The organism is Nostoc sp. KVJ20, assembly GCF_001712795.1.
Classification (GTDB): Bacteria; Cyanobacteriota; Cyanobacteriia; order Cyanobacteriales; family Nostocaceae; genus Nostoc.
Genome location: NZ_KV757714.1, coordinates 1 through 46,256 on the forward strand (window position 1 = coordinate 1; position 46,256 = coordinate 46,256).

Annotated in this window: 37 protein-coding genes; 15 read left to right on the forward strand and 22 right to left on the reverse strand. The window is 40.6% G+C overall.

What is annotated here, in order from left to right; all coding sequences use genetic code 11:
* Nucleotides 1-71: 71 nt before the first annotated feature.
* Nucleotides 72-1,664: a glycosyltransferase family 39 protein gene (locus tag A4S05_RS31185; RefSeq protein ID WP_069073648.1), complete on the reverse strand. Its 1,593-nt coding sequence runs from the start codon at nt 1,662-1,664 to the stop codon at nt 72-74.
* A gap of 931 nt (nt 1,665-2,595) precedes the next feature.
* Between A4S05_RS31185 and A4S05_RS31190 the strand changes: the two genes are divergently transcribed.
* From A4S05_RS31190 to A4S05_RS42220, 4 genes are all read left to right on the forward strand, one after another.
* A complete protein-coding gene (locus A4S05_RS31190) occupies nt 2,596-3,273 on the forward strand; it encodes a class I SAM-dependent methyltransferase (RefSeq protein WP_069073649.1) in 678 nt (225 codons plus the stop codon).
* A 96-nt stretch (nt 3,274-3,369) separates the two neighbouring features.
* Nucleotides 3,370-3,582 carry a hypothetical protein gene (locus tag A4S05_RS40820; protein WP_141699855.1) on the forward strand — a complete coding sequence of 71 codons (213 nt, stop codon included), beginning with the start codon at nt 3,370-3,372 and terminating at the stop codon, nt 3,580-3,582.
* Between the two features lie 78 nt (nt 3,583-3,660).
* Nucleotides 3,661-4,455, forward strand: a complete 795-nt coding sequence (gene modA / locus A4S05_RS31195) for a molybdate ABC transporter substrate-binding protein (protein ID WP_069073650.1) — start codon at nt 3,661-3,663, stop codon at nt 4,453-4,455.
* A gap of 141 nt (nt 4,456-4,596) precedes the next feature.
* Complete coding sequence (locus A4S05_RS42220) at nt 4,597-4,758, forward strand: hypothetical protein (protein ID WP_176727163.1); 162 nt, start codon at nt 4,597-4,599, stop codon at nt 4,756-4,758.
* 177 nt (nt 4,759-4,935) lie between these two features.
* Here the strand turns inward: A4S05_RS42220 and A4S05_RS31205 are convergent, their stop codons facing one another.
* The 3 genes from A4S05_RS31205 to A4S05_RS31220 all read right to left on the reverse strand — a co-directional run bounded on the left by A4S05_RS31205 (nt 4,936) and on the right by A4S05_RS31220 (nt 6,754).
* Nucleotides 4,936-5,493: a peroxiredoxin gene (locus tag A4S05_RS31205; RefSeq protein ID WP_069073652.1), complete on the reverse strand. Its 558-nt coding sequence runs from the start codon at nt 5,491-5,493 to the stop codon at nt 4,936-4,938.
* Nucleotides 5,494-5,550: 57 nt separating this feature from the next.
* The gene (gene sipA / locus A4S05_RS31210) at nt 5,551-5,793 is read right to left on the reverse strand and encodes a regulatory protein SipA (protein ID WP_069073653.1); all 243 of its coding nucleotides are present in this window, start codon (nt 5,791-5,793) and stop codon (nt 5,551-5,553) included.
* 463 nt (nt 5,794-6,256) lie between these two features.
* Nucleotides 6,257-6,754 carry a Spy/CpxP family protein refolding chaperone gene (locus A4S05_RS31220; protein WP_069073680.1) on the reverse strand — a complete coding sequence of 166 codons (498 nt, stop codon included), beginning with the start codon at nt 6,752-6,754 and terminating at the stop codon, nt 6,257-6,259.
* A 395-nt stretch (nt 6,755-7,149) separates the two neighbouring features.
* On the opposite strand from A4S05_RS31220, the gene A4S05_RS31225 reads away from it, so the two are divergent.
* Both A4S05_RS31225 and A4S05_RS31230 read left to right on the forward strand, forming a co-directional pair.
* A complete protein-coding gene (locus tag A4S05_RS31225; RefSeq protein WP_069073655.1) occupies nt 7,150-8,418 on the forward strand; it encodes a sensor histidine kinase in 1,269 nt (422 codons plus the stop codon).
* A complete protein-coding gene (locus tag A4S05_RS31230; protein ID WP_069073656.1) occupies nt 8,415-9,077 on the forward strand; it encodes a response regulator in 663 nt (220 codons plus the stop codon). The genes A4S05_RS31225 and A4S05_RS31230 overlap by 4 nt, the downstream gene beginning before the upstream one ends.
* Before the next feature lie 163 nt (nt 9,078-9,240).
* Here the strand turns inward: A4S05_RS31230 and A4S05_RS31235 are convergent, their stop codons facing one another.
* Entirely contained in the window at nt 9,241-11,457 is a 2,217-nt protein-coding gene (locus A4S05_RS31235; protein ID WP_069073657.1) for an FUSC family protein, read from the reverse strand.
* 117 nt (nt 11,458-11,574) lie between these two features.
* Between A4S05_RS31235 and A4S05_RS31240 the strand changes: the two genes are divergently transcribed.
* Nucleotides 11,575-12,351 carry a Uma2 family endonuclease gene (locus A4S05_RS31240; protein WP_069073658.1) on the forward strand — a complete coding sequence of 259 codons (777 nt, stop codon included), beginning with the start codon at nt 11,575-11,577 and terminating at the stop codon, nt 12,349-12,351.
* A gap of 403 nt (nt 12,352-12,754) precedes the next feature.
* On the opposite strand, the gene A4S05_RS31245 is transcribed toward A4S05_RS31240, so the two are convergent.
* The 3 genes from A4S05_RS31245 to A4S05_RS31255 all read right to left on the reverse strand — a co-directional run bounded on the left by A4S05_RS31245 (nt 12,755) and on the right by A4S05_RS31255 (nt 18,627).
* Complete coding sequence (locus A4S05_RS31245) at nt 12,755-14,902, reverse strand: hypothetical protein (protein ID WP_069073659.1); 2,148 nt, start codon at nt 14,900-14,902, stop codon at nt 12,755-12,757.
* Between the two features lie 518 nt (nt 14,903-15,420).
* Complete coding sequence (gene ligA, locus A4S05_RS31250) at nt 15,421-17,457, reverse strand: NAD-dependent DNA ligase LigA (RefSeq protein WP_069073660.1); 2,037 nt, start codon at nt 17,455-17,457, stop codon at nt 15,421-15,423.
* A 156-nt stretch (nt 17,458-17,613) separates the two neighbouring features.
* Nucleotides 17,614-18,627 (reverse strand): class I SAM-dependent methyltransferase, encoded by a 1,014-nt coding sequence (locus A4S05_RS31255; protein ID WP_069073661.1) that lies wholly within the window; start codon nt 18,625-18,627, stop codon nt 17,614-17,616.
* A gap of 115 nt (nt 18,628-18,742) precedes the next feature.
* On the opposite strand from A4S05_RS31255, the gene A4S05_RS31260 reads away from it, so the two are divergent.
* Nucleotides 18,743-19,819 (forward strand): glycerophosphodiester phosphodiesterase, encoded by a 1,077-nt coding sequence (locus A4S05_RS31260; RefSeq protein ID WP_069073662.1) that lies wholly within the window; start codon nt 18,743-18,745, stop codon nt 19,817-19,819.
* Nucleotides 19,820-19,907: 88 nt separating this feature from the next.
* Here A4S05_RS31260 and A4S05_RS31265 read toward each other — a convergent pair whose 3' ends face one another.
* From A4S05_RS31265 to A4S05_RS31280, 4 genes are all read right to left on the reverse strand, one after another.
* Nucleotides 19,908-20,603, reverse strand: a complete 696-nt coding sequence (locus A4S05_RS31265; protein ID WP_069073663.1) for a class I SAM-dependent methyltransferase — start codon at nt 20,601-20,603, stop codon at nt 19,908-19,910.
* Nucleotides 20,604-21,029: 426 nt separating this feature from the next.
* Nucleotides 21,030-22,127: an iron-containing redox enzyme family protein gene (locus A4S05_RS31270; RefSeq protein WP_069073681.1), complete on the reverse strand. Its 1,098-nt coding sequence runs from the start codon at nt 22,125-22,127 to the stop codon at nt 21,030-21,032.
* 175 nt (nt 22,128-22,302) lie between these two features.
* The gene (locus tag A4S05_RS31275) at nt 22,303-24,141 is read right to left on the reverse strand and encodes a peptidoglycan D,D-transpeptidase FtsI family protein (RefSeq protein ID WP_069073664.1); all 1,839 of its coding nucleotides are present in this window, start codon (nt 24,139-24,141) and stop codon (nt 22,303-22,305) included.
* 193 nt (nt 24,142-24,334) lie between these two features.
* Nucleotides 24,335-25,033, reverse strand: coding sequence for a hypothetical protein (locus tag A4S05_RS31280; RefSeq protein ID WP_069073665.1), 699 nt, complete (start codon nt 25,031-25,033; stop codon nt 24,335-24,337).
* A 480-nt stretch (nt 25,034-25,513) separates the two neighbouring features.
* Between A4S05_RS31280 and A4S05_RS42225 the strand changes: the two genes are divergently transcribed.
* Nucleotides 25,514-25,687 (forward strand): hypothetical protein, encoded by a 174-nt coding sequence (locus tag A4S05_RS42225; RefSeq protein WP_176727164.1) that lies wholly within the window; start codon nt 25,514-25,516, stop codon nt 25,685-25,687.
* Nucleotides 25,688-25,853: 166 nt separating this feature from the next.
* On the opposite strand, the gene A4S05_RS40825 is transcribed toward A4S05_RS42225, so the two are convergent.
* Nucleotides 25,854-26,060: a hypothetical protein gene (locus tag A4S05_RS40825; RefSeq protein WP_141699856.1), complete on the reverse strand. Its 207-nt coding sequence runs from the start codon at nt 26,058-26,060 to the stop codon at nt 25,854-25,856.
* A 130-nt stretch (nt 26,061-26,190) separates the two neighbouring features.
* Here A4S05_RS40825 and A4S05_RS31285 point away from each other — a divergent pair, with 130 nt between their 5' ends.
* The gene (locus A4S05_RS31285) at nt 26,191-26,523 is read left to right on the forward strand and encodes a hypothetical protein (RefSeq protein ID WP_069073682.1); all 333 of its coding nucleotides are present in this window, start codon (nt 26,191-26,193) and stop codon (nt 26,521-26,523) included.
* Between the two features lie 191 nt (nt 26,524-26,714).
* Complete coding sequence (gene glgB, locus A4S05_RS31290; RefSeq protein WP_084227335.1) at nt 26,715-29,006, forward strand: 1,4-alpha-glucan branching enzyme; 2,292 nt, start codon at nt 26,715-26,717, stop codon at nt 29,004-29,006.
* Nucleotides 29,007-29,194: 188 nt separating this feature from the next.
* Here the strand turns inward: glgB and A4S05_RS31295 are convergent, their stop codons facing one another.
* Nucleotides 29,195-30,877 carry a mechanosensitive ion channel family protein gene (locus tag A4S05_RS31295; protein ID WP_069073667.1) on the reverse strand — a complete coding sequence of 561 codons (1,683 nt, stop codon included), beginning with the start codon at nt 30,875-30,877 and terminating at the stop codon, nt 29,195-29,197.
* A 118-nt stretch (nt 30,878-30,995) separates the two neighbouring features.
* Between A4S05_RS31295 and A4S05_RS31300 the strand changes: the two genes are divergently transcribed.
* Together A4S05_RS31300 and A4S05_RS31305 are read left to right on the forward strand one after the other, a co-directional pair.
* Nucleotides 30,996-31,757, forward strand: a complete 762-nt coding sequence (locus A4S05_RS31300; protein ID WP_069073668.1) for a Uma2 family endonuclease — start codon at nt 30,996-30,998, stop codon at nt 31,755-31,757.
* 176 nt (nt 31,758-31,933) lie between these two features.
* On the forward strand, nt 31,934-32,788 hold the full coding sequence (locus A4S05_RS31305) for an HIT family protein (RefSeq protein WP_069073669.1): 855 nt from the start codon (nt 31,934-31,936) through the stop codon (nt 32,786-32,788).
* 108 nt (nt 32,789-32,896) lie between these two features.
* Here the strand turns inward: A4S05_RS31305 and A4S05_RS31310 are convergent, their stop codons facing one another.
* Nucleotides 32,897-33,637, reverse strand: coding sequence for a Uma2 family endonuclease (locus A4S05_RS31310; RefSeq protein ID WP_069073670.1), 741 nt, complete (start codon nt 33,635-33,637; stop codon nt 32,897-32,899).
* Between the two features lie 426 nt (nt 33,638-34,063).
* On the opposite strand from A4S05_RS31310, the gene serA reads away from it, so the two are divergent.
* Both serA and prmA read left to right on the forward strand, forming a co-directional pair.
* On the forward strand, nt 34,064-35,644 hold the full coding sequence (gene serA / locus A4S05_RS31315) for a phosphoglycerate dehydrogenase (RefSeq protein WP_069073671.1): 1,581 nt from the start codon (nt 34,064-34,066) through the stop codon (nt 35,642-35,644).
* A gap of 122 nt (nt 35,645-35,766) precedes the next feature.
* Nucleotides 35,767-36,687 carry a 50S ribosomal protein L11 methyltransferase gene (prmA, locus tag A4S05_RS31320; RefSeq protein ID WP_069073672.1) on the forward strand — a complete coding sequence of 307 codons (921 nt, stop codon included), beginning with the start codon at nt 35,767-35,769 and terminating at the stop codon, nt 36,685-36,687.
* A gap of 158 nt (nt 36,688-36,845) precedes the next feature.
* Here prmA and A4S05_RS31325 read toward each other — a convergent pair whose 3' ends face one another.
* The 7 genes from A4S05_RS31325 to A4S05_RS31355 form a co-directional block, all read right to left on the reverse strand.
* Complete coding sequence (locus tag A4S05_RS31325) at nt 36,846-38,123, reverse strand: glycosyltransferase (RefSeq protein WP_069073673.1); 1,278 nt, start codon at nt 38,121-38,123, stop codon at nt 36,846-36,848.
* 410 nt (nt 38,124-38,533) lie between these two features.
* On the reverse strand, nt 38,534-39,793 hold the full coding sequence (locus A4S05_RS31330; RefSeq protein ID WP_069073674.1) for a glycosyltransferase family 2 protein: 1,260 nt from the start codon (nt 39,791-39,793) through the stop codon (nt 38,534-38,536).
* A gap of 193 nt (nt 39,794-39,986) precedes the next feature.
* Nucleotides 39,987-40,454: a DUF2141 domain-containing protein gene (locus tag A4S05_RS31335; protein WP_069073675.1), complete on the reverse strand. Its 468-nt coding sequence runs from the start codon at nt 40,452-40,454 to the stop codon at nt 39,987-39,989.
* Between the two features lie 78 nt (nt 40,455-40,532).
* A complete protein-coding gene (locus A4S05_RS31340) occupies nt 40,533-41,516 on the reverse strand; it encodes a glycosyltransferase family 2 protein (RefSeq protein WP_069073676.1) in 984 nt (327 codons plus the stop codon).
* A gap of 207 nt (nt 41,517-41,723) precedes the next feature.
* Entirely contained in the window at nt 41,724-42,728 is a 1,005-nt protein-coding gene (locus A4S05_RS31345) for an NAD-dependent epimerase/dehydratase family protein (protein WP_069073677.1), read from the reverse strand.
* A 143-nt stretch (nt 42,729-42,871) separates the two neighbouring features.
* The gene (gene devC, locus A4S05_RS31350) at nt 42,872-44,050 is read right to left on the reverse strand and encodes an ABC transporter permease DevC (RefSeq protein WP_069073678.1); all 1,179 of its coding nucleotides are present in this window, start codon (nt 44,048-44,050) and stop codon (nt 42,872-42,874) included.
* 73 nt (nt 44,051-44,123) lie between these two features.
* Nucleotides 44,124-45,332: an ABC exporter membrane fusion protein gene (locus A4S05_RS31355; RefSeq protein WP_069073679.1), complete on the reverse strand. Its 1,209-nt coding sequence runs from the start codon at nt 45,330-45,332 to the stop codon at nt 44,124-44,126.
* Nucleotides 45,333-46,256 lie beyond the last annotated feature (924 nt).

The window sequence follows — 46,256 nt, forward strand, 5'->3', positions numbered from 1 at the left end:
ACTTCTCTTCTGCTCCATCAAACGCCTTGAGAAGAGTGAGAAATGCGGGTAGATGTGCCCGTATCCTTATTTTAGTTAGGTTTTGTTATTTTCCAGAGATAGTCGTTTACCTGCTGTAACTTTGAGTTATAAACTTTTTCAACTCCAGCCTTCAAGAAGTCAGACGGCTCGTACAAGAACAAAAATATGTCACTAAAGCCATTAGTAATCTCTGGTAACTGATTTTTTCCTACGATTTGAAATCGCACCTTTGGATCAACTAAATAACTAAGTATTTGTATTGGTGGAACTAAGTTATTATCATCACTAATTAAAAGCGGTTTATTAGCTTGATTAGCAATGTTAGCAATTTTAGGATATTCTTGATATTTTTCCGGAAATTGGTTCCACCAAATCTTAGATTGAGAGTGGATTGTACAAGATATAATTCCGCCTATAATTACCATAAATGCTACAAATGACCAGAGCTTTTTTTGCCAAGCTTTAGTATAAATAGACGTGATCTTAGTGGTAAATAGGTAAGCAACAGCTAACTGTATACCTAAAACTGAAGGAAGTGTATATCTACTAGTAGCGTATCGCTTTTGAAAGACGAAATCCGTTATAAATAGGGGAAGCGCTACTGCTCCAATCAAAGTTAAGACAAATAACCAAACTTCTTTAGAGGTTCTTCGACAGAGAAAATAAATTGAGTAGCTTATTAGAGCTAAAATAATTAAAATAAAAGGAATTAAGACGAGCTTAAGTTTTCCTGGATCGCTAGGGCTAATACCTAAATCAATAAACGTGCGACTAAAGATACCAGCCCACCTTGCAGATGAAGCAAATAATGTTTGTTTAGTATTCGTCCAAGCTACTGCTTCTACCTGAGGGTTGTTAATAATAATCCAAATCCAAGGTACAAAAGTTATGAAGCCTGCAAGCGATGATAGCAGGTAATACATCAAAGTTTTACTCAATCGGAAACGTTCGATTGTAACTACATAAATTCCCTGTGCAAAAGCAACCAAGGTAAAAAATAGATGAGTATAAAACCCTACTGGTAATATTGCTGCATAAATGCACCAACTAACCTTTGTTTTAAGGCGCATCGCTCGCAGTAGTGCTGCACTTGATAATAAGATGATTACTATCAATAAAGTATATGATCGTGTTTCTTGTGCATATACGATATGAATAGGTGAAACGGCTACTAATCCGATAGCTACCCACCCTACTAGTGAAGACTCAAATAATTCTAAACATAGCCAATAAAGACAAGGAAAAGTCAGCAGACTAGTAAATACCGAAAAACTTCTCATCACTGCTACAGAATTGCCAAACCATTCTACCCAAAATCGGGTCATCAAAATGTATAGCGGCAAAATCTGAGAGTCTTCTAACATAATACCTTTGATTGTATCAATGGCGTTTTTTTCAGAATTAGGATACTGGTATTTATGTAAATCTTCTATGGTAAGTAAACGACCATTATTTAATTGCTCCTTCATTTCTGACTGCATATAGCCAGATGTGCGTAATGAGGAGAAAACCTCATCACCCCAATAAAGTTTTTGATCAATATTAACAAATCGAAAAAATACACCTATTACTACTAGGATTATGACTATAAAACGTAACCAAGATTTAGGAATCTTCCAGTTCTGTGACGATTGCTTTTTCATGTATTTTTCAATTTCCTCAAAGCCTTAGTAAACGTGGCAAAAATGTTATTGTTATCGCTAGATTCGATTGATTATTAAATACATGCATTTTAGTTCCAATGCTACTATCAGAAGTATTACAAGGGCTAAAAGTATTTTATTCTTAGAGGATGTTTGAAAAGTCATGATTGATGTATAAAATTTTTTTACCCCACCCTAGCCCTCCCCTTATAAAGGGGAGCCACTGCGTTGGGCGGCTTCGCCGACTTGAAGCATGTGGCGTGAGGGAACTGGATTTTATTGTTTCCCCCCTTTATAAGGGGGGACTAAGGGGGGTAATAGTTCGATTAAAATCACAACATACTACTTTTCAAACAACCTCTTATGCCATTCAACCGCCAACTCAGTTTGAGATTAACTCATAAATTACAAATTAATATTACCTAATGTATAAACTGAAATCACTAAATAAAACAACTTCTATCCATAATTTATAATAGGTTATTCATCAATTTTTCATAGCTTGTTGGTAATGCTAAAAGTAAACCTCTTACTATGTCTACAGAATTCAGTTAGAAGGATTTTGCACCTTTTAGCAAAACAATCCCATAATACATGCAATTGTTTATTTTTCATCCTATAGTATAAATTAATCAAGACATAAAATACTTGTGTTGAAAATAAAAATATTTCATAAAGTTTATATGAAAGTACTGTAAGTACGCATGTAAGTAGCGAAGATTCCCCAATTTCCGCATTTGAAGGTGAGTAATGAGTTATCCGGGACTGGGTACTGGGTACTGGGGACTGGGTACTGGGGACTAGGGATGGGGACTGGGGAAGAAAATACCAGTAAGATTCGGTTGGGATCTGAATCCCCTTCAAATTTTCCCAATCCCAGTACCCTATTCAAGAATTTCTTTCTTGACGTAGCAATTGATTAGTTCAATTTATGGATCAGAACGAACAACGAATTCTTCATTCATGGGTAGTGAATGCCAAACCGTGGACACGTATAGTTCGTGACAAGCTTCTTGAGAGCCGTGTTCTTGTCACAGATAGAGCGATTGTAGAAGCTGTAGTTGATTTTGAACCGAGAACGTTCTTGGATATCGGGTGTGGTGAAGGGTGGTTATGCCGTGAACTCTGGGATCGCGGGTTTAATGGCTGGGGAGTTGATGCCATTAGCAATCTAATCGAATCAGCACGGTGTATGGGCGATATCCGCTTTGTTGTATCTTCGTATTCGGATCTTCCGTCACAGAGATTTGGCAGTATTAATCAGTTCTCCTGCTTCATCTGCAACTTTTCCATTCTTGGGGAACGTGCTCTTGGTGAGATCGCTGAGGCGGGTCAGAGTATGTTGGAGTCTAAGGGCAAAATAATTATTCAAACACTTCATCCTCATCTTGTTTGTGGTGATTCCCCATATAAAAGTGGGTGGCGCGAAACTTCCTGGACAGGAGTCGGAGATGGGTCATGTCATCCTGCGCCCTGGTACTTCAGAACGGTTGAATCATGGATTGCTGAGTTCCATCTCAGGAACTACCAATTACTAAAGTTACTGGAGCCGTCTCACCCCATAAGCAAAAAACCAGCCTCAATTATATTTATCTTTGAACGACAGTAATCTTGAAAAGGCAGGAGGCAGGAAAATCCAGTAGTTTAAAATACGATAATTCAATACTACGGTAAGTTTATCGTTTTACAGTGCAATTATGTTCAGATGCGATCGCGTCCTTTGCACGATGATCCATTCAAAGTTCAACAGCGAATTACCAACTATCTGGAAGAACAAAGCCGAGAAGTTGGAAGCAGTACCAGCGCTTTCATAAGCTACAGAGTGCTACGACAAGATTTCGTAGCCCGGTTTACCTATTCTGAGATTTGGAATGTGATTCACCCTTGTTGTTTTCTAGATATAAATTTACCGATATAGTTGGTTAAAAGTTGGTATTTTTGGTACTATTTTACCTAGCATCAATTTTATGAAAGAAACCTCTTAAACGCCTTTTTCATGAAAAGAAGACAAATTTTTGGCTTTTTGGGTGTAGCGGTTGCTGGCTTGCTGCTAGCAATTGGTTTACCATTAGTTACTCCTTCTCCTGTAATAGCACAGTCGAACACCAGCATACTTGTGTCCGCAGCCGCCAGTTTAAAAGATGCACTAGAAGAAATTAAGCCTTTGTACCAACAAAGTAAATCAAATATCAATATTACTTATAACTTTGGGGCTTCTGGTGCTTTGCAGCAACAGATTGAGCAAGGTGCACCAGCGGATATCTTTATTTCTGCTGCTAAAAAACAAGTGGATGCTTTGGAAAAAAAAGGACTGTTGTTACCAGGTAGCCGTACTAACCTGGCAAATAACCGTCTAGTCTTGATTGTGGCTCAGGATGTTGTTGGCATTAGTAGCTTCTACAATTTAACAGATAGTAAGATTAGAAAAATTGCGATCGGTGAACCTAGAAGTGTGCCCGCCGGTCAATATGGGGAGCAAGTCTTAAAGAAATTGAACCTTTACGATCAGGTTAAGTCAAAATTGGTCTTTGCTAACAATGTGCGTCAAGTTTTAGCAGCTGTAGAAAGTGGTAACGCCGAAGCGGGTTTAGTTTATGCTACTGATGCCAGAATTTCCAACAAGGTAAAAGTAGTAGTCGCTGCGGATGATAAGTTTCACTCACCAATTGTCTATCCGGTAGCAATAATTAAAAGTAGCAAAAATGCTTCTGCCGCCAAGGAATTTGTCCAGTTTCTATCTGATAATCCAGCTAAAAATGTACTCAAAAAATATGGGTTTATTGTGCGTTAAAGGAATAAAAAATGAGATTAATGAGATTAATGTCTGTTTAAAAGGCTTGTAAACACTAAGCTTTATAACTTTTGGTTGATGAGATTGGCAAGTAATCAGACGAAAATTTTCCTAGACTTTCAAAAATATCAGGGAAAAAGTATGTCTAGGATTAAAATTACTAACTTGCAACCTAAAAATCAAGTTGAACAATGGGAACTATCTGAGGCAGATATAACCGCAGTTATGGGAGGACTTGAAGTTAAACTTCTCGGTAATAGCATTGTAGATGCGACATTCGGGGGCTTTAGATTGACGCTTTAAATTTGGCAGCCATACTAAGAAAAGCCCAAAAGCTTTTATGGCCTCGTTCCCAGCCTCCAGGCTGGGAATTCTGAGAGGCTTTGCCTCTGGTTAAACCACTGGAGGCGGCAGCTAGGAGGACTACATCTTAACTTAGTACCGATTCGGGCTTCAGTCCCAAGTCTTGTTAATTTAGGTCTAAGAAGCTGCGGATTGTAATTTTTCTAGTCGTGCCAGCACTTCTGAACTGTGAATGGTTGGGTTGACTTTGACAAAAGTCTCGCGCAAGACACCTTGAGGATCGATGATAAAACTGTGGCGCATAGATAAAAAGCCAAGCCACGAACCGTAAGCTTTACTCACTGAACCATCAGTGTCAGCCAACAGGGGAAATTTTAGTCCCTCTGAATCACAAAATTGGGCGTGAGAATCAATGTCATCAGCACTTACACCAATAATTTGGGTATTTTTTTCGAGGTATTGGGGTAAGTCTTGCTGAAAACGACGAGCCTCTATAGTACAACCAGAGGTGAAGTCTTTAGGATAAAAGTACAGGACTAGCCACTTACCGCGTAAATCAGAGAGGGATATTTTGCCATCACCTGTATTAGTTGGCAAAGTAAACTCTGGTGCAGGTTGATTAATTGCCGGAAGTTTACCACCCATAGCATCAGCAGCAGGGGTAAAATTCAGCCAGCTGATGAGAGAAATACAGCTGGCAAATAATATGCTTAAAAAAGTGCGGCGGGAAATCATGGTGCAAACCAAAATCACAACTTTACACAAGTTTACAATTGTTGGTTGCGAGAAATCTTATTCTAAGTGAGATTCGGGAGGGCTATCTGTGCTTTCGATGTATTGACTATCTAGAAGAAAGGCTCCCCTAGTAAAGCGAATACCCCAATATCCACCCGGTCTGCGGTCAATGACTATACCCTCTTCGCCAATGTGAATTACATTAGGTGGGCGCAGCATGGGCATCGGTTCAGCAGTTTTGACGTAGGCTGGTAGTGCCACAACACGGACTTTACTACCAATTGCGAATTCTTTAGACATTTTAATCAAGCTAGTTTTGAATTAACTCATAACTCAAAACTATCTTGAAAGTCTAGTGACAATTAGTCGGAGGACTGTCGTCAACTCACGCGTAATTCATCTCATTACTTCCACTTCGCGGTAAGTGAGAGGCTTCTTGCTGGTTTAGCTAAATTGGGCATGGGGGGTTAGGTTTTCCAGATGACGTGAAACGTCAGGGGAATAAATAGGGAAAGGGAAAGGAGAAAAACTTCATCCCCTTTCCCATCTTCTGCAAGAAGTCTTTTAATAATTTTTAACTATGGAAAACAATACCTGGACATCAGTCAAGGGCAAGTGCCAAAGTAATTTTGGTTTCCAAGTGCCTGGGAGAGTGACAACTTCGTTAGTATGCTTGCCAGAGTCTATCCCAGGTAAATTTTTGTTTGGTATGAGATGGACTGCACTGCCCACCCCAGAATTATTAACTATTTTTGAAAGATGATTATTGGGGATTGCCTTGTTGACGGCGGGAAGGAGCGTTTTGACGGAATTGCTCTAGTTTTTGGCGCTGTTCTGGGGTGAAGACTGCTTGAATCTGTTGTTTTTCAGACTCGCGGATTTGTCGCATTTGGGTTTTCTGTGCTTCAGTCAGATTTAATTCAGCAAAACCACCCTTTCCTCGACGTTGGCCGGGTTGGCGTTGACCTTGACCTGCTTGGCGTTGAGCCTGACGCGCTTGTTTCGCCGCCTCTAATTTTGCCTTTTGTTCTGGGGTCAAAACTGCTTCAAATTTGGCGCGGCTATCGCGGCGAATTGCCTGGATTTGGGTTTTTTGGGCATCTGTTAGACCCAATTCTTTCCAAGGGCCCTTTTGTTTTTGTGGAGTTTGTGCGAGTTGCAGGGATAAAGGAGAGGCTGTTTGGGCGTTAACAGCAAATGAGGTTGCAGTTAAAGTTAGAGCGATCGCTCCAGCTACTAGCGATAATGCTTTGAGTTTCATTACTTTTCTTGTGGGTTTTTCCTGGTTGGATGCCACCATCATAAGAATTTATCTTCAGTAGTTACATGAGGAGAAAGTCATGGATCTACCCGTGACTTTAGTCATGATTGAATTTTGACAAAGATGATTGACAATAAATAGTTAGGAGTTAGGAGTTAGGAATTAGGAGTTAGAAATAATGAAGATTTTGATTATGATCAATTTATTAAGTCATTATTTAGCTTATTAATTAATGGGTTTCATCTGGCAATTACTCTTAATTACTCATTCTGCGAAAAGCTAAAGTTGGTTCCAATGCTGCTCAACTCTTCAGAACTCCTAACTTATAACTTATAACTTATAACTCCTAACTCCTAACTTATAACTCCTAACTTATAACTGGAGCAACGCGATTGATGAGTCCTCCGATTCAAATTAAAAAACACCCTTTTCCATCTCTGCTTTATCTAGAGTGGACACTATTGGCGATTACTGCTTTGATAGCAGTTATACCACCTCCATTACGGCGTTCTCGTCCTAGACTTCAAGAACTATCAATTTGTGGTGTATTTCCAGACTTGTCTGTTTGTGGCATATTGCCAGAACTGTCAATTTATAGTTTGATTGCTTTTGCATTAATGGGCTTAAAATTACCCAGAAATAGCCAGACAGCTAAGATAATTTACACAGTAGTTGAAATTTTATTGATTTTAATGATAGGGCTTTTTGGCGAGAGATTTGCACGCCTTTTTCCCTTTCTCTACATAATTTTAGTTACTCGTAGTTGTCTAATTTTTCAACTGCCTGGGCGTTTAATCGTTACAGCTTTATCATTTACATTATTCCTAGTTACTACACAACTAAAATATCAGCTATTCAATTTTCAAGCATCACCACAGGCGCAAGAACGCTTTCGATTTCTGAGCTTGAATTGGTCGCTGGTATTTGGCTTGAGTTTAGTTTTTGTGTTGTTGATGATGAATGCAGTGTTATCTGAACGGCACAGTCGAGAAAAGCTAGCGATCGCTAACGAAAAACTCCGTCAATATGCCCTACGAATTGAAAATCAAGCTACCTTAGAAGAACGTAACCGTATTGCTCGTGAAATTCATGATTCATTAGGACATTCTCTGACTGCTTTAAATCTACAATTAGAAACTGCTTTAAAATTGTGGCAATCTAACCCAGGGAAGGCTGAAACATTTCTAGCAACAGCGAAGGAATTAGGCTCAAAAGCGCTAAATGATGTCCGTCAATCTGTTTCTACTATGCGTTCTAATCCTTTACAGGAACAGTCTTTAGAGCGTGCAATCGCTAGTCTTTCAGAAAATTTTCATCGCTCTAATGGCATTTTACCAATTTATCAAATAAATATTGAATATTCTCTACCGCCTGAAATCAATACCGCTATTTATCGGATTACTCAAGAATCTTTTACAAATATATCTAAATATGCTTATGCGACTGAGGTTAAATTGGAACTCACTACGACAAGAGGCAATTTACGATTGACAATTGAGGATAATGGTAGAGGTTTTGATGTCAGGCAAAATACTACTGGTTTTGGGCTTCATAGTATGCGCGATCGCACTTTAGCAATTGGAGGTGAGTTTAATATTAATAGCGCTCTTGGTTCTGGTTGCAAAATTACAGTTGATATTCCCTTAACGAGGTTGACATTATGATTAAAGTGTTGCTGGTAGATGACCAAAGTTTAATTCGTCAAGGATTAAGAGCTTTATTGGAACTAGAACCAGATTTAGAGATAGTAGGAGAAGCAGAAAATGGTGAACAGGCGATTAATTTGGTTGCAGAATTTCAGCCAGATGTAATATTACTGGATATCAGAATGCCGATTATGGATGGAGTTGCAGCCACGCGAGAGATTCAAAAACGTTTTGTCAAAACTAAGATTTTAGTACTGACGACTTTTGATGATGATGAATATGTATCAGCTGCATTGCAAAATGGGGCAATGGGTTATTTATTGAAAGATACACCCTCTGAAGAATTAGCTGTTGCGATTCGTGCAGTTCACAAAGGATATACTCAATTAGGCCCAGGTATAGTTAAAAAGCTGTTGACTCAGTTTTCTAATGGTACACTAACGCAGTCACCGCCAGTACCATCTAGTTTAACTGAACTTACCCCTAGAGAAAAAGAGGTTTTGCGACTAATTGCTACAGGTGCTAGTAACCGAGAAATTGCTCAGGAACTCTACATTTCTGAGGGTACGGTAAAAAATCATGTTACGAATATTTTAAACAGGTTAAATTTGCGCGATCGCACTCAAGCTGCAATTTGGGCAAATACCTATTTATCCTATTTAAATGAGCCAAGTTAAATAATTCGTAATTCTTTACCAAGCTACTTATACCGCCCGCCGATTTAGTTATTAGTCATTAGTCAATCGCTCTTGCTTAATTTTACAGATATAGCCTCCTGCCTCCTGCCTTCTGCCTCCTGCCTCCTGCCTCCTGCCTCCTGCCTTCTGCCTCCTGCCTCCTTCAATTAATTGAGTTTAACCGTACCATCGCTGAGTGCATAGCAGTCAACCGCCGAACAATCTGGTCAATCTCTAAATCTAATATGCTGTAATCAATGACTGCCTGACGGATAGGTGTATGTCCTTGATTGACATCTAGCTCTTGTATCCGGGCTGTACGCAGTGCTTGCAGGTGCGGTTGGATTTTTCGCAGCGTTGCTTCTAAGTCAGGTAAAGGCGGTGGGGTAATTTCCTGCTGTACTGAATCAGCTAACTGCTCTAACAGTAGCGAAATTTGGCGGACAAAGGTTTCTAATTCTGGGAGTGGCACTGTTCCTCGAAAATGTTCGAGATGTACTGCCAAAACTGTCACAGCGTTAGTAAAACGCCCCATGTACACCAGCAGTGTCATTACTGGTTCTACTAATTCTTTGTGCATTTGGGGTTCGCGTAGCAATCCTTGGAAGGAGGCTTGAGCATTGCCGATTGCCAGTCCAGTTTGTCGCCGTTGACTGATAATTGTAGAGTCAGGCTCTTTTGTCCCCTGATAAACAGCCATCACATCCCGAAAGTAGTTGTGACATTCTCGTAGTGCAGTGGCGAGTTGACTGGGTAAGCGATCGCGTTCTCGATTTGGCAATATAAAATAATGACTCGCAAAAGCTAGTCCCGCCCCAATTAATGTATTCAATACGCGAAAACCAGCAAATTCCCAACCAATGGGATGACCAATGTCAATAATTAGTAAGACAAATATTGACAAAAAAACCACTGAATAGGCATAGTTGACAGTGATTAGGGAAATGCCAAAAAAGACTGTCAGCAAAATGATGATGTCCAATACAGGCTTACTGGTGATAGTTGCAACGATAACAGCGGCTAATACAGCTCCCAAGATTGTCCCGCCAACTCGCTGGAAAAACCGCTGAAAAGTTGCACCCAAGTTCGGTTTGAGGACTAGCATGATTGTCAGTGTTACCCAATACCCCATTGGTAAATTGGTAATGCTGTATAGAATTACGCCTACAGTTAGACTCACAGCTATGCGGAGAGCATGGCGAAAGATTGCTGAGTCGAAGGTGAAGTTTTCTTGGAGTAAACTTAAGAGCGATCGCTGTTCGTCTTCAACTAACAGAAGTCTATCTACATCTCGGCGATTCTTTTTGCTGTGATCTACCAGAGATTTAGCTGTCTGAGCCGTGTATTGCAATTGCTTGATCAGCTTTTCGATCATCAGCACTAGGTTAGTGAAAGCAACGAGAGTTGTGTAGTCTGTCTCACTCCCAGCAATTGCTTTTCTTTGCAGACTTTCTTGTTCCTTTAGTGCCTCACAGATACGCTTGAGATTTCCGAGATCGATGCTGGCAGATTTGCCAGAGATGACTTTCGCTATGGCTTGAAGAATGACTGATATTTGTTCGAGTGCATCGTCTACTAATTGCTGGACTGCTTGATATTGATGTTGTTGGAAGTGAGTTTCGAGTAATTCGGTTAAAGCGATAACTGAGCCAAGTAAGCGATCGCCATCCTGAATTAGCACTAACAATTGCTCATCCATCCAACTCCGCGCTGGCTGTCCAATTCTGACAGTACCTAAAGTAGTCCGTGCTGTCTCTAATGCCTGTCTAATTTCGAGAATCTTTTCAGATGTTGCTACTTTACCTACAAAAGCCTGAATGTAACTAGCTAAAGCATTTAAGGAATTAGCCAAAGCTAACCGTAGTGGATCATAAGGTCTAAAGGGCCACATTACCAAAGAAAGTAGCATCGCCCATCCACCTGCAATTAGACATAGCAGCGATCGCATGAGTGCAGTTTCCAAGTTTCCTGATTGTGCGATCGTGGTAACAAATGATATCCCTAGCACCAGTCCGACATTTGCACCAGCATTACCGTACAGGGACGCAAAACCGGAAGCAAGTCCCCAGAGAAATGTCAGCACCACAGCTAGCGCTGGAACTCTAGCGACTAGAGTACCCACAAATACTGAAACAGCCATTCCCAAAGTAGCCGCCGCCATCGCCTTAGCTTTGATCTGGTAAGGGCCACCAACATTCGCAAAGTTGACAAAATAAGCCATTAAACCGACAAATAATCCGCTTTCCCTTTGGTTGATGAGTTGCCCAATTAGCATGGGAACCCCTAACGCTAAAGCAGCTCGTAAGCCGTTAGATATTGCTGGCTTTCCTGGCTCTGACTGGATCAGAATCTTGAGTAAATTACTTCGATTCAACTGCATTGTTTTTGTTAACAAAACAAAATTTTTATCTGGATTTTCTTAATATTTTGATATATTCAGATTTATTTTAATTTATAGTAGATACGTGAAGATCGAAAATAAATTCATGCTGTATTTATGGCAACCCAACTAAGCCAAGCCAAATCACCAACAGAACTGGTAATCACTTGGGAAGCCTTACCCAAAGATTTTCAACTAGAGGATGAACCAGTGGAGAATACCGGTCAGCCACTTTTGGCTGGTGCTTCGCGTGAAAGCCTAGAAATCAGTGGATTCATCCAACCGCAGATGTTGATAGCTTCAAACTTTGGTCTTTGTGCGACAGTCAACGGGCAATTTATTGCCAAAGCACCAGACTGGGTTTATGTGCCGTTGGTTAATGAAGTTGTGGGTAATCGCAAAAGTTATACACCCAACTTAGAAGGAGATATCCCTGCGATCGCTATCGAATTTCTATCTGATACTGAGGGTGGAGAATATTCGGTAAAGCGAACCTATCCACCAGGAAAATGGTTTTTCTACGAGCAAATTTTACAGATTCCCATCTACATAATTTTTGAACCTTATGGCGGTTTATTAGAATATTATCAACTGGAAAATAAGCGCTATGAGTTAAAGCAACCCGACGAAAATGGTCGTCATTGGATTGATGTAATGGGCTTATTTTTAGGAACTTGGCAAGGAACAAAAGAAGGACGAACTGGCTATTGGTTACGCTGGTGGGATCGAGATGGTAATTTGTTACCGTGGGCTGTAGAACAGATTGAACAAGAACGTCAACGTGCTGAACAAGAACGTCAACGCGCTGAACAAGAACGTCAACAAAAAGAACAACTGATTGCTTATTTGCAATCTCAAGGTATTGACCCGAATAACTTACCCCCGTTCTCTTAGAGGCAATTCATGCCTCTAAGAGAATCATCAAATTGTGCAAAATAAACTATAGGACTCATATTTGATTTCTGAAAAAACTCAGTACAACTAAGAAGCCTTCTTTCCTGTTGCCTGTTGCCTGTTGCCTGTTGCCTATTGCCTGTCTACGCAAATTCGTTCAGAAATCAAAGCGGATTCCTATAGTTTGCTATAGCAATCATGAATTATGTGATGTCTGTCAAATCACCCATAATAAACTGCTTGTAGTGGGGACTTCAGTCCCCAAAGCCAGGACTAAAGTCCTTATATTACTACGAGCATTTTTTATCCAGCTTGATTAACATGATATTCCCCGACTTGTTTGAGAAGTCGGGGATATTAGGATTGTCACAGAAATCCTAAATCATTTCTGACTAGATATTCATCAATCTGAGAATATGTTTTTGAGTTTAACGATAACATCCGAGTTAGTTTCTTTCCAGTCTTCCCATGCATTTTGAATATCTTTTTTTTGTTCTTGGGTTAACTGCCAAGAAAGTGGAGGATTAGTTGTATCACTAGGGAATTTAATGGGAATATGCATAATTTCTACTCCTTTCTGACAAGATTTGTCTTTCAAAAATTGCTGCAATTTTTCCTGCTCATCATCCTTGTAGCCACATTTATACTTGTCTGTCAGGAGTTTGATATTTAACGCGTTACCTTCATTTTGTGTAGAACTACGAACATTTAATAAAGCAAGCAATGAACCAATGACTTCCATCTGCCATCCGGGAGCGCCTTTTTCTTCTTTGACATTTTCATTATCAGGAAAAGCATTTATTTGGATTAAAATAACCTTTTTTATTTGGTTACATCGCTCAGATTCTAGTAGATTATCAAGTAGGTCTACGCTAGTACCAATACCAAAATTGTCGAAATAACCACCATCACCTATATGATAATTCCATTTAGTTTCTTGACTAGGACGACACACAGGAGATATATAAGGGAAAGTAGCAGATAATCTAGCGGCTGTTGTCACATCAATATCATATTCTGGATAGAGAGTATTAAAGTCTATAGACTTGCAATCCTCGTGCTTACTAAAAGTCATTGGACTAACTAGAAAACGCCGTCCATCTTCAACTAAAGTCGCATTAAAAATAGGAATAGGAATAATTCCTTGGTCTATTTTATCGCTCCAACTACCTAAAGTTGCATTGGGATTTTTCATTTCCCCTTTCCAATCTATTTCGATAGCTGTACCACGGTCTTGCTCAGTTGCAGTACTATGCTCTTGCGCTTTTGGTACAACAAAAGGTAAACCAATGAAACGAAGTAAATCTGGATAAGCTAATCCCCAACCTGTAGCGTCTAAACTATCTTCTGTAGCACTTTTAAAAATCTGTTTTAATTGATTGTCTTCTGGATAACCTTGCTCTCCAAATCTATCCAAATAAAACATTGTTCCGACAGAACCACCAGAAACCGAGCTTATCCAACCAATAGCTTTGGTAAATTCCGATCCAAGTTCTTCTTGTAAACCAGTCAAAACTTTAGTTGTCCATCCAGATGCTTGAATACCTCCACCACTTGCACAAACCACCACTAAAGTTTTATCTTCACTTTGTTGATTATTCAGTCGTTGAGAGATAACATTAATCCACTTTTCTTCTGTCGGTTTTAACCAGCTATTGCTTAAGAACATTTTGTAAAAATGGTCTACTTTAAAAATAGTATAAGAAGCAGATGAAATAACTAAAAATAATAGTAATGTGGGAACGCGAGATACATCATTAAAAAAAGAAATTCCTCCTATCCACACTACCATGATTGATAAAATTAGAGTAATATAGAAAAGAGCAGGAACTTCAAATCTATTATTAATTGGGCGAGGTTTAAAAATAAAATAACCTAACCCATAAAGAATTAAGAGAAAGATAGAAAATACTACTATCTCAGCAATCCCATAAGATAGATCACCACTTTCATCGATATAACCTCTTTGTATTCTTCCTGGTAAAAAAGAAATTATTTTCAACAATACCTGTTCTAAAATTTGATTGGATTTAAAAAATATCTTGGCAAAGTGAGTGGTTATTATCAGGAAAGCTCCTGCAACAACGCCAAATATAATTCCCCAGCCTTCCCAGCCATGATCTCCTTCTTTTATTTCTTTCTTGGAAAGCTGAGTTGCCTTTATGGCAATCGGAAGACTTAAGATAATAGCGATTAAATATTGGAGAAATTCTGGAATTCCTTGGTGCTGAGGTACATCAAAACGAAGATGGGAATTATACAAAATGATATCGAAAACTTCTATCGTAGCTAGTCCTGCTAAAACTGCACCTCCAATCACTAAAACCAATTGATTATTAGCACGAAGTATAAACAAGTTTTTCAGCATCGCTGATAAACCAGTATTCACTGAAATTGTTGGTAATAACAATAGCAATAAGCCAACAATTATAGGTACTCGAAGAAAGAAAATATATTGCAATACGTTGTAGAAGTTTTGTAGCATTAAACCCAGGAATGCCAGTCCCACCCACAATAAAATACCGTTAAAAACCTGTTGTTTTTTCTTCATGACAAATTTCTGTAAATATACAAAGAGTTAATTATTCATATTGGCTTATATCTTGCACCCAGCTTTAAATTAAACGAGAGTGAAAGTCATCAATCTACAAGTTGTTTTACTTCCCTCAATAACAGTTAATATTAGAGGAACACGATATAAGCCAATAAAGTTTGATACACAAGAACATATCAAAATTCCGCAAAAGATATTATAAAGTTATATTTAGTTAAGTTTTAAGTAGTAATTAATATAGGAATCCGCTTTGATTTTTGAACGAATTTGCGTAGACAGGCAATAGGCAATCTTGCTACAGTCAAGAAGGCTTCTTAGTTGTACTGAGTTTTTTCAGAAATCAAATATGAGTCCTATATGTGATATCAGAGTCGAAAAGATTCAGTTAGTAGGTTTTATCAGTCAACGAAATAATGCGAATTGTAGCGGTCATGCTTTCGGACTGATTGATAAATCTGGGTTAATCGCCTGGATTGGTTCACTAAATATATATTTTTCCAGGCGTTTACCTTATTTTAATCTTCAAGTATCTCTAGTAATTGTGCCTCGCTTAACTGCGTAATCCCCAAGGAAATTGCTTTTTCTAATTTAGAGCCAGCATCTTCTCCTAGCACCAAATAATCTGTTTTCTTACTCACTGAATCAGTTACTTTTCCCCCAGCTTGTTGAATCAAAGCCTTCGCTTCATCTCGCTTTAAGGTTGGCAATGTACCCGTAATTACAAAAGTTTTACCCGCAAACTTTTGATTACCATCACCAACTGTTTTTGTTTCTTCTGTGGCAGTTAATTGTAATTCTTCTGCTTGCAAGCGTTCTATCAACCTTTGATTAGCGTCAATCCGAAACCACTGGTACACAGATTGAGCAATTTCAGCACCAATACCGTAAATGCCTTCAATGTCTGATTGCTTGGCTGTAGCTAACTGGTCTACGGTGAAATACTTCTGAGTCAACAATTGAGCATTCACACTGCCAACGTGACGAATGCCTAAACCATATAATACCCTTGACCAAGGTTGATTTTTTGATTGAGCGATCGCATCAATCAATTTCTCTGCCGACTTTTTCCCCATCCTTTCTAATGCAGATAACTTCTCTGCTGTCAACTCATATAAATCGGCAACGGAATGCACCAATCCTTTATCAACGAGTTGATACACCAATTTTTCCCCCATGCCTTTAATATCCAAGGCATCACGACTTACCCAATGTTCTATGGAACCTTTGAGAATCGCTGCACAGGAAGCATTGACACACCGCGTCACCGCCTCACCTGATTCTCGCACCACCAATTGACCACAGACTGGGCAATGGGTGGGCATAACAAAGGGTTCGGTATCAGCAGGACGCAGTTCTTTAATTACCCTCACCACTTCTGGAATGATTTCCCCAGCTTTGCGGACAATGACAGTATCGCCAATGCGGATGTCTAATTGAGTAATGCGATCGCTATTATGTAAAGTTGCACGGGAAACTGTTGTCCCCGCTAGTTGCACAGGGCGCATCTCGGCTAATGGAGTTAACGCCCCCGTTCTCCCAACATTCACAGCAATATTTTCTACACGGGTAGGCGCTTCTTCGGCTGGGTACTTTAAAGCGATCGCCCAGCGGGGAAATTTCTGCGTAAATCCTAGCTGTTCTTGAAGTTTAAAAGAATTCAGCTTCACTACTACCCCATCAGTCATGTAGGGTAAATTCAGCCGTTCCGTGTCCCAATATTCATAATATTTTGCTACTTCTGCGATCGAGGCACACAGTTTGTGGTTAGGGTTGACTCGAAAACCCATCTTTTCCAACAACTCCAACGCTTCCCATTGGGTATTGGCAATACTGGTGTCATCTCTACCAGGAATGTGCAGGGTGTAGCCAAAGAAATCTAACCGCCGTTTAGCGACAATGCGAGAGTCTAATTGCCTGAGTGTACCAGCTGCGGCATTGCGAGGATTGGCAAATAATTGCTCACCTGCTTTTTGTCTTTCCTCGTTGATTTGTTTAAATACTTCTAAAGGCAGAAACGCCTCGCCTCGCACTTCCACTCTTTCCAGAATTTCTAACCCTTCAAAATTCAAACGCAAGGGAATTGAGCGAATTGTCCGCACATTTTGGGTGATATCTTCACCCGTCACTCCATCACCCCTAGTTGTCCCCCTAACTAGAATGCCATTTTGGTAGGTAAGAGCCAAAGCAGAACCATCAATTTTCAGTTCAGTGACATATTCCACTGATTCTATTTTTGGTAATTGTCGCCGCCAACGCTGATCCCACCCTTTCAACTCATCGATATTGAATGCATTCTCCAGACTATACAAAGGGATATTATGCCGCACCGAGGTAAACTGCGTTGCTGGTCTTTCACCCACGCGCTGAGTCGGACTATCGGGTGCTGTCAATTCTGGATATTGAATTTCCAGTTGTTGTAATTCTCGATATAGTTGGTCATAGACTGCATCCTCCATGATTGGAGTATCTAAGACGTAATAAGCATAGCTGGCTTGTTGCAATAACTGGCGCAATTCTTCTGTGCGCTTTACTTCAGGCTTAATCTGTGTCATTAGAATTGTTACAAAATATCCTAGGAATAATTTACATACTACTTTTTGAGTAAGAATTCAGCACCCAGGAGTCAGAATTTAAAAGGAATACAGTAGGATTGGTACATTTATGTATCAATTTAACTATTGTGACTCCTGTTAGCGATAGCGGGGCGTTTAGCTCATTCTGACTCCTGTTAGCGGATAGCTAAGGTTTAGCCCATTCTGACTTTTTGAGGATAGCTTAAATTCTACTAAAACCATATCTGCGGCAACAGTTCCATTAACGCGATCGCGCATTAATTGACGAGAGAAGATTTTCCAAAATAGACTAGGATCTTTGATTATTGCTTGGAGTAGTCTCAACTTCGATACTGTTTGATTTTTGCCGAATTTAGATAAACTAAAATTGTTTGCTGCTCGTGCGATCGCAGAATTTGCCGGTGGCATATAAAATTTTATCTCACAGCCTAATTGACGTGCTAGTTCTTCGTAAGATTTTTTACTAAAACGTAGTATATGATGTGGTGGATGATTTAATATATCAAACCAATCTGATTCAACTGACATTGGTGAATAAGGAGTACTAATCAAGATACTACCCATCGGTTTCAGAACAGAAAGCATTGATGCAATAAATTCCTTTGGTTGGCTAATATGTTCCAAGCAATGAAAAGACAAGACATAGTTAAACTTTTCACTAGAAAATTTATTGTAAAAACTCTCAATTGTTTCACAATAAACTTCAAATCCTCTTTTCTGACATTGGTCAACAGATTCTAGAGTTGTATCCAAGCCAACTATACGAGTATTTGAAAGTTTTTTAGCGGCAATTTCAAGAAAATTACCTCCTCCGCAGCCCACATCTAAGACAGAAATCGAGTTTTGTCTTTCTCGCTTTTTTATTTGCTCAATAACCGCAAACCATTCCCATCTAGATTCTGGATAATAACCAACTCTTGTAGTAACCCATTGATAAAATGACTGGCTACCTGCTTCTAGAGGGAAAGCATATTCAAGTGAGCAATTTTTACATTGCTGTATTTCATAGTCTATGATTTCAATTTTTTCTGGAGGCTTTTCGGCAAAATAATCTTCTAATTCGCTGATAATATTTTTTTGAGATAATGAACGAATATGGATACTATCATGGTTGCAAACAGGACATTTATTTGAAAGATTTTCAGACATAATAAACGTTGAGTGATCTATTTCTTAATGTGTTTAGTTAGAGTTTACTATGCTTTTTATGCTCTGCTAGATTTATGTTTTCCGTAATATGGCAGTTTTTTGAGGCGGGGAAAGTATGAATAAATTTTTGCAAAATACACCTGCAATTATTATTGCACACCGAGGTGCTAGCGGCTATCGTCTAGAACATACTTTAGCTGCTTATGAATTAGGCATCGCACTAGGCGCTGATTATATTGAACTTGATTTAGTTCCCACCAAAGACGGTGTTTTAATTGCTCGTCACGAAAATGAGATTTCTGAAACCACTGATGTTGCTAACCATGCAGAATTTGCTCACCGTCAAACCACTAAAATAATTGATGGCGAATCGAAAACTGGCTGGTTTACTGAAGACTTTACCCTGGCAGAAATAAAAACACTACGAGCTAAGGAGCGAATTCCACAACTGCGTAGGCGTAGCCCGCCGCAGGCATCGCAAAATACCACCTATGATGGACTCTTAGAAATTCCCACTCTCCAAGAAATCATCGATTTAGTCAAGGTTAAAAGTGCCGAAATTAATCGGGAGATTGGTATTTACCCAGAAACTAAGCACCCAACTTACTTTCAATCTATTGGGTTAGCCCTAGAAGCACCCCTACTTGCAACTTTGACAGCTAACGGTTATCAGGGCGCTAATGCACCTGTTTTCATTCAGTCTTTTGAAGTGAGTAATTTGCAAGATTTATCTACAAAGACTGATTTACCTCTGGTGCAATTGCTAAATGACAGTGGTAAACCTTATGATTTTGTGGTTAGTGGCTGCGTAGGCGTTGGCGTAGCCTCTCGTAGAGAAGCCCGCCGTAGGCATCGCACTTATGCAGATTTAGCCACTGCATCAGGTTTAAGGGAAATTGCTAAATATGCACAAGCGGTTGGGATTCATAAAAATTTACTGGTTCCGAGAGACAGGAATGGTAAATTGCAATCGCCTACATCTTTAGTCACAGATGCTCATGCGGCTGGTTTGCTGGTTCATGTCTGGACTTTCCGCAATGAAGACTGCTTTTTACCCCTGGACTTTCAAGGAAATCCCCAAGGGGAATATGAATTATTTTTCAGCTTAGGTGTTGATGGCGTATTTACTGACTACCCAGATACGGCTTTTGCTGTCACCGAAAAGCTTCGCTCTAAACTTGGTTCTCCATGAAATTCGAGAGCATAAAATCAAAATTGCAGTAATGCACAATAAGATTCCCGAATGATTAAATAAGTCGGGAATCTGAGATTTAGCATTTTTACAAACTAGTCATCACCTGAGCTAATTGATTAGATAAATCCATTACAGACTCCTGACCTTTTTTAAATAAAACGCCAGCTAAAAAATAATAATCGCCAGAATAAAATGCCATCTTGTTTTTTTGGAGTTCTTTTATGTGGTTCTTTACCTTGGGATCAGAGCTATAGTAGCCAAACTGCAAAGGTAAGACCATGAAATTTTGAACATAGTAACCATTTTGCTTGGCTAAGTTCAACGTATTGATTGGATTAGAAAAGCTAGCTATTAAAACCAACACATTTTCATAACCTAATGATAAAAGCTCGTTGGTAATTGTAGCTCCATCTATGCCTCCAAATAAGAGTGGCATATAAATATCATTATCTGGTGCGGGTAAATATGGTGGATTGGCTACAAGGTAATCGGCATGGGGTTGAGAAGAATTAAACAAAGATGAATTATGGATGATGTATTTATTGGTGAGATTGTATTCATCAATGGTTGAATTTGCAACTTTCCATGCAGAAGTATTTAACTCAAACCCCTGGATGATTCCATCAAACTTATTTCTCAATAAGGAATTAATTACAGGGCTGCCATCTCCTGAGCCAAACTCAACAATAGATTCGGAATTTTTACAATTTCTAATAACAAAGCTTTCTAAGCAGTTTGAGTAGAAATTAGATTCTTCAGGACAAAAAAAGATATCTTTCATTTGACTAAAATTCAGACGTAAGGTAGAATCAAGCTAATAGGAAATTGTTTATCAACTTGTATTAAGACAATAAAAAACTGTCCCTTTAGCAAAGAAGGCTAAAGAAATTTATTTGCAGGTGAATTAGCAATAGAACAGGAGTCAGAATTCAGACTTCAGAATACTCTACCCACAAAGGGATAGAGTTTTAAGGCGAGAATATTTTATTTTTTTGCCCACTATTCCACTCGCTTTTAAGCAATACTCGTCACCCACTCGTACAGAATTAATACCTGTTTTATAACCGGAGGCGGAGTGTCTCCGGCTCCGATTTTCAGTTCTGAATTCTTCTTATAAAATGACTTAGGAATGCCAAATTAAAACGCTAAGAATAACCTGCTATTTTGAAGTTTTAATTGTTGGGATTTCTCACAAGAGTAAAGTGGCTTATTCTGCTTGGCGTATTGATTGTATAACAGCAGCAGCGGCGCGATCGCTCATGAGTTTCTGTTGGTCGTACCCAAGCACCAGTTCCCACGCATCATTGGGATATCGTTCTGCTAATGGCAAAGCCACATCATCTAACATCCAACGACCGTGGCGTTCATCTTCCCTGATGTGCAGTTCCCAATAACCCACCGCTACTTCAGAGAGTTCCAATCGTTGCGCCGCAACTAAATAATTCTTGTAAACCGCAGGGCCAGCAACTTCAAAATAGGTCAACCCGCCGCCATAACGCAGAAAATCGCGTTTGCGCTCAGTCACCAGAAAGTTATGATTGGTAGAAGCCAACACTTCCCAAGGTACTAAATCAAAATATGCCTCTGGTTTAGTGTTCATTCCAAATTCAGCCAGCATTTGGGCGAAAAATGTCGAGTGCTTGCGAGATAAACGACCATTGCCGTATTCTTCTATAAGTACCCGCATCAGCGTACACTGCACTTCATTCGCAGTACCACCCAAAATCCGGGAAAGATGACTCGCTTCAACCAAGCCATCAAAGGAGCCGATCGCTAGCAAGTGACGATAACCAGCTTCAGTCATTTCTTCACGAACATAGCGGCTACTCTCCGACATCAGCGGATCTAAATCGGCAGATGTGCGCTCAATTAAAGCTTGTTTTACATCCAATTGTCGCAGTGCAGCCACATCAATTTGTGCGAGTTCCCAGTTTTGCCAAGCTGCTTCAATTTGGTCACGACATGAGTACAAATACAGCGATCGCTCGTTGGTATAATTGTGCAAATCGTCGTACCAGAACAGCTTTAGGCGATTAATTCGATAAAGTATCCGTTGCAGAAAACGGTGAGCCTGTTCATCAGAGCGATCGTTTCCATACGCAGCACGAATTGCGGTTGAGAGCGCCTGTTCAAACTCACTGGCTCTTGAAGGCTTGACATCCAGTTTATGATCCAAATCCTCCATTGCCAGCAGTTCTATAAATTGCTCCTCAGCACGGTCATACTTGGTAATTGTTCTTTCTTCAGTTTGCGTGCTATTTTTCGCAGCCCCAGCTTTCGGAAATATAACTAAATTGCTTTGCATGGAATCTTCGGTACCTTTGGAAAAGTGATAAATTACTTTCACCTCTAATATCTAGGTTTCCACACCAGTAGCTTTCTGTACCTCTTTCCTTGGTTATAAAGAAAAATTAAGTTTAGAAGAGAAGGACTAGTCCCCATTCCCCAGTCCCCAGTCCCCAATCCCCAATCCCTACTCCCTACGGCGTTTCCGTCCGTTGCTCAATCGCCTTACTTGGCGGAATCTCTTCAAGAGGAATCAGCGCTTCGATCACCGACTTCACAATTGGCGCAGCGACAGTAGAACCATAAGCACTTTCTCCTTTTGGCTCATCCACCAGTGCGAACACTACATAGCGAGGAGATTCCACCGGTAAAATAGCCACAAAGCTGGTCATTCTAGCACCCTTGATGTAGCCGCCAGAAGGACTAGCTTTTTGGGCTGTACCGGTTTTACCAGCAATCCGATATCCGGGAATTTGTGAAGCCTTCCCGCTGCCGTCAGTAACAACAGTTTCCATCATTTCCACAACCTTTTGGGCTGTTGCGGCTGAGAAAATTTGGCGTGGTATAGTGCGATTGGGTGAATCATGCATCTGCCCTTTGGTATCAATCAACCCTTGGACTACATGGGGTGTTACCAACTTACCGCCATTGGCTAAAGCACCGTGCATTTGCACTAGCTGTAACGGTGTCATAGAAAAACCTTGCCCAAAAGAAGTAGTAGCTGGTTCAATTGGCGAAGCGATAAATTCTTCTTGACTTTTGAGCCGACCGCTAGCTTCAAAAGGTAAATCTGTATCAACTTTTTGTCCTAGCCCCAAGCGTTCTAGCCAGTTGTAATAGATTGAAGGCTTTAAGCGTTGGATAATTTTCACCATGCCAATGTTGCTAGAATTTTGGAGGATTTGGGCAATGTTGATTTGCCCATAACCATTGTTCATCGCATTTTTGATGGTGTAATTAGCCACTCGAATAGAACCGGAGTCATTAAACACATCATCGGCTTTGATCACACCATTTTCCAGAGCGATCGCCACATTCAAAGGCTTAAAAGTCGATCCCGGTTCATAAAGATCCGCTACCGTCCAGTTTTTAAATAGGGAGATATTAGCTTTACCATATTCATTAGGGTTATAAGTAGGTTGAGAAACGAGGGCGAGTAAGGAACCATCCAACGCATCCATGACAATTACCGCCCCACGTTTGGCATTAAACTTATCCATCTGTTGTTTGAGCGCAACGCGGGCAATTCGTTGCAGACGACTATCAATAGTGAGTTGCAATCGCAAATCATCAAAATGCAAAAAACCTTCAGGGGCATGATCCGGCATCACTGAGCCATCACCCGACCGACTGAGCCGCACTGTTTGCACAGGACGTTCTAGCAACTTCTCTTGAGAGTATTCCACACCTGCTTGACCACGGCGGTCAATATTCACATAGCCCACCACATCAGCAACCAAATCGTCTGGCGGGTAAAATCGAGAGTATTTTTGAATCCACTCCAGGCCATTTAAGCGCAAAGAAATGACGCGATCGATCATTTCTTCTGGTATGGCTGGGGCAAGTATAATTCCGCTTTTTTTGCTTTGAAAAGTTTTTACCAATTCAGCAGTATCTTTTGCCAATATTGGGGCAAGTCGCTCTGCTATATCCTCATTAGACTTATCAAACAGCTTGGGATGAGCGTACAAAGTATACACAGGGCGGTCAATCGCCAACAGATTACTATTGCGATCTACCACCGGGCGACGCGGCATAAAAGGTCGCAAATTCAACATTTGCTGGCTGCGTGCCTGCTCAGTTAACTTTGGCCCCTTGACAATTTGGAGATTATACAATTTGATACCCAACCCCAACCCGGCTGCCATTAATACGCCCCAGACTATGAACATTCGAGACTTGGTGGTGGATGTTTGGTCTTGGATCTTAGAGGCTAATCTTCCCAAAATCCCTTGTCTATAACCCTTTTGTCGCCTTGTAAAAGCTGAATTCCGAAACTTTCTAAATTTTGTTTTGCTTGGTGACTTCTGCATTGGGTTCGTCCTTTGTCATTTGTCTTTTGTCATTTGCCACAAATCTGAGTCCTAATCACTAATGACAAATGAATAATGACTCTTAACCTTTTACCAATTCTCCAAAATCAAGCTACAGATACAAGAGGTGGAAACTCAAATTGCAGCGTTTTTCATCTCTTTGAAGCACAATCTTCGCGATTACGAATTACGATTAGTATCCCAGTGGTGAGAGTGTTTGCTGTTTCGTTTCAGAACTTGGCGTTGTGTTAGACGATTCTGGCTTAGGACTTAGAGATGCTGGAGGCAAGAAAATCATCCCTTGAGGAGTTGGTGAAACCAGCCCTGCTGTTGGTTTTTCTGCTTCATCAGCCATTTTATTTGTCAGCGTCGCATTAGTTGTCGTTAGCATTCGCTCATGACGTTGGAGCTTTTGCAGTCTTCGATATGACTGACTCCAAAGCTCTTGGGAATATACTGTCCAGCCATAAACAGCAAGTGTCGATGCTACTAACAAGAACGCCAAAACTGACGAATAACGGTGAAAGGTGTACAAGCGCAGCAACCACCCAGGTGTCGCTCCAGAATTAGGTATTGTGGGTAAGCGAAGAAAACCTACCCCCGAACTCTTCTGCTTGGTACTCGACTGCTCATAGAGATTTGGCACTTGTTGTTTACCCAACTTTTTCACCGATTTGGGCATAACTGCCTCATTTTTAGGAGAAACCGCTAAATTTTTTGAGGAACGCCGTTGTCTTTGAGAGGATACTGGTGGGGCTTGAGTAGCTGATGTAGAAGCGCTCTGTGTTGCTGAGTCATTAGGCGCAGAGCGTCGCCTTCCTAAAGAAAGGATAGAATTTTGCCAAAACCGATTACCTCTTGTAGAAACAGCAGATTTACGAGCAACTACCATAAATTTTTTTAGAGAAAATACTGTACTTTAGATTGATTGTCTAAATTGTCTTTTTTTGCTGAGGTTACAATCACCTTCGGTGCAACAAGCACACATAACAGACTACACCCTTTTAACTGTTCTGATAGGTAGCTGCACCAATGTTTCCAATCAGCGATTATAAACTGGACAGCCTACCTCTTAGGTATTGCACCTAAAGTATGGCAACGTCGAGTAGCAAGGTGCAATACTCCATGAAAAAAAACTAAAATTTTTTGCTATGATAGCTCGGTTAACTATTAAATTTGGTAATTTTCGTCTTTCTCCTGAGTTCAGAGAAACTAATCAGATGGCTGTAGGATATACAATCCCAAAGAGAATACCCCAAAGGATTGTTTTTTTAAATATGTAATCTTGTAACATTAAAAAAAAAGCAATAAATACGGTATCGTATTCAACAGGCGAAAAATTGTTCTAGCCACAATTGGTGAAAGAGGAGTTATGAAAACAAAAATCTTTGGTTTTGCTTTAATGTTAAGTCTGGCTGCGATTCTCGGAGCCTGTGAAGGTGGTGGCGGTGGGACTGGTACTAGCACTCCCGCTGCTACAGGTGAACCAACTGATGCACCTCCCGCAGCTACTCCCCCAGCTACACCCGCAGCTACTCCTAAATAAGGCATCTTAAACTTTAGCGAATTTAGCGAAAGCGTTCCTCACTACATAGCTTGAATTAATTAGGCTCCCACAAAAACCAGCATTTTTATGTTGGTGTCCCAGAGCCTAGAGTTTGCTCAAATATCAGCTAAGTAGGGGAGTAAGTCAAGGACACTGGTAAAGAGGGTTACATCCTCAACCAAGTGTCCGCCGTTAGTTCTTCCCAGATCAAACCTTCTTCCCAGCCCAAGGAAGTTGAGTGATGTGAATTTAAGGCATTTTGTAGGCAAAATACTTCCCTCATTGGGTATTTAGAATTGCTTAGACTACTGAGCTTTGAGAGGGAAAAACAATTGATTGCGATCGCTGGCAATTGCTCTTGAGTATTCCCCATAGTCTATTTTTTATCAGGAAAGACCTGGTAATATCACTTGATATTGCCAGATTTTTATTATTGGGAAAATTTGGGCATGGGATATGGGAAAAATAGATTTTCATCCTGCGTTGTGAACGCAGTTCAGGAGATGGGGAGATTTAGAGCGATAAATGCAGTAAAATTACTTATTTTAATTGTAACTAGTGGAATATTAGTTGTATTAAGTAGCTATTGGGGATCAGCAGTAATAGCATTACCGCCACCAGACGATACGCCAGAAGAGATATTACGGACAAAGATTATCATAGAAGCGCGATCGCCTATTGATGGAAAATTCCTAACAGCTGCCGAATATATCCAATTGCAAGCCCAGCTGCAAGAAGTCCCGCCACCGAAACTAGACCCCAACATTCGGGATCAGATTTTCTTGCTTCGCTTACGTAAAACATTGTTTCAGTTTTTCCCCTTTTTAAATTTTTAATAAATTACTCCAGTTTCAAAAATCAAGAGCTTTCCCCCAATCCCCATTCCCCAATCCCCAGTCCCCAGTCCCCAGTCCCCATTCTGATGTAGGATAACGGTGGCGACAAAATTGCAAATAAATGTAAAGAATATATATAGATATTAAAAAAGTAGATTTAGTCAATCACGTTATTTCACTTAGGTAGCTTCATGTCCATGACCACGATCGCCCCTGAACAGGTTAACAGCATCGTTTGGAATCAGCATAACGATCCCTTTGAAATACTAGGTTCTCATCCCATAGAACAAGACGGCAAAACTGTCTGGGCTGTGCGGGCCTACTTACCAAATGCAAGTGCAGCATGGGTCGTTCTTCCTGAACAACGTAAAGAATACCCAATGCAAACAGTGCATCATCCCCACTTTTTTGAATGCACCATTGAAACTGCCGAACTGGCAAACTACCAGTTACGGATTAAAGAAGGAGAACATGAGCGTGTTATCTATGACCCTTACGCTTTCCGTTCTCCCCGCTTGACAGACTTTGACTTGCATTTGTTTGGTGAAGGCAACCATCACCGGATATATGAAAAACTGGGAGCGCACCCCACGGAAATAGACGGCGTTAAAGGCGTTTATTTTGCCGTTTGGGCACCTAACGCTCGTAATGTTTCATTGTTGGGAGATTTTAATCTCTGGGATGGACGCAAACACCAGATGCGTAAAGGCCCCACCGGAATTTGGGAATTGTTTATTCCTGAAATCGGTGTGGGAGAGCATTACAAATATGAAATCAAAAATTTTGAAGGACACATTTACGAAAAATCTGATCCTTACGGTTTCCAACAGGAACCCCGCCCAAAAACGGCATCCATTGTCACTGATTTAGATACTTACAGTTGGAGTGATGAAGACTGGATGGAAAAGCGGCGTCGTACTGACCCGCTAACTCAGCCAGTTTCAGTTTACGAAGTGCATTTAGGCTCTTGGTTACACGCATCGAGCGCAGAACCAGCTAAACTCCCCAATGGTGAAACGGAACCTGTAGTTGTCGTTTCGGAACTGAAACCGGGCGCACGCTTCCTTACCTACCGAGAACTAGCTGACCGACTTATTCCTTATGTCAAAGAATTAGGATACACCCACATAGAAATGCTGCCCATTGCGGAGCATCCTTTTGATGGTTCTTGGGGTTATCAAGTAACTGGTTACTATGCCCCTACCTCGCGTTTTGGCAAACCCGAAGATTTCATGTATTTTGTTGACAAATGTCACGAAAATGATCTAGGGGTAATTGTGGATTGGGTTCCTGGCCACTTCCCCAAAGATGGACATGGTTTAGCTTTCTTTGATGGTAGCCACCTGTACGAACATGCTGACCCGCGCAAAGGCGAACACAAAGGATGGGGTACTTTAGTGTTCAACTACGGTCGCCATGAAGTTAGTAATTTCCTCGCCGCTAATGCCCTCTTCTGGTTCGACAAGTACCACATTGATGGGATTCGGGTCGATGCTGTTGCCTCGATGCTCTATAACGACTATTGCCGCGAACCAGGAGAATGGCTGCCCAACCAATACGGTGGCAGAGAAAACCTAGAAGCAGCAGATTTTCTGCGTCAGGTAAATCACATTATCTTTAGCTATTTCCCTGGTATTCTCTCAATTGCGGAAGAATCCACTTCCTGGCCAATGGTATCTTGGCCTACTTATACAGGCGGACTGGGCTTTAACTTGAAGTGGGATATGGGCTGGATGCACGATATGCTGGATTACTTCAGCATGGACCCTTGGTTCCGGCAGTTCCACCAAAACAATATCACCTTTAGTATGTGGTACAACCACAGCGAGAACTTCATGCTGGCTCTGTCTCACGATGAAGTCGTGCATGGTAAGAGCAATATTATTGGTAAAATGCCGGGGGATACATGGCAGAAGTTAGCGAATATCCGTTGTTTATTTAGCTATATGTTTGCTCACCCAGGCAAGAAAACCATGTTTATGAGCATGGAGTTTGGGCAATGGAGTGAGTGGAATGCTTGGGCTGATTTGGAGTGGCATTTATTGCAGCATGAAGCCCACCAACAGTTAAAAACATTTTTCCGGGAATTGAACCATCTCTACCGTTCTGAACCAGTTTTGTACACCCAAGATTTTGCGGAACCTGGGTTTGAATGGATTGATTGTAGCGATAACCGCCATAGTGTAGTTTCCTTCATGCGTCGCGACAAGGATTCTGATGATTTTGCGATCGTAGTTTGTAATTTTACACCGCAACCCCATTCTCACTACCGCATCGGTGTACCGCAAAAGGGATTTTATACCGAGTTGTTTAATAGTGATGCGCGTCAATATGGCGGCAGCAATATGGGCAACTTAGGCGGTAAGTGGACAGATGATTGGTCTTTGCACAGTCGTCCTTATTCGCTAGATTTGTGTTTGCCACCTTTGGGTGTGTTGATTCTCAAGTTGGATAAGAAGAAGACTGCTGAGATGATGGGATAACACTTTGGGTGGGGCATCGCCCACCCTTAATACTATTTCTTTTTAAAGGGGGAGAAAAGGGTAGCCAATGGCTACTTTTTCCCAATAACCATCAATTTACTCTGAATCGGATTTTTCATACCAATTCAATTAATGATTGCAATACATCTTTGGGTAAAGACGCGATGAATCGCGTCTCTACAAATGGTCTATTTATCGCATTCTTTTTTCAAATTGGTATCACTTTGAGTTTTTGCGGATGAATTATTAGCAGCATTTGCACTGTCTTTCTGTAACTGGCTTTTTAACAAATTAATTAAACCTTCAGAAAGTTGTGATAATGAATTTTCTAATTGTGGTGAAAGTTCTAAGGGTAAACTACCAGTACGCAAATGTAGGGAGCGTTGGGGGAAGGGAATATTGATGTTTTTTTGTCTGAGAATTTCATCAATCTGAAAATATAAGTCACTCTTAATTTGAAACTGCTTGCGGGGTTTAGAAATCCAAACTAATAACTGAAAATTTAAAAAATCTTCACCATATCCTTGAAACCAAACAGTAGGATGTGGTTTTTTTAAAATATCAGTATTTTTCAGCGCTACTTCTAATAATGCAGACCGTATAATATTGATACTCACACCATAAGCAACTCGTATTGGTAATACTAGACGACATGCTGAAGTCTGATGGTTCCAATTGACTACTTCTGTATCTAAAAAACGGGAATTTGGCACAATCACTACGATATCATCTAAGGTGCGGAGGTAAGTGCTGCGAGCATTTAAACGCTCTACTGTTCCCATAAACTCGCCAACTTGCACAAAGTCGCCAATTTCAATAGCGCGTTCAAAAGTAATTACAAAACCGCTTACCAATTCTTTAGCAACTCCCTGCAAGCCAAAGCCGATCGCTACACCAAAGACACTGGCTACTATTGCTAAAGAACTGATGTCTAAACCCCAAATTTGTAGTAATAAAACTGTCCCGATAAAAATTAGACTGTAATAGATAGCAATGGCAATTGATTCTTGTACACCACGGCTAACATTTGTCATGCGTAATACGCGCGATCGCAGCAGATTAGTTAAAGTTCCAGCAATCGCTAATACTCCAAAAAGTAAGCTGATGAATATAATTATATTGATGACTGAATAAGAACTTTCACCAATAGTAATCACTGGAGAAGTTAAGCTCATCCAGAGAATATTGGCAATGCTTCTGCTCCATTCTCGCGTTAAGGGGAATAAGTCGGTAATGTAGATAGCTATTCCTATCCACAGTAGCGATCGCACCATAACCAGCGTCAATTGTAAAAATAGCTCGATTCCTTTGGGTTGCGCTCCCGTTTCTGGGTGATTAGCTTCTCTAGGAACCAGTCGCCGTAACCAATAGCGCCAAACCCAACCCAAAATAAAATGGAGTGCGATCGCGCTTAATACAGATAAAACTACTACTAATATTGCCCGCCAAAAATAATCTAATCTGCGTTCTTCTTGACCTTGTTCAACTGCTTCTCTAATTCGTTGCGCCCAAATTTCTGCTTGTTCCTGTTTTGTTCTCCCAGTGAAAGTATCTTGTTGAGTCACCGTTAATAGGTGACGATTATTTACCAGAATTACAGGTAATTGATTAGTTTCTACAATCTCTACCTTCACACCACCTGAAGAACGGACTGCTTCTCTTAAAATTAAGTTGGCATCACCAGCACGATTTTCCGCGCTAAATTGTCCTGCTTCCGAAAGTTCAAATAACTGACGACCATCTACTGTAATATGAGCAGTTGGTCTTGATTGAGCTTGCACCAACATTTCAGTAGTTAACAGCCATCCAATCATCATGAAGACAATTACCAGGATGGCAATGGCTTTCCGAAAGTGATGAAAGCTATTCATAATATCATGTTTTTATAAGGAAACTTTTTTTATAAAATAAAATTGTTAGTGTTTTTAATTATAATATTAGGTCGCACATCGCATTAATATACTGTGCATGGATATTAGGAGTACTTTTATGGTTCTACAAGTTAACCCCATCCAAAAAGAACCAATTGTTACTTGGGAAGCACTTCCAGCCGACTTCATTTTACCTGACGATCCAGTGGAAAATATTCAACAACCCGCGATCGCTGCTGCGCTTACCGATGCTTTGGGAAACACAGGACGCATCCAACCTCAAATGCTGATTGGCTCTAATTTTGGACTTGTAGCCACAGTCAACAAAAAAATCGTTGTCAAAGCACCAGACTGGTTTTACGTACCTCAAGTGCAGTCTGTGGGAACAAATGTAGTTCGTCGCAGCTATACCCCCAATTTAGAAGGTGCTGCGGTAGCTGTGGTGATGGAATTTCTTTCAGACACAGAAGGTGGAGAACTATCAGTCCGCTCAAGTCCACCCTACGGTAAACTCTATTATTACGAAAAGATTCTCCAAGTTCCAACCTACGTAACCTATGACCCTTACGAACCCAGTCTAGAAATACGGTGCTTGCTAAATGGACAATATACTTTGCAGCAAGCAGATAGCAATGGACGTTACTGGATTCCTGAGTTAGAGTTATTTCTCGGAATTTGGCAAGGTGAAAGATTATGTCAAACCATGAATTGGCTGCGCTGGTGGGATAGAGAAGGAAATTTGCTGTTGTGGAGCAGTGAACAAGCCGAACAGGAACGCCAACGCGCCCAACAGGAACGCCAACGTGCCCAACAGGAAAGCCAACGTGCTGATATATTAGCAGCTAAGTTACGTGAGCTAGGTGTTGACCCTGATGCATAGGTGTAGCCGGTGTAGCCCACACTTCTCTACGAGACGCTGCGCGTAGCTTGCTTCCCCGGATGGGTAAGGCAAGCTACTTCGGCTGCGCTCAGTACAAGTCAGTGACCATCGTAGACATCGCATAAACTCAAGGGATGCTGGGAATAATAATTTTGGGACATCAGCACCAAAATTCCATGAAACAGCAAAAAAATCAGTTCAGCCATCTCACTGCGATCGAAAGAAGTTATCTGTCATTTCCGGCACAGTTTTTGTTAAATCAAAACCTTTTACAAGGCAAAATACTAGACTTCGGTTGTGGCTTTGGTAATGATGTTAAAATATTGCGCCAAAAAGGTTTTGATATTACAGGCTATGACCCTTATTATTTTCCAGAATATCCTGATAATAAATTTGATACCATAATTTGCTTTTATGTTTTAAATGTTTTATTTACTGAAGAACAAACTAATGTTCTTATGGAAGTATCACATTTATTAAAACCAGGAGGTAAAGCTTATTATGCTGTAAGAAGGGATATCAAGAGGGAAGGATTTCGAGAACATTATGTCCACAAAAAGCCAACATATCAATGTATTGTCAAACTTCCCTTCCCTTCAGTTTGCTTAGATGAAAATCGGGAAGTGTATGAGTATGTCCACTATAATCACCAGCGTAATTCATCTAATTATTGTATATTCTGTAATCCCCATAAAAATCTGAACCTCTTAACGGAATCAGCAACAGCTTATGCTATTTTTGATGGCTATCCAATCAGTAAGGGACATGTTTTGGTTATTCCCAAACGTCATGTTAGCAGTTATTTTGAATTACCATTGAAAGAGCAATCTGCTTGCTGGTTTATGGTGAACAAGGTACAAGAAATTCTTAAAGCAGAATTTGAACCTGATGGTTTTAATATAGGAATGAACATCAATCGAGCCGCTGGACAAAATATTATGCACGCCAGTATTCATATCATCCCTCGCTACAAAGGTGATACTGTTGGCGCTAAAAGTGGAATCAGGAACGTTATTCCTAAAAAGCAATAGTTTTTTTTACTGACAGCTTTTAGTAGTAAATCTTGATTTATGACAAATGCATAAATCTGAAAAACTCAGTTTTTTGAATCTTATTAAAAATATTACAAAATATTTCAGTTAACCCAGATTATCTGGATCTATTCCCAGCGCTCTTAATTGTTCTGTCAATTGTTGCACCCGTAGTTCTGCTTGTTGAGCGCGTTGTGCTTCTTGTTGAGCGCGTTGTGTCTCTTGTTGAGCGCGTTGTGTCTCTTGTTTTACTTGTTCTGCGGGCGTGAGATACCGTTTTCCTTGCTCATCATACCAATACATCCATTCCCGCGTTACACCACAATAATTTCCCCTTTCGCAACCAATTCCTAAGCCAATCTCTGGTAGCCAAACGGGATTTCCCTCTTGCAATTCATACTTACCATTGACTAACTTATGTACTTCCAGATGTGGTTTGCGGCGGCGACGAGAGGAATAAATCACGTAATAAAGTACACCTAAAGCCTCATATTCATTCAACTTAGTAGTGTATTCTTTGCGATAATTTTGGGAAACTACTTCTAGCACGAAAATCGGTACAACATCTTCATCCCACAGTACATAACTGGGACGCAGTTCTTCATCATAAAACCGCTCTACCCCTAAGCTCAAAAACCCATCTGGCACAATGGGCGGTTTATCAGGGTGATAATAAATACCCATATCTATGGCAAAGAGCCAATCCATGCGTTCTGACCAAAGTATCAGCAGGATCGCCTTTAGTAAGCCTGGTATTAATTCTTGCAGTTCATTATCCACAGGCATTTCATCTGAGTCTGGCAGTTCCTCGGCTGAGGGCAAGTACCTTGGCAAGTTGTACTCTAACATGGCTGGTTTCCCCAAAACTCAAAGGATATTTGGCTCACCAGAATTATAGCGATTTCTGGGCTAGCGATGTCACCATAGCAATCCGATAGCGAGTCTTGTCTACGACACGCTACGCGAAAGAGCGTCTTTGATTTGGAGAATCACTCGTAGAGGTAAGCGACTGCGGACATTAATAAATATATTAGGTGCTTGGTGCTATTCATGCTTTATATTTAGCAACAGGGTGGTGCAAACAGCCAACTCATGTTCAAAAACTTAGGAGGCAGTACCCAGCAGGAGCACACTCACGCTTCGATACTATCAGCACGTAGTGTAAGTTAAAGTTAAGTCGATATTCAAACGAATAATTTTTGCTGAATTGCGACAGATAAAGACTAAACTAAAAAGTCTTGTGCAGCAAAACCTGTAGCTTTAAATGAAGTAATCATGTCTAAGGTTCTTGTCTCTGATTCGATTGACCAAGCTGGAATTGACATTCTTTCGCAAGTTGCAACCGTTGATGTCAAACTAGGTCTAAAACCAGCGGAACTGATCGCAATTATTGGTGAGTATGACGCGCTGATGATTCGCTCTGGTACGCGCGTCACTCAAGAAATCATTGATGCCGGCACTCAGCTAAAAATCATCGGTCGTGCTGGTGTGGGTGTGGATAATGTGGATGTTCCCGCTGCCACACGTCGGGGAATTGTGGTAGTCAATTCTCCAGAGGGAAATACAATTGCTGCGGCTGAACACGCGCTAGCAATGATTTTGGCTTTGTCTCGCCACATCCCTGATGCTAACGCTTCGGTGAAACGCGGTGCGTGGGATCGCAATAGTTTTGTTGGCGCGGAAGTCTACAAAAAAACTCTCGGTGTTGTCGGTTTGGGTAAAATTGGCTCCCATGTTGCAGCTGTAGCTAAGACAATGGGGATGAAACTCCTTGCTTATGACCCTTTTATTTCTACAGAACGAGCCGAACAAATTGGCTGTCAGTTGGTGGAACTAGATTTACTCTTCCAGCAAGCAGACTACATCACCCTCCACATCCCGAAAACCCCAGAAACTACCCACTTAATCAATGCCACAACTCTGGCAAAAATGAAACCCACAGCCCGGATTATTAACTGCGCTCGTGGCGGGATCATTGATGAAGTAGCTTTAGCAGCAGCTATAAAAGCGGGTAAAATCGGTGGTGCAGCTTTGGATGTGTTCGAGTCAGAACCACTGGGTGAATCTGAATTGCGATCGCTAGGAAAGGAAGTTATCCTCACCCCCCACTTGGGAGCCTCTACCACGGAAGCTCAAGTGAATGTGGCCATTGATGTTGCCGAACAAATTCGCGATGTCCTTTTAGGACTACCAGCACGTTCAGCCGTAAACATTCCCGGACTCGGCCCCGATGTGTTGGAAGAACTCAAGCCCTATATGCAACTAGCAGAAACTCTAGGTAATCTAGTAGGACAGCTAGCCGGCGGACGGGTGGAAGTACTCAATATTCGACTACAAGGGGAACTCGCTACCAACAAAAGTCAGCCTTTGATCGTAGCCGCCCTCAAAGGACTACTTTACCAAGCTTTGCGGGAACGGGTAAATTACGTAAATGCCAGCATAGAAGCCAAAGAACGCGGAATTCGGGTAATTGAAACCCGCGATGCTTCCATTCGAGACTATGCTGGCACATTGCATCTAGAAGCCACGGGTACTTTAGGTACTCATTCTGTCACAGGCGCTTTGTTGGGTGAGCGGGAAATCCACCTCACTGACGTTGATGGTTTCCCAATTAACGTCCCACCCAGCAAATATATGTTGTTTACCCTACACCGCGATATGCCGGGGATTATCGGCAAACTCGGTTCTCTACTCGGCAGTTTTAATGTGAATATTGCCAGTATGCAAGTAGGTCGTAAAATCGTCCGTGGCGATGCCGTCATGGCTCTGAGTATAGATGACCCTTTACCAGAGGGCATTTTGGATGAGATTATTAAAGTCCCTGGTATTCGGGATGCGTATACGGTAACTCTCTAATTTTGGATTTTGGATTTTGGATTTTGGATTGGTAATGGCTAATTGCTCATTGTTTTTCCCATTGGTCATTAACCATTACCTACTCCCCAATCTAAAATCTAAAATCTAAAATCTAAAATTGTATGGCAAACACCTGGTGGGAATTAAATATTTTATGTGAGCCAGACCTGGAAGAATCGATCTTTTGGCGACTGGAAGATTTTGGCTGTCGTGGTACAGCTAGTGAAAATAAAGGAGATTCATCTTTAGTAAGGGCTTATTTGCCGACAATTCAAACACAACTACTAGATTTGGCGGCCCTGTCGCTGTGGCTGCGTCAAGATGCCCTCTGTGTAGGAGTTTCGTCTCCTTCCCTACAATGGCAATTAATTGATGAGGAAGATTGGGCGACTAGCTGGAAACAATATTGGCATCCGCAGGAAATAGGCGATCGCTTCCTAATTAACCCCGCGTGGCTGCCATTACCAGAAACAACCGAACGGTTAGTAATTCTTCTCGATCCTGGTGTAGCATTTGGTACTGGCAACCATGCCACCACTCAGCTATGTTTGGAATCCCTGGAAATGCGGCTCAGTGAAGTTCCTCAGTCCTTTGTGGGTACTGGTGGCAAACATGAACATCTAGTAATTGCGGATATTGGCTGTGGTTCAGGTATCCTTTCCATTGGGGCGCTGCTACTGGGAGCAGAGAAAGTCTATGCAGTAGATAATGACCCTTTGGCAGTGCAATCAACTATCAGTAATGGTGCGCTGAACGACATTAGCCCAGAACGTTTACTACCTGCACTAGGAAGTGTAGACGTTTTGGCAAAACTAATTGAGAAACCAGTTGATGGTATCGTTTGCAATATTTTGGCTCATGTAATTATTGAATTAATTCCAGAAATGAGTGCGATCGCAAAACCTGAAACTTGGGCGATCTTCAGTGGTATTTTACTAGAACAATCTAAAGCTGTTGCTGACGCCTTAGAACAAAATGGTTGGGTTGTCGCTACTCTGTGGAAACGAAAAGAATGGTGTTGCTTAAATGTACGTCGTTCTTAACCCAGTTAGAGAGACGCGATAAATCGCCGTCTCTACAGGTAATTTATCCATCAATTATTTGTTGACAGACTACTAGTACACTGTGGCGGAAGTTTGGCTACCTTTAACAAATAGCGATCGCCAGTACTCTAGATACTAGCGATCGCTATTTGTTATCGTTATCGTCTTATACTGCCTGTACTTACCTCCACCTTCTGTGATCCTTCAACGATTTGGTAGAGTTTTTCTTCAAATTTTTGCATACATGCCGACCAATCAAATTCGAGTATAGAAGGGCGAGCGTGCCGAGTCATATCTGCTTTCAAGTCGGGATTTTCTAGAATTGCAATCACCTTTTGGGCGAAGTCTGTGGGGTTGTTGGGTTGGGCAAGAAAGCCGTTATGACCAGGAGATACTTGTTCTGAGGTTGACGGTGCAACAACGGCAACCAGAGGGGTTCCAGAGGCTAGTGCTTCGTTATTTGTAGTGCAGAAGTTCTCGGTCACAGAGGGGTTGACAAAAACATCCGCTCTAGCAAACCAACCTAAAAGTTCTGTACCGTGGGACTCGCCCCATACAGTAACACCCGATCCAAACTTTTTGGCACGCTCCCGGATCTCTTCATCTAGCGGGCCACTACCAACAATCACCAGATGCACATCAGGAATTTTGGCAGCTATGACTGGAAATATATCAAGCAGTTGGTTGACATTCTTTTCGGGTGTGATCCGTCCGACAAACAAAAGAGTCGGGCGGTGATCATTAGGAATTGGGTTGTAACAAATGTTTCGTGGGTGAAATTTTTCGCAATCGATGCCTTGATAAGCGACGTATTCAGCGCGTTGGCATTTCAGTTCTTCGTATTTAGTGAGTTGTTCTTTAGAAGAAAAGTAATTGAAGTCATAAGACTCACTAAATTGCTTGACTAAAACAGGAACGATGGGACGAACCAAGTTAAAGAATTTATCCCCAAAGTAATATTTGATATATGCAACAATATCAGTATGAAAGAGTGATATTATTGGCGTGCCTGTTCGTTTTGCGTATTGAGTGCCAATCGGGCGACCATAACCTTGCAAGAAAAATGAGTATAAACCTCTCATTTGGGCTGCTTCTTCAACCACGATAATGTCGGGTTTGAATTTCTCCAGCAACTTGGTATCACTCCAATGACGATAGCTCAATGGTTGAGGAAGAGACTTATAGAATACCAGTGGTTCTGTAGGGAATGCGTAAGCAGAGAAATTGGGAAAAGACTGAATTTCCTCTAAACCTGCCATAGGGCGATCGCCAACATTTTTGGGGTAGCGATCGTTGATTTGTGGATGGATTAAAAAAACCTCATGTCCTTGCTCTAGCAACCAACGAACCCGTTGGTGAACTGCGACTGAAACTCCAGTCAAGAAAGGAGCGTACAACCCTGTAAATAGTGCAATGCGAAGTTTTTGCTTAGTCATAAAAAAAGGGAATATTTCACGAAAATGCTGGTTTTGAATTTAGGATTTACGCAGCTTATGTTTCATGAACATCCTGATAATTTGATTCAGGAATTCCCACCAATACAGTTAGACTAAGGATTTACGCATTGTCAAATAGCCGAAATTGTCGATTTTGAAGTGGATGTTTATAAACCTGGATTTAAACTATCAAAACATCCAAATTACTAAGTCAAAATTCCCCTTAATATATTTGTCTAAACCCTTGCCATTAATGCAAATACATTTTGCTAATCAATAAGAGAAAGCGTGTATTCTGACAAGGGTTATAGCTAATATATTTCTACTAAATATAAGATAATATAATTTGAAGACTAGGGAATGTTTAGTGTAATAACTTTCATACCCTAGTTCATATTTAGCGATTTAGTTCAAAGAGAAACCTTGCTATCAATAGGCTGATCTAACCATTGATAAGGGCGATATTCAATTAGCCGGACATTCCAGGGCCCTTGAACCCGATAGCTGACACCGCGCCAGGTGACTGTTGATGTCCACAGGGATGATAGCATTGCTAACCCATAAACCCACTGCGTCAAGGGAATCGCAATCAACATTTTGATGATTGTAGCAACTGATAATTTTGCGATCGCCTGGTCATTAGAGCGAATCACTCGCTGTATCTCTAATTCCAACACGAGCATGATCAAGAGTAATCCGACAGTATAGACTCCATAGCAGCCTAACAAGAGAGCCGCAGCTTCCCATTTTGCCTGTAACAACGACTCTAGAACTAAGATGATAACTGTAGTCGGAAACAAAATGCTAGAAACAGCCTCACTAACTAAAGCTAACCAACGTGGGTGATAGAGTCGAGAATAAAGAATGAGGCGCTTGAGATAATCTATTAAGTTGAATAAATCAGTCTCTTCACGATTTACTGTCAGCAGCGAAGGCACAAACTTTATTTGCAACCCCTGTTTTTTGAGGATGTCGTGCATCATAAAATCTTCGCCTAAAGCTTGTCCCCACTTATCAAGTAGTTCTGTTTGGCGAAGCACTTCTGTTTTCACAGCCAAAGTCCCACCCCAAGGGATTTGGAAGATAAACATTTGCACTACTGTGGATACATTACCGGCGTAGCGCACTAAAGATCCCCAATACCTACCTGTAGGTACATACCAACGATTACCTGTTGTCGCCCCTACTTTCGCATCCCTTAAAGGACTGACTAATTCTCTAAGCCAATTCACATGGACTATAGTATCAGCATCTACTAAGGCAACCACCTTGTAAGAATCATCCAACTCACCGACAGCTTGGATTAAAGAGCTACATTTGAGACTACAATTGTTGCGTACTATTCTCAAAGAGCTAATTTGAACGTTGGTCGCTTCTTGCTCTGTGATGGTTTCACTGGCAATTTTCCAAGCGGGATCTTCGTGACTATCAACGATTAATTTTAAATCATACTGTGGATAGTTTTGATTTAGGAGCGATCGCAAACATCGAGGCAAAAACGGATCGGCTCCGCGTAAGCAAAGAATCACTGCGGTTTTGGGTAACTGATCATCTGGTAATAAGTTTTTTTTAGATGAGCGCAGATACCATATAAAGACAAGCGTGAAACACACCTGAATAAACAACCAACCTGTCAAAGACTTAGACAGAAATATTGCCAAATCTTCCATTAATTTTTTAGTCTCCGACAGAATGAGGGATTGGGGATTGGGGATTGGGGATTAGGGATTGGGGAATGGGGATTAGGGATTAGGGATTGGGGATTGGGAATCATAAATATCTTCTAGAAAGCCAGTTCCCAGTTGCCAGTCCCCAGTCCTCAGTCCCCAGTCCCCAGTTCCCAGTCCCCAGTCCCCACTCCCTTTACGAATCCAGCGAATATTTCATGATGATATTGACAGTTGTATTTTTGTTTACAACAAAACTGGCATCACGAAATTTTGGTGTACCTGTTTGTATGGACACAGTTGGATTTTTGGAAATACCAAAACCTTCTGTGGGAATACCGAAAAAGTCTTTATTGAGTTTGCGATCGCCATTTTGATCATCAACTACGGCGACAGCATAAGTTCCAGGCTTCAAGCCGGAAAATTCTTTTGTTACAGAATTGCCAGTAATCTTAGCGCAGCCACTTTGAGCTTCACTAGTACTACTCATCGGAAATCCTTTTTCACTTGCGTAAACTCTGAAGCAAACCTCACCTTTTTGGTGACGTATTCCATTTACAACAACACTTAGTGTTGTTGTTGGCTCTGCATTCACTGTTTTAGCAAAGCTGAGGCTCACTAAAGTAGCAAGCAAAACATGAGATAGTTGAGATAGTTTCAGCATGATTTTGTAGTGAATAATAGGTGATTTTGAACTGCGAAAAAGCTGGCGATCGCAGCTTTTATTTCTGAACTGATTTGTTTAAAGTGTGACTTGCTGTTCTTGCATTGATAGAGGTTGCGAACCTTTCCATAGTCTTTGCAGTGCTATTAGCAAATCTTTCAGCAAAAGATATTCTGTTCCTTTTAACTGCTGATGTAGACTTATATGACAACACAGCCGTTCATTCAAACTCAGGGGACTAAGCCAAATGGAAAGTATATACTCCCAGATTATTCTCCAATGTGGTAATAAAATTTGTCCTTTCTTTGCTGAATCAAACCACACTGAATATGCATAATAATCAGGCATTGTACTCAATAATGATTTGTCATTTTTGTCAGCAAACAGCAAGTAATTAGGAAAGAACATACTCATTGATTGTTGTGGATGGCTTCTGGGAAAAAACAGGTATTCAGGGATTTCATAAAACCGACCAAGAAGACCAAGCCTTAACAAGAGAATTCCATCTGCATTACCATAACCACCCATCTGTGGTATCATTCTCAGGGCACTGGCGCGAATTACTCCATAGCATTGATAACATAAATGTTTGATCAGCAATTCGTGAAAACGCTCGTGTGGTTTTAGTGCATCTGCCTTGAGTTTGATATTGTAATTTTGGAGATAATTCCCCTGTTCATCAATGAAATATGCCTGGGAGTGACACAAGATTATGCTAGGATCTTGGTCAAGCACCTCAACACACTTCTTGATAAAATCTGGAGAATGTAGATCATCATAGGCTGCCCATTTAAAATACTCACCCGAAGACAATTGAAAGACGCGATTAAAGTTACGAGCGCAACCTATATTCTTGTCATTACGGTAGTAACAGATGCGTTTGTCTTGTTCGGCGTAAGCTCTACAAATTTCCTCAGTTTTATCTGTAGATGCATTATCTGAAATAATTAATTCAAAATCTTCAAAGGTCTGATCCAAGAGTGAATCTATGGCTGCTTTGATAAATTTTTCACCATTGTATACAGGTAATCCGATGCTTAATCGTGGCTGATTACTACTCATAGAAAACAAGTATTCGGAAAATCTGTGGATTATTTTATGCTTAATTGCAGATAATTGTTAGGCAGATGCAACGGAAGAATTCAGAATTCAGAATACTTTGATAGCAAGCTTAATAATTTCAATAAAATCAAGCGTACTCTAGCTTCGTTATTTTGTAATCATTCTGAATTCTGACTCCTGGCTCCTGAATTCTCAAAAATCTGAGGATTATTTCATCAAGCTTTGAATATCTGTTTTTTGCAGCCATTCATGTGTTCGCTGCATTCCTTCTTCGAGGTCAATTGCTGGTTTATAATTTAACAGGTTTTGTGCTTTGACAATAGAACAAGCGTAGGGACGAGTCATAAAATCTATAGACTCTGGTAAGATATCAACTTTTTTCCGAAAAAGTTTTTGTCCTTGAACGCGTAACTTTAGAAACAACTTGATTTCGTCTTTCGATAATGAAAGAGGTGCTTGTAAATCTTCCATTGCTGCTAAACGCATAAAATACTCTTTCCACGAAGTTTCTTGTCCGTCGGTGATATTAAATATTTCACCGTAGGTTTCTTTTTCTATCGCCAGAAAGATGCCATTAATCAGATTATCTATATATACGTGATTGATAACTCCTTTAGCATCATTGGCACAGGCAAATAACTTTTGGCGCATCATCAGAATTGGTCTGACTATCCAGGGAATACTTCCTGGGCCGTAAACATCGCCGGCTCGAATAACAATGATACCCAAATCTGAGGGATTATTCAGTTCTAAGACTGCTGTTTCAGCTTCTATTTTCGTTTGACAGTAAGGATTATTTTCGCCAGAAAGTGGCCCGGATTCTGTAACACCATCAGGATAGTTGAAACCGTAAACCATCACACTGGATAGATGCACAAATGTTTTGACCCCAGCCTGTTTAGCGGCTTTAGCCATGTTGACAGTACCACCAACATTGACTTCACGAAAATGCTTAATTGCACCAGCTTCTTCGGCAATTTGCTCTGTATGTAAAACTATATCTACTCCCTGACAAGCCTTTTGAGCAATAGTAGAATCGGTAATACTACCAATAATTACCTCTACACCTAAATTCTGTAATTGTTTGTTCTGTTCTGTAGAACTTTGTAGTCCCCGAACCTTCATTCCCTGGGCTATGGCTAACTCGGCTGTACGCAAACCGACAAATTCATTAATTCCAGTAATTAGGAGGGTTTTGTTGTTGAGGTTCATATAGTAAAGGTTATACCAATTTTGGATTTTTGATTAAAAGAAAAGTGCTAGTTTTGATAGTTTGTAGTAAGGACTTTAGTGCTTATAAAACAAGGACTAAAATCCTTACTATGAACTTGCTTATCTTTAACAAGTTGTTTTGGTTAGAAAATATCTCCCGGATCTGCGGAGCGGAGTTTGTTGATCGCAAGCGCTCCTGATGTTATGCACATTAAAACTGTGGAAGTTAAGACAATCACTGCATTATTAGTGGTCATCATTATTGGTAGTTTAGTTGCTTCTGCCGCAAAGCTATATAACAAAACAGAAGTAATAAATCCTGGGATATAACCTAAGATTGCTAAAATCAAAGCTTGTTGAAATACCACATTTAATAAGTAGCTATTGGCATAACCAATGGCTTTTAAAGTGGCGTATGCAACGAACTGTGTAGCAATATTGCTGTAAAGAATTTGATAAACAATAACCACCCCAACAACCGCAGCCATTGTCAACATCAAGTTAAGAATAAAACCAATGGGTGTTCTGACAGCCCAGTATTGTTTCTCAAAATCAATGAAGCCTTGGCGGGTAAAAACTTGGACATCATTAGGCAAACTTGCTTGCAAATTTTTTAGTACTTTTTCGGCATTAGCACCAGGTTTGAGGGAAATCAAACCGACATCAATCATATCTGCTGGACGAGTATTGGGATTTATCCTCAAAAAAGTTGAGTCACTAACAAGCAAATTTCCATCTACCCCAAAGGAAGGGCCTAATGTGAATAAACCACCAATTCTTACTCTATAGCCAATTAATGAACTGTAGGGAAATATTTCAATTGTCTGTGCAGTTTCTCCCGCATTAAATTTTTCAGCTATTGGGCCAAACTCTGGGCGAGAACCTCGGTCAAAAAGCACGACATCGGGAATTTTGAGTTTATCTAAATTTTTCTCCACTTCTGGGAGATTCATCACCGGTCTACCTGGATCGAAACCAATAACATATATTGAATATTTCTCACTAGTAGCCGGATTTTTCAGTTTGGCAAATTGCAAATACATGGGGCTAACTGAATCAACGCCATCAAACCCCAAAGATTGGTATAAACGAGTCCGCGAAAAACTTTGATTTGAGGTCAAAGATTTATATTGCGAACTAACTAAAAATAAATCTCCTTTGAGATTTTGATGTACAGCAGTTGCACTGGAATAGAGGGCATCTTGGAAACCAAGTTGCACAAACATTAGCAGCACAATAAAACCAATTCCGGCTACAGCTACTAGTAAACGAACTTTTTGCTGGGCTAGCTGTAGCCATCCTAAAGGAATTTTAAAATTCATGGATTTATTTTCATTTGTCATTTGTCATTTGTCATTTGTCATTTGTCATTGGTGAATGACATCTGCCAATTGACTAAATCTGAATGGCGACATCCACTTGTAAGTTAGTTAAACGAGCAACTTTTTCACTATCTGCGGGATTATCGATGGAAATTTTAACTTCAACTATTCGGCGGTCTGTGTCTGAACCAGGGTTTATGCTGAAGATGTTTTGCTTGTCAACTTGCCAACCAATTTCTTTGACAGTTCCTTTTAATGTTCCATTAAATGCAGTGCTGTTAATGGTGGCTTTTTGTCCTACACGCACTTTTTGAACATCGGTTTGATACACCTCTGCAATCACATACATTTGAGATGTTTTACCGATTTCAGCAAATCCTTTGTTGGTGTTGATTACTTCTCCACTTTTGGCGTGAATTTTCAAAATTTTGCCATTTATGGGAGATTTTATATAACTTAAATCCAAGTCGGCTTTTGCTTGTTGAACAGATGTTGTTGCACTGTTGACTTCGGTTTGTGCGACTTGAACATCTACACTACGCACTTCGCTAATACTGGTGAGTTGTGCTTGTGCTTGCTTAACTTGTTCTTGGTATGTGTCTTGAGTTCGCTTGAGGGTGGCTTGAGCTTCTGCTAGCTGCTGTTGGGTAGTTTTTAGTTGCAAAGCTTTGCTATCTGCTACAGAAGCCGCGATCGCACCTTGTTTATATAATTGCTGATAGCGGTTATTCTCGGCTTGAGCGTTGTCTACTTCCGCCTGGATGCGGGCAATTGTCGCCTCTTGAGTTGCAACATCCCCTTTATATTGTGGCTCTAACCGGGCAATTACAGCCTTTTGAGCATCAATATCTCCAGTTTTACCTCCAGATTTCACCTGCGCTAGTTTAGCTTTGGCAACTTGCAGTTGGTCTAAAGCCTGTTGCAATGCAGTTCTAGAACGACCATAATTTTCGAGATAGGCCAGTGTTTGCCCAGCTTTAACCGCATCTCCTTCTTTCACCAACAGTCTGTCTACTCGCACCCCATTATTGGAAGCAGGAGCAGTCAAAGAAGTAACTTCACCTTCTGGTTCCAAACGTCCCAAGGCTGTCACAGCAACTTTTGCAGGTGTGGCAGCTTTTGGTGAATTTGCTGGTGGTGTCTCAACTTTTGGTTTAGACCAAAACGGTACCAAACTATAAAAAGCGATTAATCCAGCCGCTAAAGTTAGAGAAGCTGCTAAAATTACTTGCGATCGGGCTACGGGTTTTGTGAATAATCGGCTTTCTTTATTTACTGCCATATTTTCATTCCAATTCTGCTTTTTTAGGAGATAGCCTGGTTATATTTAGTCGATTAGATATAGACTCATCCGCAAATTACCAAGAGGATTTTGCCTCTAGGGTTTCTACCTTAATAATGTGGATGAATCTAAATTGGTTTTATATGAATTGTTCTACGCTTCTACCGCCCAAAGTTACTATTGTGGCGTGAAAATTAATGGAGTGTTACTTCAAAGCTTCCTAAGTTATATCCTAATTTGACATCTAATCCAGTAGCGTAAAATACAATAGCGCTAACCAGAAAACTTAACTCTCAAGAACAACGAAGCGCTAATAAAAATGAACTAAAAATTGGATAAACTTGTCATTAAGTATGGCGTAAAATTTGATTTTTGTCAACCAAAAAGCTTTGCATAAATCCTGATTCTCTCACTAAATTATTTCATCCCAGTAAGATGAGATGCTGCAAAAGTTACTTGTCACTAATCTCTTGTTTAGCAATTGAATACCAACAGATAGTTAGTTATTAAGCAGATTTGATATTACTAACAGATTATTATTAGCAAGGTTGTGTACTATAAGACATTATTATTGCTTTCGATTCTACTAATTCAATGTATGAAGTGATACCTTTGGTGAGTTAACGGACGTTAAAAGGGCGGTTAGAAACCGCGTCTACACGAGACTTTACCCACCTCCGTGGGTTTAAAACACCCAATTTTTCTTAGTCCGCGGAGGCGAATTACTCTGCTGTTTCGCTGTGAATTTAGGCACTTTTCGATCCCCTCTAACGCCCCTTAAAAAGCTACGGTGTATACACAAGTCTAAAATAGCTGAAAAACCCAAGGTTTTACCCCACCCTAACCTTCCCCGATGCATTGGGGAGGGAACTAGATTTTCTATTTCCTTGGCAAGGGGGGATTAAGGGCTTTCAAGGGTAGGGG

Excerpts from the sequence above, each read along its gene's own strand:
- A4S05_RS31185 (WP_069073648.1), bottom strand. The coding sequence starts at position 1,664 with ATGAAAAAGCAATCGTCACAGAACTGGAAGATTCCTAAATCTTGGTTA.
- A4S05_RS31190 (WP_069073649.1), top strand. The coding sequence starts at position 2,596 with ATGGATCAGAACGAACAACGAATTCTTCATTCATGGGTAGTGAATGCC.
- A4S05_RS40820 (WP_141699855.1), top strand. The coding sequence starts at position 3,370 with ATGCGATCGCGTCCTTTGCACGATGATCCATTCAAAGTTCAACAGCGA.
- modA (WP_069073650.1), top strand. The coding sequence starts at position 3,661 with ATGAAAAGAAGACAAATTTTTGGCTTTTTGGGTGTAGCGGTTGCTGGC.
- A4S05_RS42220 (WP_176727163.1), top strand. The coding sequence starts at position 4,597 with ATGTCTAGGATTAAAATTACTAACTTGCAACCTAAAAATCAAGTTGAA.
- A4S05_RS31205 (WP_069073652.1), bottom strand. The coding sequence starts at position 5,493 with ATGATTTCCCGCCGCACTTTTTTAAGCATATTATTTGCCAGCTGTATT.
- sipA (WP_069073653.1), bottom strand. The coding sequence starts at position 5,793 with ATGTCTAAAGAATTCGCAATTGGTAGTAAAGTCCGTGTTGTGGCACTA.
- A4S05_RS31220 (WP_069073680.1), bottom strand. The coding sequence starts at position 6,754 with ATGAAACTCAAAGCATTATCGCTAGTAGCTGGAGCGATCGCTCTAACT.
- A4S05_RS31225 (WP_069073655.1), top strand. The coding sequence starts at position 7,150 with ATGAGTCCTCCGATTCAAATTAAAAAACACCCTTTTCCATCTCTGCTT.
- A4S05_RS31230 (WP_069073656.1), top strand. The coding sequence starts at position 8,415 with ATGATTAAAGTGTTGCTGGTAGATGACCAAAGTTTAATTCGTCAAGGA.
- A4S05_RS31235 (WP_069073657.1), bottom strand. The coding sequence starts at position 11,457 with ATGCAGTTGAATCGAAGTAATTTACTCAAGATTCTGATCCAGTCAGAG.
- A4S05_RS31240 (WP_069073658.1), top strand. The coding sequence starts at position 11,575 with ATGGCAACCCAACTAAGCCAAGCCAAATCACCAACAGAACTGGTAATC.
- A4S05_RS31245 (WP_069073659.1), bottom strand. The coding sequence starts at position 14,902 with ATGAAGAAAAAACAACAGGTTTTTAACGGTATTTTATTGTGGGTGGGA.
- ligA (WP_069073660.1), bottom strand. The coding sequence starts at position 17,457 with ATGACACAGATTAAGCCTGAAGTAAAGCGCACAGAAGAATTGCGCCAG.
- A4S05_RS31255 (WP_069073661.1), bottom strand. The coding sequence starts at position 18,627 with ATGTCTGAAAATCTTTCAAATAAATGTCCTGTTTGCAACCATGATAGT.
- A4S05_RS31260 (WP_069073662.1), top strand. The coding sequence starts at position 18,743 with ATGAATAAATTTTTGCAAAATACACCTGCAATTATTATTGCACACCGA.
- A4S05_RS31265 (WP_069073663.1), bottom strand. The coding sequence starts at position 20,603 with ATGAAAGATATCTTTTTTTGTCCTGAAGAATCTAATTTCTACTCAAAC.
- A4S05_RS31270 (WP_069073681.1), bottom strand. The coding sequence starts at position 22,127 with ATGCAAAGCAATTTAGTTATATTTCCGAAAGCTGGGGCTGCGAAAAAT.
- A4S05_RS31275 (WP_069073664.1), bottom strand. The coding sequence starts at position 24,141 with ATGCAGAAGTCACCAAGCAAAACAAAATTTAGAAAGTTTCGGAATTCA.
- A4S05_RS31280 (WP_069073665.1), bottom strand. The coding sequence starts at position 25,033 with ATGGTAGTTGCTCGTAAATCTGCTGTTTCTACAAGAGGTAATCGGTTT.
- A4S05_RS42225 (WP_176727164.1), top strand. The coding sequence starts at position 25,514 with ATGAAAACAAAAATCTTTGGTTTTGCTTTAATGTTAAGTCTGGCTGCG.
- A4S05_RS40825 (WP_141699856.1), bottom strand. The coding sequence starts at position 26,060 with ATGGGGAATACTCAAGAGCAATTGCCAGCGATCGCAATCAATTGTTTT.
- A4S05_RS31285 (WP_069073682.1), top strand. The coding sequence starts at position 26,191 with ATGGGGAGATTTAGAGCGATAAATGCAGTAAAATTACTTATTTTAATT.
- glgB (WP_084227335.1), top strand. The coding sequence starts at position 26,715 with ATGTCCATGACCACGATCGCCCCTGAACAGGTTAACAGCATCGTTTGG.
- A4S05_RS31295 (WP_069073667.1), bottom strand. The coding sequence starts at position 30,877 with ATGAATAGCTTTCATCACTTTCGGAAAGCCATTGCCATCCTGGTAATT.
- A4S05_RS31300 (WP_069073668.1), top strand. The coding sequence starts at position 30,996 with ATGGTTCTACAAGTTAACCCCATCCAAAAAGAACCAATTGTTACTTGG.
- A4S05_RS31305 (WP_069073669.1), top strand. The coding sequence starts at position 31,934 with ATGAAACAGCAAAAAAATCAGTTCAGCCATCTCACTGCGATCGAAAGA.
- A4S05_RS31310 (WP_069073670.1), bottom strand. The coding sequence starts at position 33,637 with ATGTTAGAGTACAACTTGCCAAGGTACTTGCCCTCAGCCGAGGAACTG.
- serA (WP_069073671.1), top strand. The coding sequence starts at position 34,064 with ATGTCTAAGGTTCTTGTCTCTGATTCGATTGACCAAGCTGGAATTGAC.
- prmA (WP_069073672.1), top strand. The coding sequence starts at position 35,767 with ATGGCAAACACCTGGTGGGAATTAAATATTTTATGTGAGCCAGACCTG.
- A4S05_RS31325 (WP_069073673.1), bottom strand. The coding sequence starts at position 38,123 with ATGACTAAGCAAAAACTTCGCATTGCACTATTTACAGGGTTGTACGCT.
- A4S05_RS31330 (WP_069073674.1), bottom strand. The coding sequence starts at position 39,793 with ATGGAAGATTTGGCAATATTTCTGTCTAAGTCTTTGACAGGTTGGTTG.
- A4S05_RS31335 (WP_069073675.1), bottom strand. The coding sequence starts at position 40,454 with ATGCTGAAACTATCTCAACTATCTCATGTTTTGCTTGCTACTTTAGTG.
- A4S05_RS31340 (WP_069073676.1), bottom strand. The coding sequence starts at position 41,516 with ATGAGTAGTAATCAGCCACGATTAAGCATCGGATTACCTGTATACAAT.
- A4S05_RS31345 (WP_069073677.1), bottom strand. The coding sequence starts at position 42,728 with ATGAACCTCAACAACAAAACCCTCCTAATTACTGGAATTAATGAATTT.
- devC (WP_069073678.1), bottom strand. The coding sequence starts at position 44,050 with ATGAATTTTAAAATTCCTTTAGGATGGCTACAGCTAGCCCAGCAAAAA.
- A4S05_RS31355 (WP_069073679.1), bottom strand. The coding sequence starts at position 45,332 with ATGGCAGTAAATAAAGAAAGCCGATTATTCACAAAACCCGTAGCCCGA.